The 57,116-nt window shown below is 66.8% G+C and carries 55 protein-coding genes (2 of these 55 only partly in view); 14 read left to right on the top strand and 41 right to left on the bottom strand.

The window, feature by feature from the left end:
- Both LL236_RS10100 and LL236_RS10095 read left to right on the top strand, forming a co-directional pair.
- Window positions 1-192 carry the 3' end of a rhodanese-like domain-containing protein gene (locus LL236_RS10100; protein WP_228178618.1) on the top strand. The gene continues 213 nt to the left of window position 1, outside the view, so the window shows 192 of its 405 coding nt (coding positions 214-405); its start codon lies off the left edge, out of view; its stop codon occupies window positions 190-192.
- Window positions 193-249: 57 nt separating this feature from the next.
- Complete coding sequence (locus LL236_RS10095; protein ID WP_228178617.1) at window positions 250-1,164, top strand: DMT family transporter; 915 nt, start codon at window positions 250-252, stop codon at window positions 1,162-1,164.
- A 67-nt stretch (window positions 1,165-1,231) separates the two neighbouring features.
- Here LL236_RS10095 and LL236_RS10090 read toward each other — a convergent pair whose 3' ends face one another.
- The 5 genes from LL236_RS10090 to LL236_RS10070 all read right to left on the bottom strand — a co-directional run bounded on the left by LL236_RS10090 (window position 1,232) and on the right by LL236_RS10070 (window position 6,313).
- Window positions 1,232-1,648 carry a cytochrome c oxidase subunit 4 gene (locus tag LL236_RS10090; protein WP_228178616.1) on the bottom strand — a complete coding sequence of 139 codons (417 nt, stop codon included), beginning with the start codon at window positions 1,646-1,648 and terminating at the stop codon, window positions 1,232-1,234.
- Window positions 1,649-1,651: 3 nt separating this feature from the next.
- Window positions 1,652-3,418, bottom strand: a complete 1,767-nt coding sequence (gene ctaD, locus LL236_RS10085; RefSeq protein ID WP_228178615.1) for an aa3-type cytochrome oxidase subunit I — start codon at window positions 3,416-3,418, stop codon at window positions 1,652-1,654.
- The gene (ctaC, locus tag LL236_RS10080) at window positions 3,418-4,329 is read right to left on the bottom strand and encodes an aa3-type cytochrome oxidase subunit II (protein ID WP_228178614.1); all 912 of its coding nucleotides are present in this window, start codon (window positions 4,327-4,329) and stop codon (window positions 3,418-3,420) included. The genes ctaD and ctaC overlap by 1 nt, the downstream gene beginning before the upstream one ends.
- Window positions 4,330-4,467: 138 nt before the next feature.
- Complete coding sequence (erpA, locus tag LL236_RS10075) at window positions 4,468-4,833, bottom strand: iron-sulfur cluster insertion protein ErpA (protein ID WP_228178613.1); 366 nt, start codon at window positions 4,831-4,833, stop codon at window positions 4,468-4,470.
- Between the two features lie 85 nt (window positions 4,834-4,918).
- Complete coding sequence (locus LL236_RS10070; RefSeq protein WP_228178612.1) at window positions 4,919-6,313, bottom strand: dipeptidase; 1,395 nt, start codon at window positions 6,311-6,313, stop codon at window positions 4,919-4,921.
- A 46-nt stretch (window positions 6,314-6,359) separates the two neighbouring features.
- On the opposite strand from LL236_RS10070, the gene LL236_RS10065 reads away from it, so the two are divergent.
- Window positions 6,360-6,923, top strand: coding sequence for a DUF3043 domain-containing protein (locus LL236_RS10065; protein WP_228178611.1), 564 nt, complete (start codon window positions 6,360-6,362; stop codon window positions 6,921-6,923).
- 117 nt (window positions 6,924-7,040) lie between these two features.
- On the opposite strand, the gene LL236_RS10060 is transcribed toward LL236_RS10065, so the two are convergent.
- The 8 genes from LL236_RS10060 to dnaE form a co-directional block, all read right to left on the bottom strand.
- On the bottom strand, window positions 7,041-8,072 hold the full coding sequence (locus LL236_RS10060) for an alanine racemase (protein WP_228178610.1): 1,032 nt from the start codon (window positions 8,070-8,072) through the stop codon (window positions 7,041-7,043).
- Window positions 8,069-8,761 carry an alanine racemase C-terminal domain-containing protein gene (locus tag LL236_RS10055; RefSeq protein WP_228178609.1) on the bottom strand — a complete coding sequence of 231 codons (693 nt, stop codon included), beginning with the start codon at window positions 8,759-8,761 and terminating at the stop codon, window positions 8,069-8,071. Before LL236_RS10055 ends, LL236_RS10060 begins: the two co-directional genes overlap by 4 nt.
- Window positions 8,758-9,777 (bottom strand): sugar-transfer associated ATP-grasp domain-containing protein, encoded by a 1,020-nt coding sequence (locus LL236_RS10050; RefSeq protein ID WP_228178608.1) that lies wholly within the window; start codon window positions 9,775-9,777, stop codon window positions 8,758-8,760. Before LL236_RS10050 ends, LL236_RS10055 begins: the two co-directional genes overlap by 4 nt.
- 81 nt (window positions 9,778-9,858) lie before the next feature.
- Window positions 9,859-10,839 (bottom strand): TauD/TfdA family dioxygenase, encoded by a 981-nt coding sequence (locus LL236_RS15020; RefSeq protein ID WP_228178607.1) that lies wholly within the window; start codon window positions 10,837-10,839, stop codon window positions 9,859-9,861.
- A gap of 145 nt (window positions 10,840-10,984) precedes the next feature.
- Entirely contained in the window at window positions 10,985-12,013 is a 1,029-nt protein-coding gene (locus LL236_RS10040) for a quinone-dependent dihydroorotate dehydrogenase (RefSeq protein ID WP_228178606.1), read from the bottom strand.
- 2 nt (window positions 12,014-12,015) lie between these two features.
- Entirely contained in the window at window positions 12,016-12,489 is a 474-nt protein-coding gene (gene nrdR, locus LL236_RS10035) for a transcriptional regulator NrdR (protein ID WP_228178605.1), read from the bottom strand.
- Between the two features lie 12 nt (window positions 12,490-12,501).
- Complete coding sequence (gene hisD / locus LL236_RS10030) at window positions 12,502-13,803, bottom strand: histidinol dehydrogenase (RefSeq protein WP_228178604.1); 1,302 nt, start codon at window positions 13,801-13,803, stop codon at window positions 12,502-12,504.
- Window positions 13,804-13,888: 85 nt separating this feature from the next.
- Window positions 13,889-17,407, bottom strand: a complete 3,519-nt coding sequence (dnaE, locus tag LL236_RS10025) for a DNA polymerase III subunit alpha (RefSeq protein ID WP_228178603.1) — start codon at window positions 17,405-17,407, stop codon at window positions 13,889-13,891.
- A gap of 67 nt (window positions 17,408-17,474) precedes the next feature.
- Between dnaE and LL236_RS10020 the strand changes: the two genes are divergently transcribed.
- Both LL236_RS10020 and LL236_RS10015 read left to right on the top strand, forming a co-directional pair.
- Window positions 17,475-17,972 (top strand): NUDIX hydrolase, encoded by a 498-nt coding sequence (locus LL236_RS10020; protein WP_228178602.1) that lies wholly within the window; start codon window positions 17,475-17,477, stop codon window positions 17,970-17,972.
- A gap of 55 nt (window positions 17,973-18,027) precedes the next feature.
- Window positions 18,028-18,621 (top strand): vitamin K epoxide reductase family protein, encoded by a 594-nt coding sequence (locus LL236_RS10015; protein ID WP_228178601.1) that lies wholly within the window; start codon window positions 18,028-18,030, stop codon window positions 18,619-18,621.
- A gap of 21 nt (window positions 18,622-18,642) precedes the next feature.
- Here LL236_RS10015 and LL236_RS10010 read toward each other — a convergent pair whose 3' ends face one another.
- The 9 genes from LL236_RS10010 to murC all read right to left on the bottom strand — a co-directional run bounded on the left by LL236_RS10010 (window position 18,643) and on the right by murC (window position 26,485).
- On the bottom strand, window positions 18,643-19,572 hold the full coding sequence (locus LL236_RS10010; RefSeq protein ID WP_228178600.1) for an RluA family pseudouridine synthase: 930 nt from the start codon (window positions 19,570-19,572) through the stop codon (window positions 18,643-18,645).
- A 63-nt stretch (window positions 19,573-19,635) separates the two neighbouring features.
- Window positions 19,636-20,394 (bottom strand): signal peptidase II, encoded by a 759-nt coding sequence (lspA, locus tag LL236_RS10005; RefSeq protein WP_374198024.1) that lies wholly within the window; start codon window positions 20,392-20,394, stop codon window positions 19,636-19,638.
- Window positions 20,395-20,402: 8 nt separating this feature from the next.
- Window positions 20,403-20,990 (bottom strand): DivIVA domain-containing protein, encoded by a 588-nt coding sequence (locus LL236_RS10000; RefSeq protein ID WP_228178599.1) that lies wholly within the window; start codon window positions 20,988-20,990, stop codon window positions 20,403-20,405.
- 97 nt (window positions 20,991-21,087) lie between these two features.
- Window positions 21,088-21,387 carry a YggT family protein gene (locus LL236_RS09995; RefSeq protein ID WP_228178598.1) on the bottom strand — a complete coding sequence of 100 codons (300 nt, stop codon included), beginning with the start codon at window positions 21,385-21,387 and terminating at the stop codon, window positions 21,088-21,090.
- Between the two features lie 3 nt (window positions 21,388-21,390).
- Window positions 21,391-21,855 carry a cell division protein SepF gene (locus LL236_RS09990; RefSeq protein WP_228178597.1) on the bottom strand — a complete coding sequence of 155 codons (465 nt, stop codon included), beginning with the start codon at window positions 21,853-21,855 and terminating at the stop codon, window positions 21,391-21,393.
- Window positions 21,856-21,886: 31 nt separating this feature from the next.
- Complete coding sequence (locus LL236_RS09985) at window positions 21,887-22,576, bottom strand: YggS family pyridoxal phosphate-dependent enzyme (RefSeq protein WP_228178596.1); 690 nt, start codon at window positions 22,574-22,576, stop codon at window positions 21,887-21,889.
- 43 nt (window positions 22,577-22,619) lie between these two features.
- A complete protein-coding gene (gene ftsZ / locus LL236_RS09980; RefSeq protein WP_228178595.1) occupies window positions 22,620-23,753 on the bottom strand; it encodes a cell division protein FtsZ in 1,134 nt (377 codons plus the stop codon).
- Window positions 23,754-23,933: 180 nt separating this feature from the next.
- Window positions 23,934-25,013, bottom strand: coding sequence for an FtsQ-type POTRA domain-containing protein (locus LL236_RS09975; protein WP_228178594.1), 1,080 nt, complete (start codon window positions 25,011-25,013; stop codon window positions 23,934-23,936).
- Between the two features lie 65 nt (window positions 25,014-25,078).
- Window positions 25,079-26,485 (bottom strand): UDP-N-acetylmuramate--L-alanine ligase, encoded by a 1,407-nt coding sequence (murC, locus tag LL236_RS09970; RefSeq protein WP_228178593.1) that lies wholly within the window; start codon window positions 26,483-26,485, stop codon window positions 25,079-25,081.
- Between the two features lie 104 nt (window positions 26,486-26,589).
- Between murC and LL236_RS09965 the strand changes: the two genes are divergently transcribed.
- Genes LL236_RS09965 through LL236_RS09950 form a run of 4 tightly spaced genes read left to right on the top strand, consistent with a single transcriptional unit; the run spans window position 26,590 to window position 29,416 of the window.
- The gene (locus LL236_RS09965; RefSeq protein ID WP_228178592.1) at window positions 26,590-26,958 is read left to right on the top strand and encodes a PadR family transcriptional regulator; all 369 of its coding nucleotides are present in this window, start codon (window positions 26,590-26,592) and stop codon (window positions 26,956-26,958) included.
- Window positions 26,955-28,289, top strand: a complete 1,335-nt coding sequence (locus LL236_RS09960) for a hypothetical protein (RefSeq protein ID WP_228178591.1) — start codon at window positions 26,955-26,957, stop codon at window positions 28,287-28,289. Before LL236_RS09965 ends, LL236_RS09960 begins: the two co-directional genes overlap by 4 nt.
- A gap of 51 nt (window positions 28,290-28,340) precedes the next feature.
- On the top strand, window positions 28,341-29,042 hold the full coding sequence (locus LL236_RS09955) for a hypothetical protein (protein WP_228178590.1): 702 nt from the start codon (window positions 28,341-28,343) through the stop codon (window positions 29,040-29,042).
- Entirely contained in the window at window positions 29,039-29,416 is a 378-nt protein-coding gene (locus LL236_RS09950) for a GntR family transcriptional regulator (protein ID WP_228178589.1), read from the top strand. The genes LL236_RS09955 and LL236_RS09950 overlap by 4 nt, the downstream gene beginning before the upstream one ends.
- Before the next feature lie 24 nt (window positions 29,417-29,440).
- Here LL236_RS09950 and LL236_RS09945 read toward each other — a convergent pair whose 3' ends face one another.
- From LL236_RS09945 to LL236_RS09900, 10 genes are all read right to left on the bottom strand, one after another.
- Entirely contained in the window at window positions 29,441-30,511 is a 1,071-nt protein-coding gene (locus tag LL236_RS09945) for a UDP-N-acetylglucosamine--N-acetylmuramyl-(pentapeptide) pyrophosphoryl-undecaprenol N-acetylglucosamine transferase (protein WP_228178588.1), read from the bottom strand.
- A gap of 45 nt (window positions 30,512-30,556) precedes the next feature.
- Window positions 30,557-31,789, bottom strand: coding sequence for a putative lipid II flippase FtsW (gene ftsW / locus LL236_RS09940; protein WP_228178587.1), 1,233 nt, complete (start codon window positions 31,787-31,789; stop codon window positions 30,557-30,559).
- The gene (gene murD / locus LL236_RS09935; RefSeq protein ID WP_228178586.1) at window positions 31,746-33,296 is read right to left on the bottom strand and encodes a UDP-N-acetylmuramoyl-L-alanine--D-glutamate ligase; all 1,551 of its coding nucleotides are present in this window, start codon (window positions 33,294-33,296) and stop codon (window positions 31,746-31,748) included. The genes ftsW and murD overlap by 44 nt, the downstream gene beginning before the upstream one ends.
- Window positions 33,293-34,402, bottom strand: a complete 1,110-nt coding sequence (gene mraY, locus LL236_RS09930; protein WP_228178585.1) for a phospho-N-acetylmuramoyl-pentapeptide-transferase — start codon at window positions 34,400-34,402, stop codon at window positions 33,293-33,295. The genes murD and mraY overlap by 4 nt, the downstream gene beginning before the upstream one ends.
- Window positions 34,399-35,811 carry a UDP-N-acetylmuramoyl-tripeptide--D-alanyl-D-alanine ligase gene (locus LL236_RS09925; RefSeq protein ID WP_228178584.1) on the bottom strand — a complete coding sequence of 471 codons (1,413 nt, stop codon included), beginning with the start codon at window positions 35,809-35,811 and terminating at the stop codon, window positions 34,399-34,401. The genes mraY and LL236_RS09925 overlap by 4 nt, the downstream gene beginning before the upstream one ends.
- Window positions 35,812-35,834: 23 nt before the next feature.
- On the bottom strand, window positions 35,835-37,571 hold the full coding sequence (locus LL236_RS09920; RefSeq protein ID WP_228178583.1) for a peptidoglycan D,D-transpeptidase FtsI family protein: 1,737 nt from the start codon (window positions 37,569-37,571) through the stop codon (window positions 35,835-35,837).
- A 44-nt stretch (window positions 37,572-37,615) separates the two neighbouring features.
- A complete protein-coding gene (locus LL236_RS09915; RefSeq protein WP_228178582.1) occupies window positions 37,616-38,203 on the bottom strand; it encodes a hypothetical protein in 588 nt (195 codons plus the stop codon).
- The gene (gene rsmH, locus LL236_RS09910; protein ID WP_228178679.1) at window positions 38,200-39,153 is read right to left on the bottom strand and encodes a 16S rRNA (cytosine(1402)-N(4))-methyltransferase RsmH; all 954 of its coding nucleotides are present in this window, start codon (window positions 39,151-39,153) and stop codon (window positions 38,200-38,202) included. The genes LL236_RS09915 and rsmH overlap by 4 nt, the downstream gene beginning before the upstream one ends.
- Before the next feature lie 99 nt (window positions 39,154-39,252).
- On the bottom strand, window positions 39,253-39,684 hold the full coding sequence (gene mraZ, locus LL236_RS09905) for a division/cell wall cluster transcriptional repressor MraZ (RefSeq protein WP_228178581.1): 432 nt from the start codon (window positions 39,682-39,684) through the stop codon (window positions 39,253-39,255).
- A gap of 283 nt (window positions 39,685-39,967) precedes the next feature.
- Window positions 39,968-40,333, bottom strand: coding sequence for a DUF3040 domain-containing protein (locus tag LL236_RS09900; protein WP_228178580.1), 366 nt, complete (start codon window positions 40,331-40,333; stop codon window positions 39,968-39,970).
- Window positions 40,334-40,399: 66 nt separating this feature from the next.
- On the opposite strand from LL236_RS09900, the gene LL236_RS09895 reads away from it, so the two are divergent.
- Entirely contained in the window at window positions 40,400-41,494 is a 1,095-nt protein-coding gene (locus LL236_RS09895; RefSeq protein WP_228178579.1) for a polyprenyl synthetase family protein, read from the top strand.
- Between the two features lie 40 nt (window positions 41,495-41,534).
- Here the strand turns inward: LL236_RS09895 and LL236_RS09890 are convergent, their stop codons facing one another.
- Window positions 41,535-41,891, bottom strand: coding sequence for an Rv2175c family DNA-binding protein (locus LL236_RS09890; RefSeq protein WP_228178578.1), 357 nt, complete (start codon window positions 41,889-41,891; stop codon window positions 41,535-41,537).
- 116 nt (window positions 41,892-42,007) lie between these two features.
- Here LL236_RS09890 and pknB point away from each other — a divergent pair, with 116 nt between their 5' ends.
- Window positions 42,008-43,975, top strand: a complete 1,968-nt coding sequence (gene pknB, locus LL236_RS09885; protein ID WP_228178577.1) for a Stk1 family PASTA domain-containing Ser/Thr kinase — start codon at window positions 42,008-42,010, stop codon at window positions 43,973-43,975.
- A gap of 12 nt (window positions 43,976-43,987) precedes the next feature.
- Here pknB and LL236_RS09880 read toward each other — a convergent pair whose 3' ends face one another.
- Together LL236_RS09880 and LL236_RS09875 are read right to left on the bottom strand one after the other, a co-directional pair.
- Window positions 43,988-45,325 (bottom strand): class II 3-deoxy-7-phosphoheptulonate synthase, encoded by a 1,338-nt coding sequence (locus LL236_RS09880; RefSeq protein WP_228178576.1) that lies wholly within the window; start codon window positions 45,323-45,325, stop codon window positions 43,988-43,990.
- Window positions 45,326-45,329: 4 nt separating this feature from the next.
- Window positions 45,330-46,043 (bottom strand): lysophospholipid acyltransferase family protein, encoded by a 714-nt coding sequence (locus LL236_RS09875; RefSeq protein WP_228178678.1) that lies wholly within the window; start codon window positions 46,041-46,043, stop codon window positions 45,330-45,332.
- 199 nt (window positions 46,044-46,242) lie between these two features.
- Between LL236_RS09875 and LL236_RS09870 the strand changes: the two genes are divergently transcribed.
- Window positions 46,243-48,069 (top strand): AMP-dependent synthetase/ligase, encoded by a 1,827-nt coding sequence (locus LL236_RS09870; protein ID WP_228178575.1) that lies wholly within the window; start codon window positions 46,243-46,245, stop codon window positions 48,067-48,069.
- Between the two features lie 19 nt (window positions 48,070-48,088).
- Here the strand turns inward: LL236_RS09870 and LL236_RS09865 are convergent, their stop codons facing one another.
- The 3 genes from LL236_RS09865 to LL236_RS09855 are packed head-to-tail and all read right to left on the bottom strand — an operon-like array spanning window position 48,089 to window position 53,531.
- Entirely contained in the window at window positions 48,089-48,580 is a 492-nt protein-coding gene (locus LL236_RS09865) for a peptide deformylase (protein ID WP_228178574.1), read from the bottom strand.
- A 7-nt stretch (window positions 48,581-48,587) separates the two neighbouring features.
- Complete coding sequence (locus LL236_RS09860) at window positions 48,588-50,078, bottom strand: MinD/ParA family ATP-binding protein (RefSeq protein WP_228178573.1); 1,491 nt, start codon at window positions 50,076-50,078, stop codon at window positions 48,588-48,590.
- A 45-nt stretch (window positions 50,079-50,123) separates the two neighbouring features.
- Window positions 50,124-53,531, bottom strand: coding sequence for a pyruvate carboxylase (locus LL236_RS09855; RefSeq protein WP_228178572.1), 3,408 nt, complete (start codon window positions 53,529-53,531; stop codon window positions 50,124-50,126).
- Window positions 53,532-53,602: 71 nt separating this feature from the next.
- Between LL236_RS09855 and LL236_RS09850 the strand changes: the two genes are divergently transcribed.
- Window positions 53,603-54,412, top strand: a complete 810-nt coding sequence (locus LL236_RS09850; protein WP_228178571.1) for a ParA family protein — start codon at window positions 53,603-53,605, stop codon at window positions 54,410-54,412.
- A 168-nt stretch (window positions 54,413-54,580) separates the two neighbouring features.
- Here LL236_RS09850 and LL236_RS09845 read toward each other — a convergent pair whose 3' ends face one another.
- The 3 genes from LL236_RS09845 to LL236_RS09835 all read right to left on the bottom strand — a co-directional run bounded on the left by LL236_RS09845 (window position 54,581) and on the right by LL236_RS09835 (window position 56,421).
- Window positions 54,581-55,126 carry a MerR family transcriptional regulator gene (locus LL236_RS09845; RefSeq protein ID WP_228178570.1) on the bottom strand — a complete coding sequence of 182 codons (546 nt, stop codon included), beginning with the start codon at window positions 55,124-55,126 and terminating at the stop codon, window positions 54,581-54,583.
- A gap of 93 nt (window positions 55,127-55,219) precedes the next feature.
- A complete protein-coding gene (gene ftsR / locus LL236_RS09840; RefSeq protein ID WP_228178569.1) occupies window positions 55,220-55,912 on the bottom strand; it encodes a transcriptional regulator FtsR in 693 nt (230 codons plus the stop codon).
- Window positions 55,912-56,421, bottom strand: coding sequence for an FHA domain-containing protein (locus LL236_RS09835; RefSeq protein ID WP_374198023.1), 510 nt, complete (start codon window positions 56,419-56,421; stop codon window positions 55,912-55,914). Before LL236_RS09835 ends, ftsR begins: the two co-directional genes overlap by 1 nt.
- 122 nt (window positions 56,422-56,543) lie before the next feature.
- Between LL236_RS09835 and lpdA the strand changes: the two genes are divergently transcribed.
- A protein-coding gene (lpdA, locus tag LL236_RS09830) for a dihydrolipoyl dehydrogenase (protein WP_228178568.1) crosses the window boundary here: on the top strand, window positions 56,544-57,116 show its start. Its footprint extends 828 nt past the window's final position; the window shows 573 of its 1,401 coding nt (coding positions 1-573); the start codon lies at window positions 56,544-56,546; its stop codon lies off the right edge, out of view.

The raw sequence follows: 57,116 nt of genomic DNA, 5'->3' as shown, positions 1-57,116 counted from the left end.
GTCGTGTACTGCTGGAGCCCGGGCTGCAACGCCGGCGTCAAGGGAGCGCTCGAGTTCGCAAAGCTCGGCTACGCGGTCAAGGAGATGATCGGGGGGTTCGAATACTGGGCACGGGAAGGCCAGCCGACCGAGAACGATGACGGTCCGCTCCCCCGCGAGTTCGACCCGCTCGTGATGGTCGTGCGCCGGTGAACGAGGGGTCCGATTCCCGCCAGTGCCCTGGCCGCCCCGGCGAGTAGCGTGACCGTCGTGTCCTCGTCGCCGACTCTCGCGCCAGCGCGCTCCAGCACCGTGGTCCTCATGTTCGCGGCGCTGTCGCTGGTGTGGGGAGCGAGTTTCCTCTTCATGAAGGTTGCGGTTGACTCCTTCGACCCTGCTCAGGTGGCTCTGGGACGCATCATCCTGGGCTCTGTCACGCTCGCCACGATCATGGCACTCACGCGTCGACGGTGGCCGCGCGAAGGCCGCCTGTGGGTGCACATGATCGTCGTGGCGGTCTTCTTCTGCCTTCTGCCGTTTCTGCTCTTCGCCTGGGCTGCTCAGAGCCTGCCATCCGGGCTGTCGGCCATCCTGAACGCGACCACACCGTTGTGGACGACACTGGTGGCCGTCGTCGTGCTCCCCAGCGAACGGATGACGGCACGACGCCTGGTCGGGGTGATCATCGGAGCTATCGGTGTCGCGATCGTCATGGGCGTGTGGGATGTCGTCTCCTCCGCAGAGTTCGCCGCATCTCTTCCCGCGCAGCTCGCTTGTCTGGGTGCCACCGCCTCGTACGGCATCGCTCTCGGCTGGATGCGGCGCTTCATCACGGGGACCCACACCCACGACAGCGTGACGATCGCGTCGACACAGATGGCGGTGGCAGGGGTGCTCGCCCTGGCTCTGCTCCCCGTCATCGGTCTCTCGCCGGTAGCCTGGGCCCCGGCCCCGGTCCTCGCGCTCGTCGCCCTCGGATGTCTGGGAACCGGGATCGTCTACGTCTGGAACACGCGCGTTGTCACCGAGTGGGGCGCCGTCGGTGCGTCGACCGTCACGTATGTGATTCCGGTGGTCGGAGTGGCGCTCGGCATCATCGTGCTCGGCGAACGGTTCACGCTGAACGAGCTCATCGGCGCGTTCATCGTGATCGGCGGCGTGCTCCTCGTCCAACGCTCCCGCTAATCAGGGCTCTCAACGGAGAGCGCGCAGCGAGGGGACGGACGCAGGGCCTAGCCGGCGAAGCGGGAACCTAGCGGGCGAAGTAGCCGCGGTAGTACTCGTAGACCCAGCCGATGATCGCGACGACGAAGATACCGAGGCCGATGGGCACCATCCACGCGCCGACCGCGAGCCCGATGATGGCGACAGCGGCCGAAGATGCGAGGACGAGGGGCCACCAGGACCAGGGACTGAACTCACCGATCTCGGGGTCACCGTCGTCGATGTCCGCTGTGAGAACGTCCTCCGGCAGTTCACCACCCTGCGCGCGGTGAACGGCGCCGGTGTAGAACCCGATGAGTGCACCCATCAGAGCGGTGAAGAACAGGGCGACGGTGCCAACCCACTCGAGGTTGCCATACCAGATGACGCTCCAGACGGTGTACGCGATCGCAACGAGAGCGAAGAAGCCCGTGAGGATCCACCACAGCGACACATTGGTGCGCATGGACTACTTCACCTTCCCATCGGCAAGATCGACAACCGGTGTGTGTGGAGCATCCTTGGCCGGGCCGACACCGACCGTCATCGGCGCAGCCTCGGGGTGGTTCAGGTCGAATGCCGGACGCTCGCTACGGATGCGCGGGATCGATGTGAAGTTGTGTCGCGGCGGCGGGCACGACGTAGCCCACTCGAGCGAACCACCATAGCCCCACGGATCGTTGACCGTGACCTTTGGCGCCTTGCGAGCGGTGATCCACACGTTCAAGAGGAACGGAATCATCGAGACAGCGAGAATCATCGACCCGACGGTAGAGAGCTGGTTCTGCCAGGTGAATCCGTCGGCTTCCGCGTAGTCGGCGTATCGGCGGACCATGCCCTCGACGCCCAACCAGTGCTGGACGAGGAACGTCATGTGGAAACCGATGAACAGCAACCAGAAGTGAACGTAACCGAGGCGCTCGTTGAGCATGCGGCCGGTCCACTTGGGCCACCAGAAGTAGAAGCCGGCGAACATCGCGAACACGACGGTGCCGAAGACCACGTAGTGGAAGTGGGCGACGACGAAGTACGAGTCCGACAGGGCGAAGTCCAGCGGCGGCGAGGCGAGGATGACGCCGGTCAGACCACCGAAGACGAACGACACGAGGAAGCCGAGCGAGAAGATCATCGGGGTCTCGAACGTCACCGAGCCGCGCCACATCGTTCCGATCCAGTTGAAGATCTTCACGCCGGTGGGCACCGCGATCAGCATCGTCATCAGGGCGAAGAACGGCAGCAGCACCGAGCCGGTGACGTACATGTGGTGCGCCCACACAGCGACCGAGAGAGCGGCGATCGCGATCGTCGCGTACACGAGCGTCTTGTAACCGAAGATCGGCTTGCGGCTGAAGACCGGGAAGATCTCGGACACGATGCCGAAGAACGGCAGCGCGATGATGTACACCTCGGGGTGACCGAAGAACCAGAACAGGTGCTGCCACAGCAGCACGCCCCCGTTCTGTGGGTCGTAGATGTGCGCACCGAGCACGCGGTCGGCGGCGGCGGCGAAGATCGCGGCGGCCAGCACCGGGAAGGCCATGAGGATCAGGATGCTGGTCACCAGCGTGTTCCAGCTGAAGATCGGCATCCGCCACATCGTCATGCCGGGGGCGCGCATCGTGATCACGGTCGTGATGAAGTTGACGGCTCCGAGGATCGTGCCGAAACCGCTCATGCCGAGGCCGAGCATCCAGAGATTGCCGCCGACCCCCGGTGAGAAGCTCGCGTTCGCCAGCGGTTGGTAGGCGAACCACCCGAACGCGGCCGCACCCTGCGGGGTGAGGAAGCCGGAGATCGCGATGATCGAGCCGAACAGGAAGAGCCAGAACGCGAAGGCGTTCAGGCGGGGGAACGCGACGTCGGGGGCACCGAGCTGCAGGGGAAGAATGGCGTTCGCAAACCCGGCGAACAGCGGAGTCGCGAACATCAGCAGCATGATCGTGCCGTGCATCGTGAACAACTGGTTGTACTGCTCCTTCGTGGGCAGCACCTGCATGCCGGGTTCGAACAGCTCCGCACGGATGATGAGCGCCATCACACCGCCGAGCAGGAAGAACAGGAACGAAGCGATCAGGTACATGTACCCGATCGTCTTGTGGTCAGTGGAGGTGATCCACTTGACGACGATGTTGCCCTTCTGCTCGACACGCGACGACGACATCAGCGCCGCCTGCCGTGCCGGGAGAGTGCGCGGGCGCGACGAGTCCGCGTCCTGAAGCGGCAGCGTGGTGGCCATCACTCGTTCCCCTCATCTGACTGCTGGACCGAGGGATCCGTGGGATCGTTCGGCGTGTTCTGCAGGCGGTCGTATGCGTCGTTGATGTCGCCGGTCTGACCCTTTGCCTCGAGACTTGCGAGGTAGTCCTCGTACTCGTCGGCGCTCACGACCTGGACGGTGAAGAGCATCATCGAGTGGTACTCACCGCACAGTTCCGCACAGCGGCCTGCGTAGGTGCCCTCACGGGTCGGAGTGAAGGACCAGTAGTTGTCCTTCCCGATGTACATGTCCTTCTTGTAGAGGAAGTCGACGACCCAGAACGAGTGGATGACATCCCGCGACTGCAGTTTGATCTGCACGGTCTGGTCGACCGGCAGGTACAGCGTCGGCAGCGCCTCCTGGTCGATGTTGCCGGCCTTGTCGGGCTGGGCCTGAATACCCATCGTCCAGACGGCGTCGGAGTTGTCTTCCTCGTCACCGTTGTACTGGAAGTCCCACGCCCACTGCTTGCCGATCGCGGTGATCGACACGTCCGGGTCTTCGTACTGCGTCTCGATGATCGCCTGGTCCCGCGCCGTGAAGGCGAAGAAACCGATCACGAGGATGAACGGCACGATCGTGTAGAAGATCTCGATCGGCATGTTGTACCGCAGCTGCACGGGCAGGCCGGTCTGGCCCTTACGGCGACGGTAGGCGATCGCGGCCCACCCCATGAGCGCCCACGTGATGACGCCGACAGCCAGCAGCACGATCCACGAGTTGACCCACAGTCCCGAGATCATCTCGGTGTGGTTGGTCGCAGGAGTTCCGTCTTCGACGAAGCCGGGAAGGAATCCGTTCAGCTCCGTCGGCGTACATCCTGCGAGCACCAGGGCCGCGGCGGCACCAACCGGAAGAAGAACCCAGCGGAGTCGGCGTTTGGATGGCACAGGCGCACCTTTCCACGTTGCGAAGTGTGACTGTGGTCAGTCTAGGGCAAGCTCACACCTGCTTGAGGCCAACCACTCAGCATCCACGCACTTTCGGGATACTGAAGGTCGGCCTTCTCGCAGGCTGAAGCTTCTGGGTCAGTGGAAGCTGTCACCGCACGCGCAGCTGCCCTGCGCGTTCGGGTTGTCGATCGTGAAGCCCTGCTCCGAGATCGTGTCCTTGAAGTCGATGGTTGCGCCGTCCAGGTACGGGACGCTCATGTCGTCGACGATGACTTCCACGCCCTCGAAGTCGACGGTCTTGTCTCCGTCGAGATACCGCTCGTCGAAGTACAGCTGGTAGATGAGTCCGCTGCATCCGCCGGGCTGGACAGCCACGCGGAGACGGAGGTCATCGCGGCCCTCCTGGTCGAGCAGGTTCTTGACTTTTGCGGCGGCGGCGTCGGTGAGCGCGACGCCGTGCTCGCGGGCGGTCTGGTCCGTGGTCAGTGCGGTGTCGGTCATGACTCTCCTTATCGGCTGAAGCCGTCGGGGCGGATGCTGAAATTCTACGCCCGCTCTCGGCGAGGACGGCGGAAATGCGGGCGGGTCAGAGCGTGCGCGCGTCCAGCTTCTCCAGCAGCAGCGCCTCGGAGATCAGCGCATGCCGGAAGGTCTCGAGGTGGAGTGACTCGTTGGGACTGTGCGCCCGGGAGTGCGGATCCTCCACACCCGTGACCAGGATCTGCGCGCCCGGGAACTCGCGGACCAGGTCCGCGATGAACGGGATCGATCCGCCCACCCCGATATCGACCGGATCGACGCCGTACCCCTCGGTGAGTGCCTCGCGGGCATCCTGGACCGCCCATCCTGTCGTGTCGACGAGGAACGGGTTGCCGAGGTCGACATCGAAGAACTCCAGCCGAGCCCCGAACGGCGCGTGGGCGCGAAGGTGTGCCTTCAGCGCTGCGTAGGCGTCCGCCGCGGACTGCCCGGGCGCGACGCGCGCGCTGATGACGACGGTCACCTCCGGAGCGAGCGTGTTGGAGGCCGAGGCGACATCGGTGGCGTCGATGCCGATCACGGTGACCGACGGCTTGTTCCAGATCCGCCCGATGATCGATCCCGCGCCGATCGGGCTCACCCCGTCGAGCAGGCCCGTCTCCGAGCGCAGGGTGCTCTCGCTGTACTCAGGGGTCTCGGCCTCGCGCGAGCTCAGGCCCTCGACGCCGACCGATCCGTCGGCGTCCCAGAGCGTGGCCAGCAGCGTGACCGTGGCGAGCATGGCGTCGGGCACCGCTCCCCCGAACATTCCCGAGTGGGATGCGTGATCGAGCGTGCGCACCCGCATCGAGAAGCGCGCGTTGCCGCGCAGCGAGACCGTCAACCCGGGGGTTCGGTCGTCCCAGTTGCCCGAGTCCGCGACAACGATCACATCGGCGCGAAGCGCGTCGGCGTTGTCGCTGAGGAACTGCGCGAACGAGCGCGAGCCGTACTCCTCCTCCCCCTCGATGAACAGGGCGAGACCGAGGTCGAAGTCGGGACCCAGCGCCTCGACAAGTGCACGGATCGCACCGATGTGCGCCATGATCCCGGCCTTGTCGTCGGCGGCGCCACGACCGTAGAGCCGGCCCTCCCGAACCGTGGGTTGGAACGGCGGGGTCTCCCACAGCGCCTCGTCACCGACGGGCTGGACGTCGTGATGGGCGTACAGCAGGACGGTCGGGCGACCGTTCCTCGCTGCACGTGTCGCGAGCACGGCAGGCTGCCCGAACTCCTCCGTGCCGGGAATCGCTGCCCGCTTGATGGTCACGGCATCGAACACTCCCGTGCCTTCGACCAGGGCAGCCACTGCCTCTGCGCTGCGTACGAGTTGCTGCTGATCCATCGATGGCCAGGCGATCGAGGGAATCCGCACCAGATCGCCCAAATCCGCCAGCGCACGGGGGATGCCGGTCTCGGCGGCGTCACGGACAGCATCGGAACGGGAGGCGATATCACTCATGCGGGTAATCTTAAGGACTACCCGTAACGCGACAGCGAGGATCATCGTGGCCAAGACCCCCGCCCCCGAGGCACCGAAGGACGCGTCGACGTCGACCGTCGGCAAGGGAAAGGCGACTCCGAGCCGCGCCGAGCAGGAGGCTGCACGCAAGCGCCCGCTCGTTCCCGACACGAAGGAAGCGAAGGCGCAGCGCAAGGCCGAGCTCGCATCAGCCCGGGAACGCGCCCGCATCGGCATGGCCAACGGTGAGCAGAAGTACCTGCCCGCGCGCGATCAGGGACCGCAGCGCAAGTTCGCCCGCGATTTCGTGGACGCCGGTTGGCACCTGGGCGAGGCAGTCATGCCCGCGATGGTCGTGGTCATCGTCGCAACCTTCATTCCGCTGAACTTCATCCAGTACTGGGCGTTCGTGGCGCTGTGGGTGTTCATCTTCTTCGTGATCGGCGACATGATCATCACGTCGATCCGCGTCAAGCGCGCGGTGCGCGACAAGTTCGGCGCAAGCAAGGTTGAGAAGGGGCTCGGCTGGTACGCCTCGATGCGCAGCGTCCAGATGCGCTTCATGCGCCTACCCAAGGCCCAGGTTCGCCGGGGCCAGTACCCCTCCTGAGATCGGTCTAGCAGCTTGGCGCGCTCCGCTGCGCGGGGGTGCCAGGTGTCGAGACATGTGCCCGTCCGCTGCGCTCACCGCGCGACGCTGATCGCGCGCTCATGGGCGTGCCTCGGATCAGATGTAGATGCGCGGGACGAGCGGTGAGACGCGGACGATGATCTCTTCACCGACCGTGCCGATCGCCTCCGCGAGAGTCGTCACACTGGACTCGCCGCGCGTTCCGGGGCCGAAGAGGTAGACCTCATCCTCGACAGCGGCGCCCGGCCACGGGTCGATCAGCATCGTCGCCGGGCCGATCTCGCGGACGAGACGCGGGCCAGCGGGAGTTCCCACCGACATCCGACCCGCGAGCGTCGACGGCAGGCCGTCCAGATACCCGTAGGAGACCGCGACGGCAGAGTCTCCGACGTCGCTCACGGTGGCGATCAGGGTAGCCGCGGGCGCGATTCCCTCCAGCTCGGGGCCGCCCGTCGAACGGATGCCGTAGCTGAAGGCACCGAAGCGGACGAGGTCGAACCGGAACTCCGGCCGTGCGAAAGCCGCCGCACTGGCTGCGAGGTGGCGAACCTGAGGGCGCAGGCCCACGTCCTCGGCAATCCTGATCGCCTCGAGGAACGCGGCACGGGACAGATCGTCGTCCTCGTCGCTGGTTTCGGCGATGTGGCTCCAGATTCCGACGACCCGGATGTCGCCGCTTGCCTCGAGCTCCGCGGCCCGGGTGACGAACGCCGGCCACGCCTCCGGCCTGACGCCGTTGCGGTGAAGTCCGGTGTCGATCTTGATGTGCACCGGAGCTCCTCGCCCCGCCGACACCGTCGCGATGTCTTCGAGGTACGAGGCATCACCCACGCCGAGTTCGATGCCGGCCTCCAGCGCGACCTCGATCTCGGGCTGGGTGATCGTCACCCACGAGAAGACGCGAGCGTCGGGGCCCGCGGCAGCTCTCGTGCGGACACCCATCGGCACGTCGAAGGCCCCGAACCAGCGCACGCCGTGAGCTGCAGCGGCGGCGACGACACGATCGACGCCGTGGCCGTAGGCGTCGTTCTTGACAACAAGCATGTACTCGGCCGGCGCGATGCGCCCCCGCAGCACGTCGGTGTCGGCGAGGATCCGACCGAGGTCCACGACCATCCGCGCGCTCAAGCGACCACCTCCCGCGGTAGCCGCAGGCCCAGCGCACAGACGAGTTCGGCAGCAGTGAGTCCGGATGCCGCCTCCCACGTGGCCAGCGCCGGACCAGCCGGGCCGTCGCCGCCGAAGTAGATGACCTCGTCACCGCGCGCGATGTCGGCGTCACCGATGTCCACGACACAGACATCCATCGCGACCCGTCCGACGATGGGATACAGGGCACCCCACACCTCGACCGAGACCTGGTTGCCGAGCGAGCGCGCTACCCCCTGGCCGAAGCCGCCTGAGACGAGCGCGATCCGTGTGTCCCGCGGGGCAATATGCGTGTAGTTGTACGAGACTCCCTCGCCGGCGCGCAGAGCCTTGATCGAGAGCACGGAGCCGAGAAGGCTCATGACCGGCCTGGCGGGGTCCTCGGAGGCACCGGGGAGACCGAAGATCACGGCGGGGTCCAGCGTAGGAGCGTCCGCGGCCGGGGCGATCCCCATGCTCTGAGCCGCATCGACGGATTCAGCGTCGAGCATCGCCGCACGGATGCCGACCCGCGCCAGAGTCTCAGCGACGAACTGCATGCCGTGGCCGTAAGCATCGCGACGGAGGTCGGGAACGGCATCCGCTCCCCCGGCCTCGATCGCCCGGCCGGCGCCGGCGACAAGCGCCGAGCTACTCAGCCGGACGCGCGGCCCGGTCGGACTGATCAAAAGCCCATCGCCTTCTGGTATCGAGGGCGGTGTCCGGTACGGATGCCGAGCACGCTCGGCTTGTTCTCGTAGACGCCCGTGGCCCAGTTGCCCTCGATGAGCACGGGGCCGTCGGGGGTCACGGCGATGTCCCACCCGACGTACTTCACCTGCGGGACGTGACGGGCGACCTTGTCGACGAAGGCGATGACCTCATCGAACATCGGCAGCTGGAAATCAGCGATCGGGTAGCCCGAATCGGGGTGGAGCTTGTGCACGTGTCCGTGCGAGTCGTAGCCGTCGCCGAGCGAGGCTCCGGTCTCGGGGTCGAGCATCGTGTAGAAGCCGCCGAAGTCCATCTGGTCTGCGACCTGACCGCGACCGAACTTCTGCGCGATCGCGAGGATGTGGGTCTTCTCGCCGTCGAAGAACGCAGCGACGCGGGTCGAGTTGACCGTGCCGGCACAAACGGCGGCGACATCGGGATGCTGCACGATGTTCTCTTCGATCAGCAGCTCACCGCGCTCGCGCAGCTGCGCGTGGAAGTCTGCCCAGTCCTCGATCTCGGTCGAGTAATACCGGTTGATGGCAGCCCCCGAGCGACCCGCCTGCTTCTTGGTGATGAGCACGGGATGTGCCTCACCGAAAGCGCGCAGTTCGTCGACGTTGTCGTCGGTGACCATCATCCAGTCACGACCGAGGTACTCCGAGAAGACGCGGTCGAACTCCCACTTGTCGTAGAAGATCCCGCGGTACTCAGGATCATCGAACGTGTACGAGTACTTGTTTGAGTGCGGATGCGTCATCATCGTGCGCCGCTCGCGCCGGTTCAGGATCGCGAAATCGTAGTCGACATAGTCCTGAAAGCCGACCTGGTGGAAGGTCGCCTGCCAGAACATGTCCACGACCACCGCTGGGGTCCACTTGTGGAACTGGGCTGATACCTCGCGGGCGCGCTCGATGACCGAGGGGAGGTCGATGACCTTCAACCGGGCCACCATGTAACCGAAGCGCGAACCGAGTCCTCGCGATGCCATCGCTCTCTCTTTCCGAAGGGTGCTGCCCTCACACGTCGGCCGGCACCCGTCGGGGCGCCGGCCGCGTGCGATCAGCGAATGTCAGGCGCCTACCAGCTCGTTCTCCACCACACGGGGGTGGTTGATGCGGCGGTCGGCGGAGCGTCCGAGGTCATCGGTGATGATGACGCGCTGCAGCCAGCGGTCGGTGCCGTCGTAACGCGGTTCGAAGGGGGTCCGCGCGTGCATGACGCGACGGTTGTCGAACAGCAGGATGTCGCCGGCACCGAGGGTCACATAGATGCCCTCCTTGTCGGCGCCGTCGTGGAAGGCCTGGAGCGCCGCGGCAGCTTCGTCATCGCCGGTAACGGCGGCGGCGCAGTCCATGTCGATGCGGACGAAACGCTTGCCGTCCTCGCCGTAGAGCGCTGCGCCCTGGACACCGTCTTCGGGACGACCCGTTCCGCCGGATGCCTTGTCGATGCCGTGCATGAAGCGCGGTTGACGGAGGACCGCCTCATCCTCGGCCGACAGGTCGATACGGTCGACCGGCGCCAGCGCCGTCTGCACGCGCTCATCACCCCGGACGCAGAAGAGGCCGACGAACTGCGGGTGGGCGTCGTCGAAGGCATCCTCCGAGTGCCAGTCGAGCAAGCTCCGGCTTCCCGTTCCCACGGCGTCGTACTCGTGGCCGGGGATCGGTGTGACGTTCTGGATCAGCGCACCGCGGTGCTGACGGGCGAACGAGAAGACCTCGCCGGCCACCGAGGCAAACGCCAACAGTGCAGCCTCCGTCACGGGGTCACGATCCTTGCCCTCGAACGCAACCGGGTCCCGCGGGCTCTCACCCATGTCGTCCTGATCGACGGTGAGGCCATGGAAGAGAACTCCCCCGTCCGGGACCTCGGCCCGCGCGAACTGGCGGATGATCTCGACGGTCTCGGGGTCGGCCGCTTCGAATGCTGCCTTCGCCTCGGCGAGCAGCTCCTCGAAGGCTGCGTCATCGGAGTAGATACCCCGACGGCCTCGGGCGACATCGATGAAGATCGCGGCGACTTCGGGCTTGATGTGACGTTCGATCACAGAGGTTCCTTCCCATGGCGCGACGGCCGCGCTGAAGCACTCGACGACGCGAATGCCGGTGTTGTGCTGTCGGGAGTATATCCGAGGAGGTCCCCCGCATTCCCGAGGAAGTTAGGGCTTCCTAAGTCTTCGGGGCAGATGCCCCTCATGCGCGGACAAGCCCCCGGTTGATCTGCCGCGCCCAGAGCGGCCCTCGGTACAGAAACCCGGTGTATCCCTGCACCAGAGTTGCGCCGGCATCCAGCCTTTCGCGGACGTCGGCAGCAGTCTCGACACCACCGGCCGAGATGACGCAGAAACTGTCAGGCACCAGGGAGCGAACGAGACGCAGCACCTCGAGGGCGCGCGGAGCGAGTGGCTTTCCCGACAGCCCACCAGCGCCGGCTGCCGTGACCACCGCCGGGTCGGTGACCAGCCCGAGGTCATCGCGCGCGATTGTCGTGTTCGTGGCGACGATGCCCTGCAGGCCCAGTTCGAGCGCCAGGGCTGTGACATCGCGGATGTCGTCATCAGAGAGATCGGGCGCGATCTTGACGAGCAGGGGGATATCTTCAGCGGCATCCTTCACCGCGGTCAGCAGGGGCCTCAGCGACTCGACGGCCTGCAGGCTCCGCAGACCCGGGGTGTTCGGCGACGACACATTGACCACGAGGTAGTCGGCCACGGGCGCGAGAAGCCGCGTGCTCGTGACGTAGTCGACTACCGCGTTTTCGACATCCACGATGCGGCTCTTGCCGATGTTGACGCCCAGGACCGTGCGGTGACGCCGACGACGAGCGCGTTCGAGCCGACCCGCAGCGGCGTACGACCCGTGATTGTTGAACCCCATGCGGTTGACGACAGCGCGATCCGGGATGAGGCGGAACAGGCGCGGCTTCGGGTTTCCGGTCTGCGGGATCGCGGTCACGGTGCCGACCTCGACATGCCCGAAACCGAGAGCGTGCAGACCGTCGACGCCCACGGCATCCTTGTCGAACCCGGCCGCGACACCGAACGGCGCGTCGAAGGTCAATCCGAGCGTCTGCACGCGCAGCGACGGATCAGGCTTGGTGAGGGCCCGCGCCACCCACGAGAACGGCGGGAAACCGAGCAGCCGGATGACGAGCATCGCCGCGTGATGTGCTGTCTCCGGATCCATCCTCGAGAGGAACGTGCGAAACAGCCACGGGTACATGCTTACTCCTCGAGGTCGGATGCCAGGCGTTGATGATCCGCGCGCAACTGTGCGATCGCCGACTCAAAATCCTCCAACGAATCGAACGCCTGATACACGCTCGCGAACCGGAGATAAGCGATTTGGTCGAGTTCGCGGAGTGGCCCGAGGATCGCCAGGCCGATCTCATTCGTGTCGACCTGCGACGATCCGGTCTGTCGAACCGCCTCCTCGACCGTCTGGGCCAGTACGGCAAGATCGCCCTCGGTCACGGGGCGCCCCTGACAGGCCTTGCGCACCCCCGACATGACCTTTTCGCGACTGAATGGTTCGATCACGCCTGAGCGCTTGATGACGTTCAGGCTCGCGGTCTCGATGGTCGAGAAGCGACCGCCGCACTCGGGGCATTGACGGCGACGACGGATGCTGAGACCGTCGTCGCTGGTGCGGGAGTCGATCACGCGCGAGTCGGGGTGACGGCAGAAAGGGCAGTGCATAGCAGCCCCAGACTACGCGGTGAAGCGCGCGCGAACGGCTTCACCGTGCGCGGGGAGCACTTCGGCGGTCGCAAGCGCCACGATGGCGTCAGAGACTTCCGCGAGGGCGTCCCGGTCATACTCGATCACCTGCTGCGGGCGCAGGAACGTCGAGGCCGATAGCCCTGCGGCATATCGTGCTTGCCCGCCGGTGGGGAGCACGTGATTGCTCCCCGCGAGGTAGTCACCCAGGCTCACCGGCGAATAGGGACCGACGAAAACTGCCCCGGCGTGCACGAACCGGTGCGCAGCGGGGTCGGCAAGGTGCAGTTCGAGGTGTTCGGGGGCGTAGGCATTCGAGAAGTCCACAGCGGCGTCGAGGTCGTCGACGAGCACGATCGCCGACTGCGGGCCGGTCAGTGCCACCTCGATGCGCGCCGCGTGGAGTGTCTGCGCGGCCAGCCCGCCGATCTCTGCCTGCACAGCGTCGGCCAGGCCCATCGACGTGGTCACGAGAACCGCGGATGCCTGCTCGTCGTGCTCGGCCTGGCTGATGAGGTCGGCAGCGACAAGCCGCGGATCGGCGGTGTCGTCGGCGACGATGAGGATCTCGGTCGCGCCTGCCTCCGAGTCGGTGCCGACGCGACCGGCTACGGCGCGTTTTGCTGCCGCCACGAAGTTGTTCCCCGGTCCCGTCACGACATCCACCGGATCGAGGCCCAGGCTCGCGGCCCCGTAGGCGAATGCACCGATCGCACCGGCGCCGCCCATCGCGTACACCTCGGTGACCCCGAGGAGTTTCGCGGCGGCAAGAATCACCGGGTGGACTCGCCCGTCCTCTCCCCGCTGGGGCGGGGACGCGAGAGCGATCTGCTTGACGCCGGCCGCCTGGGCCGGCACGACGTTCATCACGACACTGGAGGGGTACACCGCCTTGCCGCCCGGCACATACACCCCGACCCGGCGCACCGGTTGCCACCGCTGGTGAACGAGAGCTCCCGGGGCCAGCGTCGTGGTGGTCGGCGGCGGAACCTGCACGGCCGAGGCAGCCCTCACGCGGTCGATGGCCTGCTCGAGCGCCGCGCGAACCGCAGGATCGAGCTGCTCGAGAGCCTCGTCGAGGTGCGAGGCTGGAACACGGATGTCGTGACCGGTCACCCCGTCGAACTGTTCGGCCTGCTCGCGCAGCGCCGCCTCGCCGCGCGAGGCGACGTCATCGACGAGGCGCGCGGCGGTCGCGAGCGCCTCGGAACGGGCTGCGGTCGCGCGAGGGACGGCGGCGAGCAGCTCTGCGGGCGACAGGGATTGCCCGCGCAGATCAAGGGTGCGAAGCATCCATCTACGCTATCGCTCGCGCGAGGCGTGAAGCGCCCAGGGCATGCATCGCCCGAACGCAGTTCGGTCGCCGTACGGGGCGGAGCTACCCGAGGCACTGCGGGCCGAGGAGACCCTTGAGTTCGCCGTACAGGTCGGCAGTGACGCTCACCGGATGCGGTACCTCGAAGACCTTCGCCACGCCTGCCTTGTGGAGGCGCAGCGTCACCTCCGTGTCTCCCCGGTGACGGCGTAGGCAGTCGGCGAGATCGCCGATGACCGCTTCGGTGGCCCGCTGCTCGGGAATCACGAGCACGAGCGGTCCGGATTCGTCGACGGAGCCGAGGTCGGGTGAGAACGCCGCCTGCGCGTGAAGGTTCATGCCGTCGTCGCGCCGAGAGACGCGTCCGCGGACCACGAGGATCGAGTCGGCCTGCAGCATCGACTGGAACTCCGTGTAGGTCTTTCCCATGAACATGACGGTGATCTCGCCGTCGAAGTCCTCGACGGTGATCATGCCGTACGGATTGCCGCTGGACTTGGCGACGCGATGCTGCACACTCGTCACCAGGCCCGCAATGGTCACCTGATCGCCGTCAGCCAGGTCTTCGGAGGCCAGCAGGTCATGGATGTTGATCGACGCGTGTTTGGCGAGGGGCACCTCGAGGCCGGCGAGCGGATGGTCCGAGACGTAGAGCCCCAGCATTTCGCGTTCGAAAGCCAGCTTGTCTTTCTTCGTCCACTCCGGGCGGTCGGGAACCTTGTTGACCTGTTGCGGTTCGTCCGCTCCCCACAGCGAATCGAAGTCGAACCCGACCTCGCCGTTGGCTTCGCGGCGCTTGTCGAGCACAGCCTGCTCGGTGGCATCCTCGTGGATCTCCAGCAGAGCGCGCCGAGTCGCACCGAGCGTGTCGAACGCGCCGGCCTTGATCAGCGACTCCACCGTTCGCTTGTTCGCGACCGAGACCGGCACCCGAGCGAGAAAGTCGTGGAACGACACGAAGGGCTCATCCACGCGCGACTGTACGATGGCCTCGACGACGTTAGCTCCGACGTTGCGCACGGCGCCGAGCCCGAAGCGGATGTCGTCACCGACTGCCGCGAAGTAGCGGATCGACTCGTTCACATCGGGGGGCAGCACCCGAATGCCCATCCGTCGGCACTCGTTGAGGTAGATCGCCATCTTGTCTTTCGAGTCGGCCACGCTCGTGAGGAGCGCTGCCATGTACTCCGCGGGATAGTGGGCCTTCAGGTAGGCGGTCCAGTACGACACGAGCCCGTAGGCGGCGGTGTGCGCCTTGTTGAAGGCGTAGTCGGCGAACGACTCGAGCACCTTCCACAGGGTCTGCTGCGCGGCATCCGAGAACCCGCGCTCGGTCATGCCGCCGAAGAAGACCTCTTTCTGCTTGTCGAGCTCGGACTTCTTCTTCTTGCCCATCGCGCGGCGCAGCAGGTCGGCCTGACCGAGTGTGTAGCCGGCGACCCGTTGGGCTACGGCCATCACCTGCTCCTGATAGACGATGAGCCCGTAGGTCGTGTCGAGAATGTCGGCGAGGGGCTCTTCGAGCTCTTTGTGAATCGGCTCGATCTCTTGCTGCTTGTTCTTGCGCAGGGCGTAGTTGATGTGCGAGTTCACGCCCATCGGACCCGGGCGGTACAGCGCGAGGACTGCCGAGATGTCCTCGAAGTTGTCGGGCTTCATGAGGCGAAGAAGGGACCGCATCGGACCGCCGTCGAGCTGGAACACCCCGAGGGTGTCGCCGCGGGCGAGCAACTCGTACGATGCCCGGTCGTCGAGGTCGAGCTCCTCGAGGACGAGGGGCTCACCGCGGTTGGCTTCGATGTTGTCGAGCGCATCGTTGATGATCGTGAGGTTGCGAAGCCCCAGGAAGTCCATCTTGATCAGGCCGAGCGACTCACACGACGGGTAGTCGAACTGCGTGACGATCTGGCCGTCCTGCTCACGGCGCATGATCGGGATGATGTCGATGAGCGGTTCGCTCGACATGATGACACCGGCTGCGTGCACACCCCACTGGCGCTTCAGGTTCTCGAGGCCCACCGCCGTGTCGAAGACCGTCTTGGCTTCCTGGTCGGTCTCGATGAGAGTGCGAAACTCCCCCGCCTCCTTGTAGCGGGGGTGATCCTTGTTGAACATGTCGGTCAGCGGCACGTCCTTGCCCATGACCGCCGGCGGCATGGCCTTGGTGAGGCGCTCGCCCATGCTGAAGGGGAATCCGAGCACGCGACCGGCATCCTTCAGGGCCTGCTTCGCCTTGATCGTGCCGTACGTCACGATCTGCGCCACCCGGTCGTCGCCGTACTTCTCGGTGACGTACTGGATGACTTCACCGCGGCGACGGTCATCGAAGTCGACATCGAAGTCGGGCATCGAGACGCGGTCGGGATTGAGGAACCGCTCGAAGATGAGGCCGTGCTGCAGGGGGTCGAGGTCGGTGATGCGCATGGCATAGGCAGCCATCGAACCCGCGCCCGATCCACGGCCCGGGCCGACGCGGATGCCGTTGCGCTTTGCCCAGTTGATGAAGTCGGCGACGACGAGGAAGTAGCCCGGGAACCCCATCTGCACGATGACGCCGACCTCGTATTCGGCCTGCTTGCGGACCTCGTCGGGGATCCCCGCCGGGTACCGCTCCTCGAGGCCGGCCTCGACCTCTTTGACGAACCAGCTCTCCTCGGTCTCGCCGTCGGGCACGGGGAAGCGGGGCATGTAGTTGGCGCTGGTGTTGAACTCGACCTCACAGCGCTCGGCGATCAGCAGCGTGTTGTCACAGGCGTCGGGATGCTGCCGAAAAATCTGGCGCATCTCGGCCGGCGTACGGATGTAGTAGCCGTCGCCGTCGAACTTGAACCGCTTCGGGTCATCCAGCGTCGAGCCCGACTGCACGCAGAGCAGGGCTGCATGACTGTTCGAGTCATGCTGGTGTGTGTAGTGCGAGTCGTTGGTCGCGAGGAGCGGAATATCGAGGTCTTTCGCGATCCGCAGCAGGTCGGTCATCACCCGACGCTCGATGTCGAGACCGTGATCCATGATCTCGGCGAAGTAGTTCTCTTTGCCGAAGATGTCTTGGAACTCCGCGGCGGCCGCGCGCGCCGCATCGTATTGGCCCAGGCGCAACCGGGTCTGCACCTCGCCGGAGGGGCATCCGGTGGTCGCGATCAGGCCCTTCGAGTAGGTCTCCAGAAGCTCCCGGTCCATGCGGGGCTTGAAGTAGTACCCCTCCATCGAGGCCTTCGATGAGAGTCGGAACAGATTGTGCATCCCGGCTGTCGTCTCCGACAGCAGCGTCATGTGGGTATACGCGCCCGAGCCCGAGACGTCGTCGTCGCTCTGCTCGGGTGACCCCCACCGCACCCGCGACTTCTCGGACCGGTGCGTGCCTGGCGTCACATACGCTTCGATGCCGATGATCGGCTTGATGCCGGCATCCTTCGCCGCCTTGTAGAACTCGAAGGCCGCAAAGGTGTTTCCGTGGTCGGTGACGGCGATCGCCGGCGACCCCTGGGCTGCAGCCTCCTGCACCATCGCGCCGATCCGGGCGGCTCCATCGAGCATCGAATACTCGCTGTGGACGTGCAGGTGGACGAAGGAGTCGGACGCCATGCCGAGAGTCTACGTTCGGGCTCGGACGCCGGCTCGCCTGGCCCGCCGAGGCGGCTACGGTTGCCGTGTGCCAACTCCCGACTTCATCCTTGAGCTGCGCCGATTCGTCGGCACCCGCCCGCTCCCCCTCGTCGGCGTCACCGCTGTCATCATCCGCGGCGGTGAGGTCCTGCTGGGCCGTCGCTCCGACAATCACGCCCTGACCCCCATCACCGGCATCGTCGATCCGGGCGAAGAGCCGGCGGATGCCGCGGTGCGGGAGGCTGCCGAAGAGGCCGGTGTCGTCATCCGTGCCGATCGGCTCGCGTGGGTGCATCAGATCCCGAGGATCACCTACGCCAACGGGGACCAGAGCGACTACCTCGACCTCACTTTCCGGTGCACATGGATTTCGGGCGACCCGGTTCCCGTCGACGGCGAGATGACGGAGGTCGCTTGGTACCCGCTCGATGCCCTGGGCGACGTGGATGCCGACATGCGCGCTCGCATCGCTGCGGCAACGCCGGATCACGGCGAGGCTCGGTTCGTGACAGGCGGCAGCGACGCGCAGCCTCCCTCTGCCTGATTAAGTCCGGCTCGGCCGTCGACGCAGCGCCCTGACCGGTACCGACAATGGGCGGGTGGCCCTGCACCGACCCACCGTCGCCCTCGCCGTCTTCTGGATCGTCGGCGGGATCCTCGGCGCCATCGTCGCGTTCCTGCTGTACCTGGAGTACATCGGTCAGCTCACCGGCGCGGATGCGATCATCTCGTGTCAGTGGGGTGTGTTGGTCACGTGCGGCCCCAACCTGCTCTCCCCCGGCGGCAACATCCTCGGATTCAGCAACTCGATAGCGGGCATGGTGCTGTTCCTGGGCCCCGTCTACGCCGGCGTCAGCGAGCTGGCATCACCATCCGGCCTTCGTCGGTGGTACTGGCGGACGTACGGCATCTTCGTTGCCGGGGCGTTCGTTCTCGTGCACTACTTCGCATTCCAGAGCATCTTCGTCTACGGATCGTTGTGTCCCTGGTGCATGATCATCTGGCTCGTCACGATTCCGCTCTTCTGGTTCACCACAGGCTGGATGCTGCGCGACGGAGTGTGGACCGAAGCGCCTGCGGCGCGGCGCGTGGGAAGCGTGATCTTCTCGTGGGCGTTGCTTGCCACCGTGCTGGACTACGCGCTGATCGCGGTCACGGCCCAGCTGCGGCTCGATCTTCTCGGCAGCTTCTGAGGTCCTCGGAAGCTGCAGGGCTCAATCCAGCTCCTCGCCGCGGAGGATCGCGAGGGCATGAGCGAGATCAGGCGCATCGGGCGAGTCGAACGAGACCCACTCGCGGGTTGCGGGGTGCGCGAAGGCAAGCGTGCGCGCATGCAGCCATTGGCGGGTCAGGCCCAGCCGCTCTGAGATCGTGGGGTCGGCGCCGTAGAGCGGATCGCCGACGCACGGATGCCGGTGTGCTGCCATGTGGACACGGATCTGGTGGGTCCGCCCGGTCTCCAGGTGGATTTCCAACAGTGAGGCTCCGGGAAAGGCCTCGATGGTCTCGTAGTGAGTGATCGAGGGCTTGCCGTCGCGGGTGACCGCGAACTTCCAGGAGTGCGAGGGATGACGCCCGATGGGAGCGTCGATCGTACCGGCGAGCGGGTCGGGATGGCCCTGAACTACCGCGTGGTAGATCTTATCGACGGTGCGATCCTTGAACGCAGCCTTCAAGACGCCGTAGGCGTGCTCGGACTTGGCCACGACCATGAGTCCACTGGTGCCGACGTCCAGGCGGTGAACGACGCCCTGCCGCTCGGGTGCGCCGCTGGTCGCGATCTGGAACCCCGCAGCTGCGAGTGCGCCAAGCACCGTCGGGCCTTCCCACCCCACCGAGGGATGGGCTGCCACACCCGCCGGCTTGTCGACCACCACGATGTCATCATCGTCGTACACGATGCCAAAACCCGGAACGACGACGGGGATCACCTCGGGCTCACGACGGTCGGTCCATTCGACCTCGAGAACGGTTCCCGCCGTCAGCCGGTCCGACTTGCCGAGAGCTCTGCCACCTTCACTGATGCCTCCGGATTCGGCGACCTCGGCGGCGAAGGTACGCGAGAATCCGAGCATCTTGGCGATGCCGGCATCGACCCGCGCACCGTCGAGGCCGTCGGGAACCGGCAGCATCCGCGCCGGCATCTCAGCTTCCGTCTCGAGCGGGCCGACGGTCGGATGCCGCAGCAGCTCGCCTACCGGGACGGCTCACGAGTCGCGGCGGGATTCCTCGTCGGCGATCCGGTCCGCTTCCCGGGCCACTGCCTCCTGCTCGGCCTCTGTCAGCGGCGGGAGTCCGATCTCGGAACGGGGCACCCCGGCGTAAGGATCCGCGACGGGGAACTCGGAATCAAATCCTCCGGCGACACCCCCTCCGGGAGGGAACTCGTCCCCCGCGGCGCCAAGGATGGTCTCCTCCTCCGCGGCATCCGTCTCACGGTTGTGGTGTCGCTTACCGTCCATCTGTACTCCTACGATCACGAGCAGTGCCACCCCGATCATCATCGACACGATGAAAATGTCGGCGATGTTGTAGATGGCGGGGCTCATCCAGAACCACATCCACGGTGTGTTGATGAAGTCTACGACGTGCCCCACGGGGAATCCGGGTTCACGGAACAGGCGGTCCGTGAGGTTTCCCAGCACCCCGCCCAGCAGAAGTCCCAGCACGATCGCCCACAGGCGTGACTGCACGCGGGTGGCCGCCAGCCACACGATCACCCCGGCAACCACTGCCAGGGCGATGGTGAAGATCCAGGTGTACCCCTCACCGAGCGAAAAAGCGGCACCGGGGTTCTTGACGAGGTAGAACTGCAAGAACTCACCCAGGACGGGAACCGACTCCTGCAGCGGGAGGTTGGTCAGCGCGAGGTACTTCGTGAACTGGTCGACGGCCAGCACCAGGATTGCGAGCAGCGCAATCGTGATGCCGGCCGCCGCGTGACGCAGAGGTGGCCGGGACGCCAAGAGCGTCCTCAGTTCGTGATGTTCGCGACCGACGCGCTGTCGGTCGAAGAGGAGTCGAGGTCCTTCAGGTGACCTTCGATGAAGTTACGCAGCTGCGAGCGGTAGTCGCGCTCGAACTCACGCAGTTCGCCGATGCGGGCATCCAGTTCGGCCTTCTTGGCCTCCATGCGAGCGATCTCGTCGCGTCCGCGAGTCTCAGCGTCGGAGATGATCGAGGCAGCCTGAGCCTGGGCCTCGGCGATGAGCTGGTCGTGGCGCGCCTGGCCTTCGGCGACGTGCTCGTCGTGCAGACGCTGCGCGAGCTCGAGCAGGCCGGCGCTTGCCTGGGTCGGAAGCGGGGTGCTGGCCGGAGCAGCCGGGGCGGGAGCGGGGGCTGCCTCTTCGGCGGGCGCCTCTGCCGGTGCCGCGGGGGCCGCGGGCGCGCCGGACTCGAGTTCGGCGATGCGTGCCTTGAGCTCTTCGTTCTCGGCCAGGGCTTTACGCCACTCGACGACGATCTCGTCGAGGAAGTCATCGACCTCGTCGGGGTCGAACCCTTCCTTGAACCGGACGTGCTGGAACTGCTTGGTGACGACGTCATCCGGAGTCAGTGGCATTTCTTCCCTCTTTCGTTCGCCCGGCCGCTGGCCGATCGTGCCTTCCGGCACGCGGTTGTGGACGGTTGATAACAGCAAAGCATAGTCGTGGGTGGATTCATCCTGCGAAGGCGCGTGTCACCGACAGGAGGATGAAGCACGAGAGCATCGTGAGCGCGAACGCGAAGTCGATGGCGATGCTGCCGATCCGCAACGGGGGGATGAAACGACGGAGGAAACGGATCGGAGGGTCCGTCGCGGTGTACACACCTTCGGCGACAACGAGCATCGCGCCACGAGGACGCCACTCACGGTCGAAAACGGGGATCCACTCGAAGACGAGTCGGGCCAGCAGCACGAGAATGTAGATCAGGACTGCCGCGTTGAGGATTCCGGCAACGATCTGGATGACGTTCACGTATCAAGTCTGCGGGAAAGGAACCGCCTCCGGATCCGCTTGCGCCACGGCACCCTCACCCGACACCGCAACATTCTCGGGTGAGAGCAGGAAAACCTTGCTCGTCACGCGCTCGATGCGGCCGTACAGGCCAAGCGACAGGCCGCTCGCGAAGTCGATGAGACGACGCGCGTCGGCGTCGCTCATCTGCGAGAGGTTGATGATCACGGGAACGCCCTCGCGGAAGCTTTCGGCGATCACCTGCGCGTCGCGGTACTGCTTGGGGTGCACCGTGACGATCTCGTTGAGAGCGCCGACTGCGGGCTGACGAACCACCGCCGGACGGTGAATCGGCGTGACCGGGGCGGCCTTCTCGACGGATGCCGCGGCAGACTTGCGCGTGGGCGCAGGCGCTGGCGTCTCGTCGTAGACCTCTTCCTCGTCGGCGAGGCCCAGGTAGACCATGGTCTTCTTCAAGGGGTTCGACATCGCATCCTCCGTTTGCTCGTCTGCTCCGAGGTTAACCGCGCACAGGGCGCGGACCCGTGATTGCCGTGCCGATGCGCAGGTGTGTCGCGCCGGCGTGAATTGCAGCTTCGAAATCGCCGGTCATCCCGGCCGAGATCCAGGTGGCGTCCGGGAAGACACGGCGCACGGTGTGCGCGTGGCCGGCGAGCCGTTCGAAGGCTGCGGCAGGTTCTTCGCCCAGGGGGGCGACAGCCATGACTCCCCGGACCCTCAGTCCGAGACACCCGGCGGCGTGCTCGGCGAGCGCCGAAAGACTCTCCGGGGCGACTCCCCCGCGCCCGGGGTCGTCGGTGAGGTTCACCTGGATCAGGACGTCCAGGGGCACCTCGGCCTCGGCATCCAGCGCATCGGCGAGCTTCGGGCGGTCGAGCGAGTGGATGACCGAGGCCACGCGACGCACCGCCCGCGCCTTGTTGGTCTGCAGCTGACCGACGAAATGCCACCGCAGGTCGGACAGATCCCCGACCCCGACGACCTTCTCGAGTACTTCCTGAACCCGGTTCTCGCCGACGTCGCGCACGCCGAGGCCATAAAGCTCCTCGACCAGCGACGCCGGATGGAACTTCGTCACGACGATACGAGTGATGTCTTCAGGCGAACGCCCCGCTTGCCGCGCAGCAGCAGCGATACGATCGTCGATCGACGCCAGACGATCCGCGAGCTGCGCGTCCGACTCAGTCACAACTGCAGCCTCGAGCCGCGCACCCTCGCCGGCGCGGATGCGGTCACTTCAGGAAGTCGGGGATGTCGAGGTCGTCGTCCCCGAACGCCGAATCGAAGGCTGCATCCGAGATCGAGGGCACCGGAGCCAGTTGCTCAGGACGCTGCGGCTCGTCTTCGGAGTCTGCGGCTGCACGCTGCTCGACGGGCTCGCGACGGACCACCGGGGTGGCATCCGGACGCGCTTGCGGCTCGCCACCGTCGAACCCGGCGGCGATCACCGTGACGCGCACCTCGTCACCGAGCGTGTCGTCGATGACGGTACCGAAGATGATGTTCGCCTCGGGGTGGGCGGCTTCCTTCACCAGCTGGGCGGCGTCGTTGATCTCGAAGATGCCGAGGTTGGAGCCACCCTGAATCGACAGCAGCACGCCGTGCGCACCCTCGATGGATGCCTCCAGCAGCGGCGACTCGACAGCAAGCTCTGCAGCCTTGATCGCCCGGTCCGCGCCGCGTGCCGAGCCGATTCCCATGAGCGCTGAGCCCGCCCCCTGCATGACGGATTTCACGTCGGCGAAGTCGAGGTTGATGAGTCCGGGCGTCGTGATGAGGTCGGTGATGCCCTGGACACCGGCCAGCAGCACCTGGTCCGCGGTGGCGAAAGCCTCGATCATCGAGATCCCGCGGTCGCTGATCTCCAGCAGCCGGTCGTTGGGCACCACGATGAGGGTGTCGACCTCTTCTTTCAGGCGCGCCACTCCCGACTCGGCCTGGCTCTGGCGGCGGCGACCTTCGAACGAGAACGGCTTGGTCACCACACCGATCGTGAGCGCGCCGATCGACTTCGCGATCTTTGCGACGACGGGCGCACCGCCCGTACCGGTGCCGCCACCCTCACCGGCGGTGACGAACACCATGTCGGCGCCGCGGAGCGCCTCTTCGATCTCTTCGGTGTGGTCCTCTGCGGCGCGGCGACCCACCTCGGGGTCGGCGCCGGCACCCAGCCCTCGGGTGAGTTCGCGCCCGACGTCGAGCTTGACGTCGGCGTCGCTCATCAGCAATGCCTGGGCGTCGGTGTTGACGGCGATGAACTCGACCCCGCGCAGGCCGAGCTCGATCATCCGGTTGACGGCGTTGACGCCTCCGCCGCCGACGCCGACCACCTTGATGACTGCAAGGTAGTTCTGGTTCTGGCTCATGCCGACTCCTGTGCTCGTGTCCTGCAACCTTCAACCTCAACTGGAGGTATAAAGTATTGCCGGGTATGTATTTCCTAGACACGAAGCTAAGCGTCGACTCCCCCGATTCCGCGCGCTTTCGGGGGCGTGTCGCACATCCCGTTCTTTCGTGCACCCGCTCGGCCCGGTGGGCTCAGCGGATCACTGGATGACGACGGCTGACGGCGACGAGACGTCGTAACGCGAGACCGTGTCCGGCGGGCGCGATTGCATCGCCGCAGCCAGCGCCACCGACTTGTTCGAGGACTCGTCAGCGTTGCCCCAGACGATCTTGGTGCCGGTTCCACCGAGGGTGAGGGTCACGTCGTTGGGGGTCGTCGCCGACGCCGCGGTCACCTGCGACATGATCGTGTCGGGAAGCGACCGCAGCACGTGCCCGACCGCCTCGAATGCTTCGGATGCCGTTCCACCGGTGATCTCCAGCACGGGTCTGCCGGGAGCCGGGGTCTGTGTCGTCGAGAGCGCGACGCCGGCGGCATCCACGAGGGTGAACCCGGCCGGTGAGGCGATGACCCCGATCGGGGTGCGTTCGACGACGCGCACGATCAGATCATGCGGAGGCCGGGCCTCGACGGTGTACGACTCGACGAGCGGGAACGCGACCAGCGCCGCTTTGATGGCGCTCTCGTCCACAAGTGGCAGTGGCGTGCCCAGCTGTGACGACAACGCGTCGGATACCGCTGCGGTGTCCAGCTGCTCAGCGCCCGCTACCGTGATCGTCTCGACAGCGAACAGCGGGCTGTACGCCGCCCCGACGCTGCCGAGCGCTACGAGCACGACTGCCGCGATGGACCCGAGCCAGACCGCGCGACGGCGACGGGCCCTGACGGTGAACCGCCGCACCTCGGACTTGAGCGCGCGCCGCCGCGCACGCGCAGCGCGCCACACCTCGCGCATACCCACCGGCGACGAACCGTCAGAGCCGGGCGCAGCTGCATCTTCCGCGAGCGGCTCGGTTGCTCCGGCCTCGTCTGCGCCGAGCGCCCAGGTCGGAACGCCGGGAAGGACGGAGGCGGCATCCCGAGCGCTCGAGCCGGTGCCGGCATCGGTCGGGAGGGGCCAGACCGGTGCGGGAGCGGTGATTCCGGTGAGGTCGATCGGCTCCGTCGGGGCGCTCTCGACGGGAACCGATGCCGATTCAGCCCACCGGTCCGTGGGGGCAGCTCCGCGTTGCTCGGGTGAGACGCCCCGTCTGCCGTCTCCGCCGGATGGGGTGCGCAACGAGGATTCGTCGTCAGCGCCCGACGGGGCCCCGGAGGGCGGGAGCGGAGTCGGCCGGCGCACCGCTACTCCGCCGGTGCGCCCTGCTGGCCGAGCGCGGCGAGCACGTCGGGAATGATGAGGTAGACGTTTCCACAGCCGAGAGTGATGATGTAGTCCCCGTCCCGCGCGATCGATGCCGTGTAGGCAGCTGCGGCCGCCCAGTCCGGCTCGAAGTGGACGCGTTCGGCATCCGTGAACCTGCTCGATACGAGTTCGCCGGTGACCCCCGGGATCGGGTCCTCGCGCGCGCCGTACACATCGAGCACGACGGTGTGGTCAGCGTGACTCTCGAGCACCTCGGCGAATTCCGCGGCCATGTGTTGCGTCCGGGAGTAGGTGTGCGGCTGGTGCAGCGCGATGATGCGTCCATCGCCGACGACGGTGCGGGCCGCGGCCAGGGCTGCGGCGACCTCCGTCGGATGATGTGCGTAGTCGTCGTAGACGCTGACGCCGCGCACGATCCCGTGGAGTTCGAAGCGACGCACCGTTCCGGCGAACGCCTCGACGGCCTTCACGGCATCGGAAAAGGCATGCCCCAGGGTCAGGAGCACAGCCACGGCCCCGGCCGCGTTGACCGCGTTGTGCTCTCCGGGAATCGCCAGCGCGGCCGAGACCGTTTGCCCCGCGTGGGTGAGCTCGAACGACACAGGTCCGTCGGTGCGGATGCCGTGCACGCGCACATCGGCATCTTCCGCCTTTCCGAAGGTCATGACGCGCGGGTGGGTGAGGTGAGGAAGGATCCGACGCGCGCCCTCGTCGTCCGACGACAGGACGACGGCCTCGCGCGCCTCGTTCGCAAAGCTCGCGAACGCGGCATCGAAGGCTTCCCGGCTGCCCCAGTGGTCCAGGTGGTCGGGGTCGATGTTCGTGATCAGCGCGACAGCCGTGTCGTAGAGAAGGAACGTGCCGTCGGACTCGTCTGCTTCGATGACGAACAGATCGTCAGCACCGGTGCCGCTGGAGACACCGAGATCGGCAATGACTCCCCCGTTGACGAAACTCGGGTCGGCACCGAGCGCACGCAGCGCCGTGACGATCATCCCCGTCGAGGTCGTCTTGCCGTGCGCTCCCGCAACCGAGACCAGCGGGCGGCGGCCGATCAGCCAGTAGAGCGCTTGAGAGCGATGGATGACGGGCAGTCCCCGTTCCTTCGCCGTGACGAACTCAGGGTTCTCGGGCCAGATCGCCCCGGTGTGGATGACAGTGTCGGCATCCTGCAAATGCGCGGCGTCGTGCCCGACGTGGACACGCGCTCCTCGGGCAGCGAGGGCCTGGAGTGCCGCACTGTCGGCGCGGTCGGATCCCGAGACGCGGATGCCGCGATCCAGGAACATGCCCGCCAGGCCCGACATCCCCGAGCCGCCGATACCGATGAAGTGCGCTGCCTCGATGGTCTCGGGGATCGGGAGGCTGAGGTCGGGTCTGATCATGACCCGACAATCCTAGGTCGGCGTCGCTGAGGAACTCCTTCGGCACGCGGCCTATCGCAGGCTCACCGTATCGATATTCCATGATCGGGAATATGCTCGGGGTCATGGCTACCGCGCGACCTGACACGACCTTCTGGATTCTGACGGCGCTCGCGAACGGACCGCAGCACGGCTACGGCATCCTCCGGAGCGTGTTCGAGGCATCCGGCGGCGCGGCGTCCCTCAAGACCGCGACCCTCTATGCGACGCTCGATCGCCTGACCGCGAGCGGCGCTGTCGAGGAGTCGGGCGAACAGATCGTGGATGGGCGCGCGCGCCGCTACTTTCGCCTGACATCCCAGGGCGTTGCGCAGCTCGAGAGCGAAACCGCCGAGCTCGAGCAGCGGGTCGCCGCCGCCCGCCGGGCGCTGGGCACCGCAGCGGGCGGCGGTGCGAGACCGCGCCCCGCTCATCCGCGGAGCGCGCTGGCATGAGTCTCGACCGAGACCGCTTCGAGCGCCTCGTCCGCTGGTACCCGCGCTGGTGGCGCGACGCGAATGCCGCGGTATTCGTGGGCACAGCTATGGATGCCGCCGAAGCGGGCGGGCTGAGCGCGCCATCGCGCGGTGAACGAATGGCAGCAGCGCTGGCGCGCCTGGGCACCCGCCTCGACGCCACCACCGCGCGCGTGGCCGGCGTTGCTGCGCTGGCCGTGTCAGCTCTCGTTGCGGCAGCTGGCCAGCTCGGGCTCACCTACGCTGCCCCCTGGCTGTTCACGACGATTCTCGTGACTCAGGTCGGGCTGGTCCCGGCTCTGTGGTGGACGGTAGCCCTCGCCAGTGCCCGGCATCGTCTTCATCTCGATCCGATCCGCACGCTGGTCGCGCTCGGCATTTCCATGATCGCGACAACGGGCGCCGCGCTCGCCTTCACGTCCTGGAGCGTCGGGTTCGATGAGGCGGACGCCGGCGACCCTCGCTCCCTCTTCTCGGCCCTGTTCCCCGCCTTCATCGCACTCGGATCGACAGCAGCCGCATGTGCAGTGGTCGTGGCGGTCAGCGACCGGCTCGCGCGTCGCCGCGGGATGCGGGTCCTGATCGTCGGGACGAGCATCATCGGCGCCGCGCTGTCGCTTCCCCTCGCGGCCATCATGCTCATGTCACCGATCACGACATTCCTCGTCTCTGCCGCGGCGGTCGTGATCGTCGCCCTCGTCTGGCCCGGGCACCGGGAGCGCAGCAGTGCGACAGCCTCTGCTGTCGACTCGCATGCGGGCCGGGTCGGACGGCGACGCGCTGCGCGTGCGCTTGCCGTTGCCGCCATCATTACGTCGCTGCTGTCGATCACCTTCGCGGTGACAGGGTCTCTGTACACGAGCCTCGACGGCACCGAAGCGATGCTCGTCGGCATGCGCGCGTCAGCCGGATGCGGCATCCTGGTGATCCTCGCGCTCGCCCTCCGCGCGCCGCGGCGGACCGCGACGCAGCAAAGAGCAGTGTGGGGGGCCACAACCCTGGGTGCGCTCACGCTTGTGCTCGTCGTGACCGGATGGGGAACCATACTCCCGTCTGGCAACCCTCGCCCGATAGGCGCCGTCGTCTGGCTTCTTCCGGCTGCCGCGATCGTCTGGCTCGTGTGGGCCGCCTCGTGGCGAAACCGATCCCTCGCCCTGGCGGTCAGCCTCATCGTCGCGGTGGCGTTGCCGATCATGGGGCAGATCCTTGCGGCTGTTCTCGGCATCCTGACGCCGATCGTCGCGATCGTGTTGGTATGCCTGCGGGTGAGCGCACCGGTGCCGCAGCACATGCAGGTCGAGCTGGCTTGAACCTCATGGAACTGTATCGACACATTGCGACAATATTGATACAAAAGAGACATGTCTTTCGAGTTCGGCATGGTCTGGTTCACCGCCGTGATCTTGTGCGCGCTCGCCCTGGTGCCGATCATCTACCTGATCAGAAGCCGACGGCACGACCTGAGCGCGCAACAAGCCGCGCGATACGAGCGAGTCGTGAAGCTACCGTTCGGAACCGGCGAGAACTACCTGCGTCAGCCCTGGCGGCGTGTTCTGGCCCCCATAGCCCTCGGAACTGCGTCTGTGGGCGTGGCCGCTGTCCTCGCGTGGCGTTTGGTGCAGCCCAGCCGCATCGCGACCGAAACCGTGCTGTGGTGCGCCGGGCTTCTTGTCTTCGCGATCATCGTTTTCGTCGTGATGCGCGTGATGGAGCGGATCGTGCTATCCCAGCCGCAGGTCGCCAGCGATGACCTCCAGCTGGCGTGGGACGACCTGTTCCGCGCGGACGCGCTGTGGTCACTGCGCAGCGCCGCAACAATGGCCGCAGCACTACCGCTGGGAATCGCTGCGGGAACGCTCACCCTGACCCCGATTGCCGCCACACGCCCGGAGTTGTCGACGCTGATGAGCCCATGGACTCCGGTGTTGATCGCCGCAGCGCAGGTGACGTACTCGCTGCGGCTCGGGAAGATGGCCGCGTCACGATATCCGGCCGCGTTGCGCCCGCAAAGTCGGCGATTCGCGAGCACGTCGGTCGAGCTTGCCCGGGGAGAAGGCGCATGATCGTCATCGACCCCGCCTCGCCCACACCTCCGTTCGAGCAGCTGCGCGCGCAGTACGTTGCGGCGATAGCGAGCGGTGAGCTGCCGCCAGGCTCTCGGCTTCCCACGGTGCGCCGACTCGCCGGGGATCTGGGACTTGCGCCGGGCACGGTGGCTCGGGCCTACCGGGAGCTCGAGACCACGGGCCTCATTGAAACGCGCGGCCGTTACGGCACGTTCGTGTCCGTCGACGAGAACGCCGCGCTCGGCCAGATTCAGCGAGCTGCCGCAGCCTTCGCCGAGCAGGTCCGTGGCCTGCGCGTCGACACCGATCAGGCCATCGCGGCCGTGATCGCAGCGCTGAAGACCACCGAAACCGACGAACTCCCCTCCTGAGGTGGCAACCGTGCGCGCCGACGGTTAGGCGAGGGCCTCGTCGATCATCGCGATGAGATTCTCGGTGCCGGTGCGGATGCCGATCTCCGCGGCCTTCTCGGCCATACCCGCCCGCTCGTCGGCATCCGTCAGCAGGGGCAGGATGCGGTCCCGGACCGTCCCCGGGGTGAAATCCGCATCGGGAATCAGGATCGCAGCACCATGCGCCACTGCGGAGGCAGCGTTCAGCGCCTGCTCCCCGTTGCCCACGGCATAGGGCACGTAGACGGCGGGGATTCCGAGCGCGCTGATCTCGCTCACCGTGGCAGCCCCCGACCTCGAGACGATGAAGTCGCACGCCGCGAAAGCAAGGTCCATGCGGTCGACGTAGCGACGGAGGGCGTATCCCGGCTCCCCCGGGTCCTCGAGATCGGAGCGATCACCGGTGACGTGGAGCAGCTGCCACCCGGCATCCAGCACGTCGCGCCACGAGCCTGCGATCGCGGTGTTCAGCCGCAGCGCTCCCAGCGACCCGCCGAAGACCAACAGGGTCGGCGCTTCCGGACTCAGGTCGAAGTGAGCAGCAGCCTCGGCGCGACGCGCCGCACGATCAAGGTCCTCGATCTCGCGGCGCAGGGGCATCCCGACCAACCGGGCCCGGGGAAGCGGCGTGCCCTCGAAAGCGACACCGACACCAGCGGCTCGGCGGGCACCGAGGCGGTTGGCAAGTCCCGGCCGGGCGTTGGCCTCGTGGACGACGAACGGGATGCCGGCGCGCCGGGCTGCAACGTACGCGGGGGCCGACGCGTAGCCACCGAACCCGACGACGACATCCACCTCGTGTGTCGCAATGTGTGCCCGCACCTGGGCCACCGCGCGGCGGAACCGGCTCGGAAACGCTGCGGCAGCACGATCGGGTCGCCGTGGAAACGGCACCTTGTCGACGACAAGAAGCTCGTAGCCCCGCTGCGGTACCAGCCGCGACTCCAGCCCCTCCGCGGTCCCGAGGACGCGCACATCGGCACCCGTGCCCCGAGCGCGCAGCCCATCAGCAACGGCCAACAGGGGGTTCACATGCCCGGCGGTCCCGCCGCCGGCCAGCAAGTAGGTCGTCACCGTCCGACCCTATCTCGCCCCGCCGAATAGCTGCGGGCGGCGACCTCAGCGGCGAGCGGCCGACCGGGGCGCCGGCCTCGCGGTCACCGGAATCGTCCGGGCGAACGCCAGCAGAACCCCGGTCGCAACGAGCACCGACACCAGCGACGTGCCACCCTGAGACATGAACGGTAAGGGGACACCGAGCGGCGGGAACAGCCGCAGCACGACGCCGATGTTGATGAGCGCCTGACCGACGATCCATACGGTGATCGCGCCGGCAACGATCCGCACGAAGGTGTCGTCGGTCTTGCGGATGATGTGGAAAGCGCCGATCGCGTAGATCGCGAACAGCCCGAGCACGACGATCGCGCCGATGAGGCCGAGCTCTTCACCGACGATGGCGAAGATGTAGTCGCTGGATGCCGCGGGCAGCCACTCGTACTTCTCTTTCGAGTTCCCAAGTCCGAGGCCGAAAATGCCGCCGCCGGCCAGTCCCCAGATACCGTGCAGCGGCTGGTAGCAGGTGCTGAGGTAATCGGCGGTGCAGTCGGTGTTGAAGACGCTGAGGATGCGCTCCATGCGGTTCGGGCTCGTGACCGCCAGCGCCGCGACTGCCACGATCGCCAGCAACAGCGGGATGACGAACACCCGCAGCTTCACACCGGAGAAGAAAAGGGCGCCGAGGGCGAGCAGGAACAGCACCATCGCCGTTCCGAGATCGTGCCCGGCCAGAACCGTCGCGATCACGGCGGCGGCCACCGGCACCACCGGGATGAAGACGTGCCGCCAGTCGCCGAGCAGCGTGCGCTTTCGGTACAGGATGAAACCGAGCCAGAGGGCCAGCGCGAGTTTCAGAAACTCCGAGGGCTGAGCCTGAATGCCAGCGATGAGGATCCAGTTTCGGTTTCCGCCATCCTCGACGCCGAGGGGCGTGAACACGAGGAGCTGGAAGGCGGTGGTGACGATCAGCGCGGGCCACGCGATCCGCTTCCAGAAGCTCACTGGCAGTCGGCTCGCGATGAACATGAGCGGCAGGCCGATCGCGGCGAACACTGCCTGCTTGATGACCGCATCGTACGGAGCCTGACCCGCCGCGGTCGCCGTTGCGCTGGTGGCCGAGAGAACCATCACGAGACCGAAGATCGTCAGCAGGACTGCCGTGGATGAGATGAGCAGAAACTCACCGGCAACCGGGCGGAACAGCGATCCGAGAGAGACGCGGGCAGCAAGCCCGCGCTTGGGCGTCGGCTCGTCAGGCTCCTGCGGGAGCGGACGGATCGGCGTCGGTGTCGCCATGTTCGCCCCTTCCCACTCGCTGCCTGACCGCCGCAGCGAACTTCTCACCGCGATCCGCGTAGGAGGCGAACTGGTCGAAGGATGCCGCGGCCGGTGCGAGGAGGACGACATCCCCCTCGGCCACGAGTCCGATCGCCAGGTCTACGACCTGCGCCATGACGTCCCCAGTCTCATCGGCAATGACCTCGTGCAGCGGAACGTCGGGCGCGTGTCGCTCGAACGCCGCCCGAACGGCATCGCGCTGGTCACCGATCACGATCGCTGCCTTTGCCAGACGCCCCCGCGTCGAGACGAGCGTGGTGATGTCGACGCCCTTGAGCAGTCCCCCCACGATCCAGATCGATCCGGGGTAGGCGGCAAGCGAGGATGCCGCAGCGTGCGGGTTGGTCGCCTTCGAGTCATCCACCCACGTGACACCGGCGACTGTCGCAACGATCTCCATCCGGTGGGGGTCCAGCCGGAACTCGCGCAGTGCAGTGGCTATGGCCTCGGGCGGTACGTCGAGCGAACGGGCCAGCGCACTGGCAGCAAGGATGTTGGCAACGACGTGTGGGGCCGCGAGGCCGAGCTCTCGAAGCTCGTCGATCGTCGTGAGTTCGAGAGCGCTGGTGCGCCGCTCGACAAGGAACGCGCGGTCCACGACGATGCCGTCGACCACGCCGAGGTCGCTCGGACCGGGAACGCCGAGGTCGAACCCGATCGCTCGCGCTCCCTCGATGACATCGGCTTCTTCGACCATCTCGCGCGTCGCGAGGTCGGCCTTGTTGTAGACGCAGGCGACGCGGGTGTGGTTGTACACCTGCGCCTTCGCGTCGCGATACGCCTCGAAGGATCCATGCCATTCGAGGTGGTCGTCGGCGAGGTTCAGACAGACCGCAGCGTGCGGCGAAACCGGTTCCGGCGAGGACTGCAGGCTGAGGTACCAGAGCTGGTGGCTGGACAGTTCCACGACGAGGACGTCGAAGCCCGACGGATCACGGACGGCATCCAGGATCGGCGTGCCGATGTTTCCGCACGGGACTGCCCGGAGACCCCCTGCCACCATCATCGTGGCGGCAAGGCCCGTGGTTGTCGTCTTTCCGTTGGTGCCGGTGATCAGCACCCAGTCGGCGGGAGCGCCGCCGGGGCGGACTACCTTGTCGCGCACGCGCCACGCGAGCTCGATGTCTCCCCACAGCGGGATGCCGCTTTCGAGCGTCCAGCGCACGAGCGGGTGCGTCGGGCTGAAGCCGGGCGAGGCGATCACGACCTCGGGAGCGAAGTCCACGAGCTCGGCGGGCGGCGTGCTGAGCGACCCCATCGATGACCGCACCCCGATGACGGGTAGCAGGCGCTCATAGGCCGGGTCGGCGGATTCGGCGAGAACGAGAACCTCCGCGCCGAGTTCTGCCAGCGTGTCGGCCACCGAGAAGCCGGTCACCGAGAGGCCGAAGACGGCAACCCGCAGGCCGCGCCAGTCGGCGTGCCAGCTGGTCAGTCCATCCAGCCGGGAGGATTCACCGGTCATGTGCGCGCGAGCCATTCAACGTAGAAGAAGCCGACGCCGGTGACTGCCAGTCCCGCGGCGATGATCCACATCCTGATGACGATGTTGGTCTCCGACCACCCGCGCATCTCGAGATGGTGGTGGAAGGGGCTCATGAGGAACAGACGTTTGCCGCGGGTGAGCTTGAAATAGATCCGCTGCAGGATGACCGAACCCGATCCGATGATGAACGCCCCGGCGGTGAGGACCGTGAGGATCTCGGTGTGAGAGAGGATCGAGACCGCGGCGATCACGCCACCGATCGCCATCGACCCGACATCCCCCATGAACACCTGAGCCTTCGGCGCATTCCACCATAGGAACCCGACCAGAGAGGCAGCGAAGGTCGCCGCGATGATCGTCAGGTCGAGCGGGTCCCTCGTCTGGTAGCAGGCCTGCTGGTAGGCGGCCACGAGGTCTGCGCCGTCGCAGCGCTGCTGGAACTGCCAGAACGTCGTCAGGCTCATCGCCCCGATCGTGAACACACCCACACCGGTGGCCAGGCCGTCGAGGCCGTCGGTGACGTTCGTGCTGTTGGACCAGGCGACGCCGATGAAACTGATCCAGGCGATGTAGAGCAGGATGCCGATCGCAACCGGCAACGCCAGGAAGTTCAGCACCGAGATGTCGCGGAAGACCGAAACGTAGGCCGTCGCGGGGGTCTGGCCCTGGGCATCCGGGAACTGAAGTGCGACGAGCGCCCACGGCACGATGACGATCACCTGACCGACGATCTTGCGCCAACCCGACAGACCGAGGCTTCGCTGGCTGCGCAGCTTCATGTAGTCGTCGATGAAGCCGACGAGCGCGAAGCCCACCATCATCCAGAGCACGAGGAAACCCGAGATCGTGGGCGGGTTGCCGCCGGCGTAGGTTCCGATCAGGTACGCGATCGTCGTCCCCCCGACGAAGATGACGCCACCCATCGTGGGTGTACCGCGCTTGAGTTCGTGCTGAGGGTTGTTTCCCGCGTCGGGGGTACGGATGACCTGGCCCCATCCCCACCGGCGGAACAAGCGCAGGAAGACGGGTGTGAGAAAGAGCGAGAACGACAGGGCGATCGCCGACGCCATCAGGAGGGATCTCACGAGAAGGATTCTCCCAGACGGTCGCCGAGGTGCCGGAGGCCCGCGGAGTTGGACGATTTCACGAGCACCCGATCACCCTCACGCAGCTCGGACATCAGGTAGTCGTACGCTTCGTCAGCTGTCTCGAAGAAGACTGCCTCGCCATCCCACGACCCCTCGCTGATCGCCGAGAGGTAAAGCCGGCGCGCAGCAGAGCCGATGACGACGATCCGTTGGATGCGCAGCCGCACCGCGAGAAGACCGACGCGGTCATGCTCCTCCCCCGCGTACTCGCCGAGTTCGCTCATCGCGCCGAGAACGGCGACAGTGCGCTGATCGGGCGCAGTGATCTGCGCGAGAGTGCGAAGCGCTGCGGCCATGGAGTCCGGACTCGCGTTGTAAGCATCGTTGATGATGCGCACGCGCTCCGAGCCCATCGGCTGCATCCGCCACCGCTCTGCCAACTCCATCGCCTGGAGCCGCTCGATGCAGGCTTCGGGACGGATGCCGAGACTTGTCGCCGCAGCAATCGCGGCCAGCGCATTCATGACGTGGTGCTCGCCGAGCACGCGCAGAACGACCGGAAACTCGTCGCCGTCGATGACGGCACGGAATCGCGTTCCCTCGGGCGTGACCTCCACGTCCTCGGCCCGCACATCCGCTGCCGAGCCTCGCCCGAACCAACGGACTGTCGCGCCGCGTTCGGTGGCGATACCGGCCATCGCTGCCACGCGCGGGTCATCCGCGTTCAGCACTGCCACGCCCCCGGGCCGGACGGCGTGGATCAGCTGCGACTTCTCGACGAAGGTCGACTCGATGCCGCCGAACCCGCCGGCGTGCGCCATCCCGACCATGAGGACGACCCCGATGTCGGGGTGGACGAGACCGGCAAGACGCGCGATCTCTCCCGGTGCACTGGCGCCGAACTCGCTGACGAGATAGCGGGTTCGTTCGGTGATCCGGAGCATCGTCAGCGGCGCACCGACTTCGTTGTTGAAGGATGCCTGCGGCGCTACGGTCTCATCCTCGGCCTCGAGGATGCGCGCCATCATGTTCTTCGTCGTCGTCTTGCCGTTCGAGCCGGTGATCCCGACGATCCGAAGGGCACCGCGTGCCCGCACCTCGCCCACAACGAAGCGGGCGAGGTCTGCCAGGGCATGCACAGCCCCCGGCACCACGATCTGGGTGATGGCGGCATCCAGCGGTCGCTCGACGATGGCGAGCACCGCACCCCGCTCGATCGCGGCGGCAACGAAGTCGTGGCCGTCAGCGTGCTCGCCCGGTTTGGCGACGAAGATGTCGCCGGGGCCGATCAGTCGAGAGTCGGTGTCGACGGTGCCCGAAACCACCGTGTCAGCGGAGTCGGCGCCGCGGAGGACGAGGGTTCCGCCGAGGACATCGGCGATTCGGGACAGAGTCAGACTGATCATGCGCAGGAGGCGTGCCGTCGAGATCAGCCGAATGTCGGGAGATCGGGTGAGGCGGAGTTCGAAGGCATGATTCGGTAGGTCTTGAGCACCTGGGTCATCGCCTCGCGGAACGCCGGAGCGTTGGCACTAGACGACTTTATCGTGGTCGGCTCATCGAGTGTCACCACGACGACGTACTGGGGATCGTCGGCGGGGGCGAAGCCCGCGATCGTCGTGAAGTACGAACCGACCTTGTACGTCCCCGCGCCCGGATCGACCTTCTCAGCGGTTCCGGTCTTGAGCGCGATCCGGTATCCGGCGATGCCGACCTTCTCAGAGACCGACCCCTTCGTGGCGACGTTCTCGAGCATGTCGGTCACCTGGCGGGCGGCCTCGGGACTGATCACCTGCGTGGGCTCGCCGTTCTCGGGGGTGGTCACGGTGCCATCAGCAGCAGTGCACGACTCCACCAGCCGAAGCGGCAGCTTCAGGCCGCCGTTTGCGATCGCCTGGTAGGCGTTCGCCAGCTCCGGAACCGTGGTCGTCAAACCCTGGCCGTAGGAGGTGTTGTACTTCGTCTGGTTGTCCCACTGGCCGGGGTCGCGAACGAGGCCGTTCGCTTCTCCAAGGAAGTCGACGTCAGTGCCCTGCCCGATCCCGAATCTCGTGAGGTAGTCGTAGCGAGCCTGGTCGCTCATCATCCCGGCGAACGTGGAGATACCGACGTTCGACGAGTTCACGAGCACACCGTTGAGCGTGTAGTCGTAGTCCGGGTGGGGAAGATCGTCACGAACGCTCGCACCGTTGTCGAAGGTCTGGCGGAAGGGCACGCGGACCACCGAGAAGGGGTTCGCGGTACCTGAGTCGACGAGCATCGCTGCCGAGAGCGCCTTGAACGTCGAGCCCGGCTCGAAGGTGTTGCGGAAGATCCGGCTTGCGCGATCGGACTCGTCAACGACTGTCGGAGCGTTGGGGTCGACGGTCGGGTACTCGGCTGCCGCACGGATCGCACCGGTCTTGACCTCGACGACGAAGATCGAGCCGTTCAGCGCCCCGGTGTTCTGCGTCTGCTCGGCGATCAGTTGCTGCAGATACCACTGCAGGTCACGGTTGATCGTCAGTTGCAGCGTCCCCCCGTCGATGGCGGGTATCTCGGTCATCGTCCCGGGGATGATGACGCCGTCACCGCCGCGCTGATACCGAATCTCGCCGTCGGTCGAGGCGAGGCATCCGTTCTGGGAGGACTCCAGCCCAGCGAGCGCCGTGCCATCGGACCCCACAAAGCCGACGAGGTTACCGCCGACCGCGCCGTCGGGGTACGTGCGCGCCGGGTGCGGGAACATCGCGAGGTACGGGATCTTCATATCCGCGAGTTCCCGGTACTGCGCCGTCGTGAGGCCCCGCGTGAGCATCGCGTATCGACTGTCGGGGTTCTCCGCGAGGGCGGCAGCGACGATCGCCTGAATCTCTTCGGCGCTCTGACCCGTGACGGCGCCGATCTCAGCTGAGATCGTCTCCCACGGAACCTTGACGTCCTCGCCGTCGATCTCACGGTCGATCGGGCCGACGAGTTTCGGATCGAGCTGCGCGTCGTAGAGCACGATGCTGCCGGCAAGGGTCGCGCCGTTCTCGTCGACGATCGCACCGCGGGTTCCGTATGTCTCCTGCGAGCTCGACAGCCCCAGTTCCAGGGACTGCTCGATGTGCTCCTTGGCATTGACGACCTGGATGTCGACAAGACGGATGACGAAAGCACCGATGACTGCCAGAACAACGAACATGGCGACGACGGTGCGGCGCCGTGGGCTTCGTGTGCTGCGTCCGGTCATCGTGTCGTGGGGGTCGGCAGGCCGTCGGTGAGCGCGGGCGGGATAACCGATTGACCGGTCTCGTCCGTGACCTCGACGGGAGTTCCTTCGATGGTCGCGGCGGGGTCGGTGACCAGTGGCGTCTGGGTGATGAGGGCGTTTGCCACTGCTCCCCTTCCGACGGCGTCGATCGATGACTGCCACCCTGCGGCCTGCGAGGCTCCCACCAGCGCTCCGTCCGAGAGACGGAGGAAGGTAGGCGCTTCGCTGATGACCATACCGAGGGCCGACGCGTTTGCCGCGAGGTACTGCGGCGAGCTGAGACCTGCAACCTCGTCGTAGAGGATCTGCCGGTCCCAGGTGAGCTGTCGCTGCTGCGAGGTGAGGGCCGAGATCGCGTACGTGTCTTGCGTCGTGAGGATCGACACCACCATCTGGGCCGCGACGATCGCCGCGGCTCCGAGGACCGCGACGATCCCGTAGGCGAGGCGGGGACGGCGCCGCGCTGCGGTCTGCTCCACCGGACGCAGCCGCGGGGCTTGTGTCTCGACCGGGCGAGCACTCGGGGCGAACTCATCAAGGGCTGCCAGCAGATCCGCGCTCATGCGGCATCCTTCACTCGTTCGGCCGCGCGCAGCCGCACGGGCGTGGCACGGGGATTGCGTAGCTTCTCGTCGTCGGAGGCCATTTCGGCGCCCTTGACGATGAGACGGAACTGCGGGGCGTGCTCGGGGAGTTCCACGGGTAGGCCCGCGGGGGCTGTCGAGCGGACCGCCTGGGCGAGGACGCGCTTGACGAGGCGGTCCTCGAGGGACTGATAAGACATGACGACGAGGCGGCCACCGACTGTCAACGCGTCAAGCGCGGCGGGAAGTGCCGTCTCGAGGGCCGCAAGCTCCGCATTCACCTCGATGCGCAGGGCTTGAAACACCCGCTTGGCGGGATGACCGGCGTTCTTGAGGGCAGCGGGAGTCGCGGCCTGCAGGATGTCGACGAGCTGAGCAGACCGCTCGATGGGCTGTTCGGTTCGCGCCTGGATGATGGCTCGGGCGTACCGTCCGGCGAGCTTCTCTTCGCCGTATCGCTCGAAGATCCGGCGCAGGTCTCCCTCGCCGTACGTCGCGAGGACGGTCGCGGCTGTCACTCCCCCGGACTGGTCCATCCGCATGTCCAGCGGCGCATCCTGGGCGTAGGCGAAACCGCGGTCCGCGACATCCAGCTGCAGCGACGAGACACCGAGATCGAACAGGATGCCGTCCACGCGCGTGAATCCGGAGCGTTCGATCGCCCCGGCGATGCCGTCGTAGACGGTGTGCACCGGGATCAGGCGGTCACCGAACCGGGCGAGACGCTCGGAGGCGACGCGCAGGGCGTCGGTGTCGCGGTCGAGCCCGATCACCGTCAGCGCGGGAAACCGCTCCAGCAGCGCCTCGGTGTGCCCGCCCATTCCGAGCGTCGCATCCACCACGACGGGGTTCTCGCCGCCGAGCGCGGGAGTCAGCAACTCGATGCAGCGCTCGAGGAGGACGGGGGTATGGATGTCGCGCAGGTCCATGATGTCGGGCCGGACCACTGGGCTCTGATCCCCACCCGCTGAAGACCTGGCGCCGGGGAAGTGCGTCAGGGCCCCGCAGATGGGCATCACAACCGAGGGTCAGAACAGGCCAGGGATCACCTCCTGCTCCATCTCTGAGTAGGTGGCTTCGTTTCCTTCGAGGTAGTCGTTCCAGGCCCGCGCATCCCAGATCTCGGCGTGAGCGCCCACACCCGTGACGACGAGCTCGCGCTCGAGCCCGGCGTAGGCGCGCAGTGGCGGCGGGATGGTGATGCGGTTCTGGCTGTCGGGAGTCTCAGCGCTGGCGCCCGAGAGGAACATGCGCAGAAAGTCACGTGCCTGCTTGTTGGTCAGCGGCGCCTCGCGGATGCGGTCGTGGACTCGCTCGAACTCCTCAGCCGAGAAGACGTAGAGGCATCGCTCCTGCCCGCGCGTAACGACGATGCCGGCGCCGAGATCGTCACGGAACTTGGACGGCAAGATGACGCGTCCTTTGTCGTCCAGCTTCGGAGTGTGAGTCCCCAGCAGCATCCCGCGTCACCCCCCTTCGTCCGGCCCCTCCAGGTTGCTCGCCACTTTACTCCACTTCCCTCCACTTTGTCACCACATTCACGTCATAGTGCTCCCCCGGCGCGTCCAGGCGCGCCAAAGGAAGCGAAAGCTGACACCGGAAGGCGCTGTCGACCGGATGCCGAACCCGGCGGTTAACGACGAAACGCCGACCCGGAGGTCGGCGTTCGGTGGCCCGTCAGAGGGCGGTGGAGCGGTGTGGAGTCAAGCGGTGGAGCGCAGTGGAGGGCTCAGCCTCGATCGGTCAACGACCTTCCTGGCGGCGGTCCCAGCGCTCGTTCATACGGTCCATGAAGCTAGCGTTCGTGCGGGCCGTCGCTTGACGCTGATCAGCGCGCGGGGGTTCTGCGCTTGTGCGCTTGGCTGGCGTAACGGCGACGATCACTCCGGCGATCATCGCGAGGAACCCGAGAACACCCACGATGATCAGCTGCATTGCAACACCGACGATGAGGGCACCGATGCCCGCGAGCACGAGGATCGTGCCGTACACGACATTGCGATACGAGAGACCACCACCGCTGGACGCCGAAACGACATCGGCGTCATTGCGCATGAGATGGCGCTCCATCTCGTCGAGCAGACGCTGCTCCTGTTCGGAGAGTGGCATGAGATCCCCCTCGGGCTGGATCGGTGGCACGATTCTACGCGCGCCGTCGATTACTAGGCTAGGCCCGTGTCAGTAGGTAGTGATCCGGTCGCGGCAGTTTCTCAGCGAGTCGAGGACTTCTTGGCAGCACGGGAGGCCGAGGTCGAGCTCTTCGGCGATGAGGCGATCCTCCTCCACGGCGCCGCCGCCGAGTCCGTTCGCGGCGGAAAGCGGCTGCGCGCCCGCTTCTGCTTTGCCGGGTGGCGCGCTGTTCGCGAGCACTCCAGCGAAGCTGTAGCGCCGACCGAGGACGTGCTCGCGGTAGCGGCTGCACTGGAGGTCTTCCACGCCGCCGCCCTCGTGCACGACGACATCGTCGACAACTCCGACACGCGGCGCGGCCGTCCCTCCGCTCATCGCGCCCTCGAAGCCGCCCACCGCGCCCGCGGCTGGGTCGGCGACCCCGCACGCTTCGGCCGTTCGGGGGCCCTCCTCCTCGGCGATCTTCTGGTCGCGTGGAGCGATGATCTCCTCGAAGAGGGCCTCGCCGTGGCCACTCCGGCGCACGCCGCTGCCGGTCGCCGGGAGTTCGCGCTGATGCGCAGCGAGGTGACGATCGGGCAGTTCCTCGATGTCGCCGAGGAATCGGCCTATGTGACAGAGGCTGACGACCGCCACGCTGAGCGCGCGCTGCGGATCGCATCCCTGAAGTCAGCGAGATACAGCATCCAGCAGCCGCTCGTCATCGGCGCGGCGATCGCGGGAGCGGACGCCGCACAGCAGGGGGCTCTGGTCGCGTTCGGGCACCCGGTCGGTATGGCCTTCCAGTTGCGCGATGACGTGCTGGGTGTCTTCGGGGACGCCGAAGCGACCGGCAAGCCGTCGGGCGACGATCTGCGCGAAGGCAAGCGCACGGTTCTCGTCGCGTACGCGCGGGAGGCGCTCCCCACGGGATCGCGCCGGCTGTTCGACGAGATGCTCGGCGATCCATCTCTCGAACCCGACCAGATCGCGGCGATGCAGCAGACGATCCGTGACACCGGCGCGCTGGAGCGGGTCGAAGACCTCATTCTCGACTACACCCGTACCGCCGAGCGGGCGCTGTCGGGCGCGCCGCTCGGCAACCGATCCGTGAGCGAACTGCGGGAGCTTGCTCGCGCAGCCACCGTGCGCACAACCTGAGCGCGCCGCCCGCCTGACTCCCGGGCGAGCATCTACTTCCTTAGGCGAGCGTCTGGGCCACCCGCCGGACCTCGCTCTTACGTCCCGCTCGGAGCGCCTCGATGGGCGCCACGCCGATCGTGTCATCGGGCGCGAGCATCCAGTCGATCGCTTCGTCGTCGGTGAACCCGGCGTCGTGAAGCACAATGATCGTGCCCCGCAACGACGGCAACGGGTGACCGTCCACGATGAAGACGGCGGGCACCGCGAAGGCGCCGTGGCGCTTGGAGCCGATCAGCTGTGACTCGTCCAGAAGTCGACGCACGCGGCCCAGCGGTTCGCCGAGAACCTCGACGAGTTCGGGCATCGTGAGCCAAGCGGTTTCGGTTGCAGGAGATGGGTTGGTCACGACAGCCATGATCTCACCACGGGCAGCGTCGCGACCGCGCTGCGACCAATCGACGCGCGATACTGCTCATCCGCTTCTGTGAGCCGCTCCCAGGCGGGGCCGCTCCTGCTCCGTAGACTCGGTGCGTGAGCACCAGCGCGCAAACCGATCCGTTGATCGGCCGTCTCGTCGACGGCCGATACCGGGTGCGCGCCCGGATCGCTCGGGGCGGCATGGCCACCGTCTACGTTGCGACGGACCTGCGCCTTGAGCGCCGTGTAGCGCTGAAGGTCATGCACGGTCACTTGAGCGATGACACGGTCTTCCAGAGCCGGTTCATCCAGGAAGCCCGTGCGGCAGCACGGCTCGCAGACCCCCACGTTGTGAACGTCTTCGATCAGGGCAGCGACGGCGAGATCGCGTATCTCGTGATGGAGTACCTCCCCGGCATCACGCTGCGCGAACTACTTCGCGAAGAGAAGCGACTGACAGTGCCGCAGACGATCTCGATCATGGATGCCGTCCTCTCGGGCCTTGCCGCGGCGCACCGGGCCGGCATCATCCATCGCGACGTCAAGCCTGAGAACGTCCTGCTGGCAGAGGACGGCCGCATCAAGATCGGGGACTTCGGCCTCGCGCGGGCAACGAGCGCGAACACGGCGACCGGCGCACAGCTGATGGGGACGATCGCCTACCTTGCCCCCGAGTTGGTCACCCGGGGCACCGCGGATGCCCGCAGCGACATCTACAGCCTCGGGATCATGCTCTACGAAATGCTGACCGGTGAGCAGCCCTATCGCGGTGAACAGCCGATGCAGATTGCGTTCCAGCACGCGACCGACTCGGTCCCCCGCCCGAGCGTCAAGAACCCGGGGGTTCCCGAGCAGCTTGATGAGCTCGTGCTGTGGTCGACCGAGAAGAAGCCCGACGATCGACCAGCCGACGCGATGGAAATGTTGCAGCGGATTCGGGAGATCGAGCGAAACCTCGGCATCTCACCGCAGGTCGTCACGGCGGCGACCTCCGGGATGATCGACCGCGAGGATCCGAGCGAGCTGACCAAGGTTCTTCCCGCCACCACCGGCGCGACTGCCGTGCATTCCGAGGTCGACAACGCGGCACGTCTGCGGCGCTCGGCGAACCGCCAGGGCGCGCGCACCGCCTGGATCGTCACCGTCGTGATCCTCCTGGCGGCCCTCGCCGCCGGGGCCGGGTGGTGGTTCGGGTCCGGCCCCGGTTCGCAGGTCTCCGTCCCCGCCGTCGCGGGACTGGACTACGAGGGCGCAGCTGCGGCCGTCGAGGCCCAGAACCTCGTTCCGGAGCAGGCGGGTGAGAACAGCCTCGAGGTCGAACAGGGTGTTGTCATCCGTACCGATCCCCCGGCGGGCGACCGCGTCGACAAGGAGTCGACGGTTCGGATCTTCGTGTCGCTGGGCCCGGCTCAGCACGACATCCCCTCGGTGGCAGGGCAGTCAGCGGCCGATGCGCGCGCGACACTCACCGGTTATCAGCTCATCGTCACGGAACCCGACGCCGAGCTCTTCTCCGATGCCCCAGCCGGCACCGTCGTCGCGGTCTCTCTCACGCCGCGCCTGCAGAGCGATCCGGTGAACTGCACGGACGGGTGCACGGCGTTCGAGGGCGATACCGTCACGCTGACTGTCTCGCTCGGTCCCGTGCCCGACGTCCGGGGTATGTCGGTGGAAGCCGCTACCCAAACGCTCGAATCCGCGGGTCTGAGTGTGTCGGGCGAGAACATAGCGCAGTACGACAACGACGTCGCCGCCGGTGAGGTCATCGGCATCGCCGAGCGCGAGGATGGCGGACAATGGCGCCCGGGTGACACGGTGACCCTTGTCGTGTCCAAGGGTGTTCAGCCGGTAGAGGTGCCCGCGGTCATCGGTCTGTCGGTGCGCGACGCGGTCACCGTGCTCGAGGATGCCGGGTTCCAGGCCGAGACGGCGCTGCCGGAGGGCAGCCTCTGGGACGTGTTCCGCGTCAATGAGATCGACCCGAAGGCGGGAACCTTCCACGTGCCCGGCACCGTCATCACCATCACCGATATCGGGATCGGTGGCGGTAACGGCGGGGGCAATGGCGGCGGGAACGACTGACCCGCCCGGCGCTCAGCGCTTCTCGAGCTCCTCGGCGACGAGGAAGGCGAGCTCCAGCGACTGCATGTGGTTCAGTCGCGGGTCGCACAGCGACTCGTAGCGCGTTGCCAGACCCGCTTCGTCGATCATCTCGGATCCACCGAGGCACTCGGTGACGTCATCTCCAGTCAGTTCGACGTGGATGCCGCCCGGGTGCGTACCGACGGCCCGGTGGGCTTCGAAGAACCCGCGCACCTCGTCGACCACATCGTCGAAGCGACGGGTCTTGTAGCCCGTCTGCGACGTGATGCCGTTGCCATGCATAGGGTCGGTGACCCACAGCGGGGTCGCGCCCGAGTCCTTGATGGCTTCGAGCAGCGGAGGCAGCGCGTCGCGGATCTTGCCGGCACCCATGCGGGTGATGAAGGTCAGACGGCCCGGCTCGCGCTCCGGATCCAACTTGTCGATGAGGGCCAGCGCGGTCTCGGGAGTCGTGGTCGGGCCGAGCTTGACCCCAATGGGGTTGCGGATGCGCGAGAAGTAGTCGACGTGCGCACCGTCGAGTTCGCGGGTGCGCTCCCCGATCCACAGGAAGTGGCTCGACGTGTTGTACGGCGTTCCGGTGCGGGAGTCGATCCGGGTCATCGGGCGCTCGTAGTCCATGAGCAGGCCCTCGTGCCCGGTGTAGAACTCGACGCGTCGCAGTTCGTCGAAGTCGGCGCCCGCGGCTTCCATGAACTTGATGGCGCGGTCGATCTCGGTCGCCAGGCGCTCGTAGCGCTGGTTCGCGGGGTTCTGCGCGAAGCCCTTGTTCCAGCTGTGCACCTCACGCAGGTCGGCGAACCCACCCTGCGTGAACGCACGGATGAGGTTCAGCGTCGATGCTGCAGTGTGGTACGCCTTCAGCATCCGTGCCGGGTCCGCTCGCCGCGAAGCTTCGGTGAAGTCGTAGCCGTTGACGATGTCGCCGCGGTACGCGGGAAGGGTGACGTCTCCGCGGGTTTCGGTGTCCGACGAGCGGGGCTTGGCGAACTGCCCGGCCATGCGTCCCATCTTGACGACAGGCATCGAGGCGCCGTAGGTCAAGACGACTGCCATCTGCAGCACGGTCTTGATGCGGTTGCGGATCTGCTCGGCAGTCGCACCCGCGAAGGTCTCGGCGCAGTCTCCGCCCTGCAGCAGGAACGCCTGCCCGGCGGCGGCGCGCCCGAGCTTCTCGCGAAGGATGTCGACCTCGCCGGCGAAGACGAGCGGCGGGAGTGTCGCGAGCTCAGCCGATACCTCGGCGGCGGCCTCCGGCGCATACCACGACGGCTGCTGCTTGATCGGGAGCGTGCGCCAGTGGTCGAGCGGGTCGGTCTTGAGGAGCATCCGCTCAGTCTATCGGGGCGGGAACTGCCTCAGAGCGCGGCGGGGCGGCCCGGTTCTTGACCGTCGACGCGTACACGTCGTCGTACTTCTGTTCCCCCAGCCGCTGCAACGCGACCATGATCTCGTCGGTGATGGAGCGGAGGATGTAGCGGTCCCCCTCCATCCCGTGGAAGCGGGAGAAATCGAGGGGTTCGCCGATGACGACGCCGACGCGCACGACGTTCGGAACCCGCTGGCCGATCGGCATCATGGTGTCGGTGTCGACCATGACGCACGGCACGACGGGGACGCGGGCTTCCAGGGCCATCCGGGCGATGCCGGTGCGCCCGCGGTAGAGCTGCCCGTCGGGACTGCGTGTGCCCTCCGGGTAGATGCCCAAGAGGTCGCCGCGACCCAGGACCTGGAGCCCGGTGTTGAGGGATGCCTCGGAGGCCTTGCCGCCGGAACGGTCGATGGGAAGCTGCCCGGTGGCCTTGAAGAACACGCGCGTCGCCCACCCCCGAATCCCCTTGCCGGTGAAGTAGTCGCTCTTGGCGAGGAACGTCACGGGCCGGTCGATCATCAGGGGAAGGAAGATCGAGTCCGCGAACGACAGGTGGTTGCTCGCGAGGATCGCAGCGCCGGTCTTGGGGATGTTGCGGCGACCAACGATCCAGGGGCGGAAGATCGCCTTGACGATGGGGCCGATGACCACGTACTTCATGAGCCAGTAGAACACCGCTCGCACGCTCCTTTCCCCGTCGCCGACGCCTCTGAAGTCTAGTCACGCCGTACTCTCGTGCTGAGACCACGGGCGAACCCGGCAAGAACAAGCAGTATCCGGGTGGAACGTGGTGTCACTTCACCTGAGATCGAGTCTCATCCGGTAGCATTGGCGGTCAACCGATCCGCTTTTCACCGGTACCGAAGGAGTTGCCGTGGTTCAGTTCGATACCCCCGCGGTCGTGGCCCCCGACCCGCAGGCCAACATGACCGATCTACTCGTGGAACGGGTGAAGAAGACGCCACAGTTGGCGCTGTTCGCCGTTCCCGACGGCAGCGGATGGCGTGATATCACCGCATCCGATTTCCTGAACCAGGTGGTCGCGCTCGCGAAGGGTCTGGTTGCCGGTGGCATCGAGCCCGGCGACAAGGTCGGCTTCATCGCGCGCACGACCTACGAGTGGACACTGGTCGACTTCGCGATCTTCTTCGCGGGAGCCGTCATGGTCCCGATCTACGAGACCAGCTCCCCCACCCAGATCGCCTGGAACCTCTCGGATTCGGGCGCCGTCGCCTGCATCTGCGAGTCGGCCGATCACGAGGCCCGGTTGCAGGAGGCACTCGCCGAACTGCCCAACGTCCGTTCCACGTGGGCGATGCACAAGGGCGACCTCGACGCACTCGTCGAGCAGGGAAAGTCAGTCACTGACGAAGAGATCGAGCGCCGCCGTTCGATTGCCGTGGGTGCCGATATCGCGACGCTGATCTACACCTCCGGTTCGACCGGGCGCCCGAAGGGCTGCGTGCTGACGCACAGCAACTTCGTCGAGCTCTCTCGCAACTCGGCGGAGGCGCTGAAGGAGGTCGTCGCCAAGCCCGGCGCGTCGACGCTGTTGTTCATCACGACAGCACACGTCTTCGCCCGATTCATCTCGATCCTCAACGTCCACGCGGGCGTCAAGACCGGCCACCAGCCCGACACGAAGCAGCTGCTTCCGGCGCTCGGCTCCTTCAAGCCCAGTTACCTTCTGGCAGTGCCGCGCGTGTTCGAGAAGGTCTACAACTCCGCCGAGCAGAAGGCAGAAGCCGGCGGCAAGGGCAAGATCTTCCGCGCCGCAGCGCACACCGCGATCGAGCACTCGAAGTACGTGCAGGAAGGGCGCAAGGTCCCGTTCATGATGGGCCTGAAGTTCCGCCTGTTCGATCGACTCGTCTACTCCAAGCTCCGCGAGGCAATGGGCGGCCGCGTCGAATACGCCGTGTCGGGTTCCGCACCGTTGGGCGAGCGCCTGGGCCACTTCTTCCACAGCCTCGGCGTCGACATCCTCGAGGGGTACGGCTTGACTGAGACCACCGCCCCCGCGACGGTGAACCTGCCCGGAAAGTCCCGGATCGGAACTGTCGGTCCGGTGCTCCCCGGCGTGGGCGTGCGAATCGCGGACGACGGTGAGATCGAGGTGCGCGGCGTCGACGTCTTCCAGGAGTACTGGCGCAACCCCGAGGCCACGGCCGCCGCATTCGATGGCGAGTGGTTCAAGACCGGTGACATCGGAGCGTTCGACAAGGACGGCTTCCTGCGCATCACCGGCCGCAAGAAAGAGATCATCGTCACGGCAGGCGGAAAGAACGTCGCACCCGCCGCGCTCGAAGACCCGATTCGGGCGAATCCGATCGTCGGGCAGGTCGTCGTCGTGGGCGATCAGAAGCCCTTCATCTCGGCCCTGGTCACCCTCGATCCTGAGATGCTGCCGACCTGGCTGGCCAACAACGGTCTGCCCGGCGACATGTCTCTCGAGGATGCCGCGACCAACGACGCGGTCCGCGCCGAGGTGCAGAAGGCGATCGACCAGGCCAACGCCTTCGTCTCACGTGCCGAGTCGATCCGCAAGTTCGTCATCCTGCCCACGGAATGGACCGAGGCCAGCGGTCATCTGACGCCCAAGATGAGCATCAAGCGCAACGTGATCATGGCCGACTTCAGCGACCAGATCGAAGAGCTCTACTCGGTACCGGTCTCGACGTCGAACCTGTCGCTGTCGTAACCGACGCCGCCTGACCGGATCAGAACCAGTCGGACTCGCGGACCTCGCGCATCGCTTGCTTGCGACGCGCGGGGTCCAGCCGGTCCAGGTAAAGAGTCCCGTCGAGGTGATCGGTCTCGTGCTGAAGCGCCTGCGCCATGAGCCCTTCCCCCTCAAGCACGACGGGGTTGCCGTCGAGATCGATGCCGTGCACAACAGCGTGGGGATAGCGCAGGGTGTCATGCCACAGGCCCGGCACCGACAGGCATCCTTCACCCACGAGCTCGGGCTCCCCCGACACCGAGACGAGCACGGGGTTGAGGACATACCCGATCTCGCCGTCCACGTTGTAGCTGAACGCGCGAACGCCGACCCCGATCTGGGGGGCTGCCACTCCCGCGCGCCCCGGCAGGGCGACGGTGTCGAGCAGGTCGGCGACCAGGGCCTTCGTGCCCTCGTCGATCTGCTCGATCGGAGCGCTCGGGGACTTCAGGACAGGGTCACCGAACACACGGATGGGACGAACTGCCATTCGAGCCTCAGACCGTCGCCGGAACGCGCAGCGACTCGACGACCGCTGCTGCCAGCTGGCGGGCAGCTTCCCGGGTCGCGGGGTGGATCTCGTGGAAGCCGATCGCCGCACCCGAGGCGATGTGGGAGTCGTACGGCATCCGAATGACCGAGCGGACGCGCGTGCGGAAGTGAGCCTCGACCTCGTCTGCGCGAACCAACGGTGAGCCAGGACGCGTCGTGTTGAGAACGACGACGGCGTTTCGAACCCGATCGCCGTATCCGTTGGTCTCGAGCCACGTCAAGGTCTCGGATGCCAGGCGTGCTTCGTCGATGCTGAGGCCTGCGACCACGACCAGTGAGTCGGCACGTTCCAGGGTTGCCGACATCACGGAGTGCACGATGCCGGTTCCCGTGTCGGTGAGGACCACCGAGTAGTAGTGCGCCGCGACCTCGGCAGCGGCGCGGTAGTCATCATCGCCGAAGGCCTCGGAGACACGCGGGTCGGCATCCGAGGCGAGCACATCAAGTCGCGTCTCGTCGCGGGCGACGATCGTCGAGAGGTCGTTGTAGCCGACGACCTCGTCTTTGATCCGCACGAGATCGCGGATCGTCTTGCCGCTGGTGCGGGCGATCCGCTCGGCGAGCGTGCCACGGTCGGGGTTCGCATCGACAGCGACGACGCGGTCATCGCGGGCGTCGGCCAGCGCCATCCCGAGCAGCGTCGTGACGGTGGTCTTGCCGACACCGCCCTTGCGGCTGAGAACCGGCACGAAGCGTGCTCCCCCGGGAAGCGGCGCCGCAATGCGCCGGCTCAGCTCCTTGCGCTCACGCGCCTTCTTGCTGTCGCCGAGGTTGATCAGAGTGCCGGATGCCCGGTACAGCGCACTTTGCCAGAAACCCTCGGGCTCCACCTTCGCGACGTGATGCGGATCGAGCAGGCGGTCGGCGGTGAGCACGTCGGCACCCTCCCGGCTGACCTCGAGCTCACCCAGTCGCTTCGAGGCGAGCGTCACATCGAAGGCCACCGGTGAGGGCTCGACGGCACGGACCGGCTGCGCCACGGGAACAGCGACGCGCTCGGCGGGCGCTGTGGGCTCGTCTTCGCGGTCTGCCACGGCATCCTCCCGGGCCTCTTCCACGGCATCCTCGATGTCAGCGTCGTGGGTGTCGGTGTCGTTTGCATGCGTGTCGTATGCGTGCGTGTCGTTTGCGTGCGTGTCGTAGACGTGGGTCGCGTGCTCTGCGTCCACCGGGGTCTCGTCGACGTCATCGATGATCTCGGCTTCTGCCGTGTCGGTGTGCAGGGGCATGCCGTAGTCGGCCGCGATGTGCGCCGGACCGGAAGTTTCGTCGAAGTCCTCGTCGATCGAGTCGTCGTCATCGGCGGGCACCGGAAGGGTCACGTCGACCTGCGCCGTCGACCCGCCGAGGAAGATCCCAGAGGTGTCCACGCGCTCCTCGTCGAGGATGCCGTGCTCTTCGGTCTCCGCTCGTTCCGGGTCCGATCGATCTGCCACGTGCTCTCCCTGCCGTCGTTGTGGCGCGATGCGCCGCCCCTCAGGCTATCCGGCGGGTCGCACGACGAGCAAAAGATCTCCGGCGTCGACCTGCTGCGGGGACCCGATCACGAGCCGTTCGACGACACCGTCGACCGGCGACGTGATGGCGGCTTCCATCTTCATCGCCTCGATCGAGGCAACCGGCTGACCCGCGGAAACCCGATCGCCTTCGGCGGTCTTCAGTGTGACGACGCCCGCGAACGGTGCAGCCACCTGGCCGGGCTTCGAGGTGTCGGCCTTCTCGGCCTGGCGCACCTCGACAGAGATGCTGCGGTCTCTCACGAAGACGGGGCGCAGCTGACCGTTGAGCGTGGTCATGACGGTCCGCATGCCCTTCTCATCGGCCTCGCCGATCGCTTCGAGCCCGACGAACAGCTGTACACCGCGCTCGATCTCGACGACGTGTTCGGCGCCGTGTTCGAGTCCATAGAGATAGTCGACGGTGTCGAGCACGCTGACATCGCCGAACGTGTCCCGGACACGCTCGAACTCTTTGGTCGGCGCCGGGAACAGCAGCCGGTTGAGGGTCGCGCGACGCTCGACGGACGACCCGGCGAGCTTCTCGGCATCCTCTGCCTGCAACGGTGCCGAGCCGACGTGATGCTCGCGCCCCTGCAGGACCTTCGAGCGGAAGGGTTCGGGCCAGCCACCGGGCAGATCGCCGAGTTCGCCGGCCATGAAGCCGACTACCGAGTCCGGGATGTCGTAGCGCTCGGGGTTTGCCGCGAAGTCGGCGGGGTCGGCCTTCACCGCAGCCAGGTGCAGCGCCAGGTCTCCCACGACCTTCGAGGACGGGGTGACCTTGGGGACGCGCCCGAGGATGTCGTTGGCCGCCGCATACAGGTCCTCGATGAGCTCGAAGTCCTCGGCAAGTCCCAGGGCGATCGCCTGCTGGCGAAGGTTCGACAGCTGGCCGCCCGGGATCTCATGCCGGTAGATCCGGCCGGTGGGGCCGGGAAGACCGGACTCGAAGGGGCGGTACAGGTGACGCACCGCCTCCCAGTACGGTTCCAGGTCGGATGCCGCCTCCAGGTCGATTCCGGTGTCCCGGTCGGTGTTGGCAAGGGCCGCCACGAGCGCGGAGAGCGAGGGCTGGCTCGTGGTGCCGGCCATCGGTGCGGCAGCGACATCGACGGCGTCGGCACCGGCCGCGGATGCCGCCAGCAGCGTCGCCAGCTGCCCACCGGCGGTGTCGTGGGTGTGGACGTGCACGGGCAGGTCGAAGCGGTCGCGCAGCGCCGCGACGAGCCGGGATGCCGCCGCGGGCCGCAACAGCCCTGCCATGTCTTTGATCGCGAGGATGTGCGCGCCGGAGGCGACGATCTGATCGGCAAGCCGCAGGTAGTAGTCGAGGGTGTAGAGGTCCTCGCCGGGGCTGAGCAGGTCGCCGGTGTAGCACATGGCGACCTCCGCGACGGCGGTGCCGGTGGCCAGCACGCTGTCGATCGCGGGACGCATCTGGGAGACGTCGTTGAGCGCGTCGAAGATGCGGAAGATGTCGACGCCACTGGCTGCGGCCTCGGCGACGAACGCGTCGGTGACCTCCGTCGGGTACGGCGTGTATCCCACCGTGTTGCGCCCGCGCAGCAGCATCTGGATCGCGACGTTCGGCAGGGCCTCCCGAAGGCGGTCCAGCCGCTCCCACGGGTCTTCACCGAGGAAGCGCAGCGCCACGTCGTAGGTGGCCCCGCCCCACGCCTCGACCGAGAGCAGCTCGGGCGTGAGCCGAGCGACGTAGGGCGCTACAGCGACCAGATCCTTCGTGCGCACGCGCGTGGCAAGCAACGACTGGTGCGCATCGCGGAAGGTCGTCTCGGTGACGGCGAGCGGAGTCTGTTCGCGCAGCGCGCGGGCGAATCCTTCCGGGCCAAGCTGGAGCAGACGCTGGCGCGAGCCCGCGGGCGGCTCCTGGGTCAGATCGGCGGCGGGAAGCTTGAGAGCGGGGGTGACCGTCAGCGGGTTGTCGCCGTTGGGGCGGTTGACGGTGACGTCGACCAACCAGTTCAGCATCTTCGAGCCGCGGTCCTTGGACTCCCGCCCGCGCAGCAGCTCGGGCCGCTCGTCGATGAACGCCGTCGACAGGTCGCCGACGAGGAAAGCCGGGTCTTCGAGCACAGCCTGCAGGAATGGGATGTTGGTCGAGACCCCGCGGATGCGGAACTCGGCAAGCGCACGCCTGGCCCGCAGCACGGCGGCGCCGAAGTCGCGCCCGCGGCAGGTGAGTTTTGCGAGCATCGAGTCGAAGTGCGGGCTGATCTGGGATCCTGCCGCGGTCGTGCCCCCATCGAGCCGGATGCCGGCACCGCCCGGCGACCGGTAGGTCGTGATCTTGCCGGTGTCGGGACGGAACCCCTGAGTGGGATCTTCGGTCGTGATGCGGCACTGCAGTGCGGCACCTCGAAGTCGGATGTTCTCCTGCTGAAGTCCCAGCTCCTCGAGGCTCGCACCCGCGGCGATCAGCATCTGCGACTGGACGAGGTCGACATCCGTGACCTCTTCGGTGACGGTGTGCTCGACCTGGATGCGGGGGTTCATCTCGATGAACACGACCTCGCCGGTGCGGGGGCCCGCGGTTTCGAGGAGGAATTCGACGGTGCCCGCGTTCTCGTAGCCGATCGACTCGGCAAATGCCACGGCGTAGCGGTGCAGGTCATCGCGAACCGTCGGGTCGAGGTTCGGCGCCGGCGCGATCTCGATCACCTTCTGGTGGCGACGCTGCACCGAGCAGTCACGCTCGAACAGGTGAACGGTGTGGCCGGCGCTGTCGGCGAGGATCTGCACCTCGACGTGCCGCGGGCGCTGCACTGCCTGCTCGAGGAACACTCGCGGGTCACCGAACGCGCTGCCCGCCTCGCGCATCGCCTCGGCAAGAGCCGGCGGCAGCTCATCCGCGGTCTCGACCCGGCGCATGCCGCGCCCGCCACCGCCGGCGACCGCCTTGACGAAGATGGGGAAGCCGATCTCGGCAGACTGCGCCACGAGCGCGTCGACATCGTCCGAAGCATCCGTCGACCGCAGCACCGGCACCCCGGCACCCACGGCGTGCTGCTTGGCCGTGACCTTGTTGCCAGCCATCTCGAGGACCGCGGCGGGGGGCCCGATGAAGGTGATGCCGGCTGCTGCAGCTTTCTCGGCCAGTTCCGGGTTCTCGGAGAGGAAGCCGTAGCCCGGGTAGATGGCGTCGGCGCCGCTCTCTCGGGCGACGCGGATGATCTCGTCGACATCCAGGTAGGCGCGCACCGGATGCCCCGGCTCGCCGATCTGGTAGGCCTCGTCGGCCTTCAGCCGGTGCAACGAGTAGCGATCCTCGTAGGGATAGACAGCCACGGTGCGGGCCCCGAGTTCGAAGGCCGCTCGGAAGGCTCGGATCGCAATCTCGCCGCGGTTTGCTACCAGGATCTTGCGGAACATCACACCTCGCTGTTGGTGACGGGGCCTGCCTGAGTGTGCACCCAGCCTAGGGGACGGTAACGTAGAGCCTCGTGCACGTACTGTCGGTGAGCTCGCTCAAGGGTGGTGTCGGCAAGACCACTGTCACGCTGGGGCTTGCCTCCGCCGCCTTCGCCCGAGGTGTCCGCACCCTCGTGGTCGATCTCGACCCTCAGTCGGATGTCTCCACCGGCATGGACATCCAGGTGGCCGGCAAGCTCAACGTCGCCGACGTCCTGGCCAACCCGAAAGAGAAGGTCGTGCGCCAGGCGATCACCGCCAGCGGCTGGGCGAAGGTCCACCCCGGCACGATCGACGTCATGATCGGGTCGCCCTCGGCGATCAACTTCGATGGCCCGCATCCGAGCGTCCGCGACGTGTGGAAGCTCGAGGAGGCACTGGCGACCATCGAGGCCGACTACGACCTGGTCCTCATCGACTGTGCTCCCTCCCTCAACGCACTGACGCGAACGGCGTGGGCAGCGAGCGACCGCGTGATCGTCATCACCGAGCCGGGCCTGTTCTCGGTTGCGGCAGCTGACCGGGCCCTGCGTGCGATCGAAGAGATCCGTCGCGGCCTCTCCCCCCGTCTTCAACCGCTGGGCATCGTGGTCAACCGGGTGCGCCCCCAGTCGATCGAGCACCAGTTCCGCATCAAGGAACTGCGCGAGATGTTCGGCCCGCTGGTGCTCTCGCCTCAGCTGCCCGAGCGCACATCGCTGCAGCAGGCTCAGGGTGCGGCAAAGCCGCTCCACATTTGGCCCGGCGACTCGGCTCAGGAGCTGGCAGCAGACTTCGATGCGATCCTGGACCGCGTTATGCGCACGGGGCGTATCCCCTCCCCCGACGCCGCGGCATCCTGATCACGCCGCCGCCCTGATGAGGCGCCGTCCCGCGCCCGCGGAACCCACCCTCGCCGAGACTGCACCGTGCCCGCCAGAGTGCGTCAGAAACGCGCAGCCTCGCGGGCAGACTGCAGTCTCGCGGATCGCAGAGCGGATGCAGAGGTCGGGGAGCCGGCGTTGTGCGGCTCAGGCTGAGCGCGCGGCGCGCCGCGCGGCGAGTTCGTCGACGGCATCCGGTGCCTGCGGGTCGAACTCGACGAGCGTCGACTCGACCTCACGCCACACCTTGCCGACCGCGATGCCGAACACGCCCTGCCCGCGGCTGACGAGGTCGATGACCTCATCGTTCGAGGTGCACAGGTAGACCGAGGCGCCATCGCTCATGAGGGTGGTGCCGGCAAGATCACGGATGCCGGCGGCACGCAGCTGCTCGACGGCGGTGCGGATCTGCTGGAGTGAGATGCCCGTGTCGAGCAGCCGCTTCACGAGCTTGAGCACGAGGATGTCGCGGAAACCGTAGAGACGCTGCGACCCGGAGCCTGAGGCCCCGCGCACGGTCGGCTCGACGAGTTCGGTGCGAGCCCAGTAGTCCAACTGACGATACGTGATGCCGGCAGCTCGCGCAGCGACTGCTCCGCGGTAGCCGACCTCGTCGTCGAGGGCCGGAAGGCCGTCGGTGAACAAGAGGTCTGCCGTCAGGCTGGGCGTCGACTCCGCCTCGCGTGCCGTCATGGCAACCTCCCCAGTTCGATCGGACATGTCAACGCTAGATCAGCCGAGAGGCTCGGGCAACGACATCCGGCCGTTGCGTCTCGGCGTGTCGCACTATGAGAGGAATCGTTCGAGGGCCGAGCGCAAGAAGATCGAGCGCACTTCCTCCAGGCGACGCGCCAATTCGGGCGCGAGTTCCTCGGCTCTGCCTCGGGATGTTGCATCGGTGCGGCGGGACAGCGGCGCGACGGCGGATTCGACGAGGGCGGCGTCACGCTCGGCACTCTGACGCAGCGTCCTGATGTGACGGGGCTCGATACCGTGGCGATCGAGGGCCACCAGGCACCGCAGCAGCGCCACGGTCTGCTCCGTGTAGCTTTCGGCGGCGGCGATCACCCCGGTGCTGATCGCGTCGTTGAGCAGCTGCGGTGCAGCCCCGGCAGCAGCGAGCAACTCGTCACGCCGATAGCGCCGCGGCGCCGCGACGATCGAGGTCGGCGGCGCGGGGATCGGGGTGACCGGGTCGCGCCCGGCATCCACATCATCGAGGTACCCCCGGATGACATGGAGGGGCAGATAGTGATCGCGCTGCAGCGTGAGCGCAAGCCGTAGCCGCTCGACATCCGCGGGTGCGAACTTGCGGTATCCCGACTCGGTCCTGGTCGGAGTGACGATGCCCTGTACTTCGAGGAAGCGCAGTTTGCTCGAACTGAGCCCGGGAAACTCGGGAGAGAGCCGCGCGAGGACTTGGCCGATGCTCAGAAGCCCCGCAGACGAGGCGCGATCACGGGCGGGAACGCCCGCCATCACTGGTCCGCCGCGGGCTCGAGGTCAGCCGGCGAGACGAAGAAGTTCAACCGGAACTTGCCGACGCGCGCCTCTGAGCCGTTCGTCAGGACGGCCCGGTCCACGCGCTCGCCGTTCACGTACGTGCCGTTGAGCGAGCGCTGATCGACCAGCTCGAACGTCGTACCGGAGCGGGTGATCTCGGCGTGACGGCGAGAGACCGTCACATCATCGAAGAAGATGTCTGCCTCGGGGTGGCGGCCGACCGTCGTCACGTCGGCATCCAATAGGTAGCGGGCGCCCGCGGTGGGGCCCGACCGGACGATCATGAGTGCCGACCCCGACGGCAACGCCTCGATCGCCTCGAGCTCGACCTCGGTCAGTTCGGCGCCGAATGGCACGAATGACAAGTCGGAATCGTGTCCGAATGAAGCCGTCGTATCCGTGCCTCGACCACCGGGAGCAGCGGCTCCGGGGTCGCCGGAGGCGCGACGGATTTCGTCGGGTTCAGCGGGCGCATTGTGTTCCACGGGAGGCCTCCTCAGGCTCCCCAGGATAGTCGGATTTGGCAGGCGGATGTCGAGTGGGTCGTCGCTGTTCTCAACCCGGCTGCTGGCGCCGGCGGATTGTCTCCGAGGGATAGGCTGGGACCATGCCTCACTACGACGTCGTCATCCTTGGTGCCGGCCCCGGCGGCTATGTCGCGGCCGTTCGCAGCGCTCAGCTGGGCCTGTCTACAGCGGTCATCGAAGAGAAGTACTGGGGTGGGGTGTGCCTGAACGTGGGATGCATCCCCTCGAAGGCGCTGCTGCGCAACGCCGACCTCGCTCACACGTTCCACGCGAAGGCCGATCTGTTCGGCATTTCGGGCGATGTGCACTTCGACTTCGGTGTCGCCTGGGACCGCAGCCGTGAGGTGGCGGCCGGCCACGTCAAGGGCATCCACTACCTGATGAAGAAGAACAAGATCACGGAGTACGACGGCCGTGGCTCGTTCGTCGACGACCACACGATCGAGGTCAAGACCGCTGAGGGTGGCACCGAGACCGTCACCTTCGACAACGCGATCATCGCGACTGGTTCGACGGTGCGTCTGCTCCCCGGCGTGAGCCTGAGCGAGAACGTCGTCACGTACGAAGAGCAGATCCTCACCCGTGAGCTGCCGAAGTCCATCGTGATCGTCGGCGCCGGAGCCATCGGCATGGAGTTCGCGTACGTGCTGTCG

This window comes from Microbacterium schleiferi, from assembly GCF_020781975.1.
Lineage (GTDB): Bacteria > Actinomycetota > Actinomycetes > Actinomycetales > Microbacteriaceae > Microbacterium.
Note: the sequence above shows the minus strand (reverse complement) of the source record. Positions and strands in the feature narration are given on the sequence as shown.

Coding starts and splice junctions, on each gene's coding strand:
- LL236_RS09950 (WP_228178589.1), top strand. CDS start 29,039: ATGATCGTCATCGACCCCGCCTCGCCCACACCTCCGTTCGAGCAGCTG.
- LL236_RS09990 (WP_228178597.1), bottom strand. CDS start 21,855: ATGTCGAACCCCTTGAAGAAGACCATGGTCTACCTGGGCCTCGCCGAC.
- LL236_RS09915 (WP_228178582.1), bottom strand. CDS start 38,203: ATGAGCGCGGATCTGCTGGCAGCCCTTGATGAGTTCGCCCCGAGTGCT.
- LL236_RS10070 (WP_228178612.1), bottom strand. CDS start 6,313: ATGAGTGATATCGCCTCCCGTTCCGATGCTGTCCGTGACGCCGCCGAG.
- LL236_RS10040 (WP_228178606.1), bottom strand. CDS start 12,013: ATGTACCCGTGGCTGTTTCGCACGTTCCTCTCGAGGATGGATCCGGAG.
- ctaD (WP_228178615.1), bottom strand. CDS start 3,418: ATGGCCACCACGCTGCCGCTTCAGGACGCGGACTCGTCGCGCCCGCGC.
- mraZ (WP_228178581.1), bottom strand. CDS start 39,684: ATGCTGCTGGGGACTCACACTCCGAAGCTGGACGACAAAGGACGCGTC.
- LL236_RS09960 (WP_228178591.1), top strand. CDS start 26,955: ATGAGTCTCGACCGAGACCGCTTCGAGCGCCTCGTCCGCTGGTACCCG.
- LL236_RS09845 (WP_228178570.1), bottom strand. CDS start 55,126: ATGACGGCACGCGAGGCGGAGTCGACGCCCAGCCTGACGGCAGACCTC.
- LL236_RS10050 (WP_228178608.1), bottom strand. CDS start 9,777: ATGGCATCGCGAGGACTCGGTTCGCGCTTCGGTTACATGGTGGCCCGG.
- LL236_RS09865 (WP_228178574.1), bottom strand. CDS start 48,580: ATGGCAGTTCGTCCCATCCGTGTGTTCGGTGACCCTGTCCTGAAGTCC.
- LL236_RS09920 (WP_228178583.1), bottom strand. CDS start 37,571: ATGTTCGTTGTTCTGGCAGTCATCGGTGCTTTCGTCATCCGTCTTGTC.
- rsmH (WP_228178679.1), bottom strand. CDS start 39,153: ATGGACCTGCGCGACATCCATACCCCCGTCCTCCTCGAGCGCTGCATC.
- LL236_RS09890 (WP_228178578.1), bottom strand. CDS start 41,891: ATGGCTGTCGTGACCAACCCATCTCCTGCAACCGAAACCGCTTGGCTC.
- ftsZ (WP_228178595.1), bottom strand. CDS start 23,753: ATGAGCCAGAACCAGAACTACCTTGCAGTCATCAAGGTGGTCGGCGTC.
- murD (WP_228178586.1), bottom strand. CDS start 33,296: ATGACCGGTGAATCCTCCCGGCTGGATGGACTGACCAGCTGGCACGCC.
- erpA (WP_228178613.1), bottom strand. CDS start 4,833: ATGACCGACACCGCACTGACCACGGACCAGACCGCCCGCGAGCACGGC.
- murC (WP_228178593.1), bottom strand. CDS start 26,485: ATGATCAGACCCGACCTCAGCCTCCCGATCCCCGAGACCATCGAGGCA.
- hisD (WP_228178604.1), bottom strand. CDS start 13,803: ATGCTTCGCACCCTTGATCTGCGCGGGCAATCCCTGTCGCCCGCAGAG.
- LL236_RS09900 (WP_228178580.1), bottom strand. CDS start 40,333: ATGCCACTCTCCGAACAGGAGCAGCGTCTGCTCGACGAGATGGAGCGC.
- ftsR (WP_228178569.1), bottom strand. CDS start 55,912: ATGGCGGGCGTTCCCGCCCGTGATCGCGCCTCGTCTGCGGGGCTTCTG.
- LL236_RS09880 (WP_228178576.1), bottom strand. CDS start 45,325: ATGCTCCTCAAGACCGACCCGCTCGACCACTGGCGCACGCTCCCGATC.
- LL236_RS09965 (WP_228178592.1), top strand. CDS start 26,590: ATGGCTACCGCGCGACCTGACACGACCTTCTGGATTCTGACGGCGCTC.
- LL236_RS09925 (WP_228178584.1), bottom strand. CDS start 35,811: ATGATCAGTCTGACTCTGTCCCGAATCGCCGATGTCCTCGGCGGAACC.
- nrdR (WP_228178605.1), bottom strand. CDS start 12,489: ATGCACTGCCCTTTCTGCCGTCACCCCGACTCGCGCGTGATCGACTCC.
- LL236_RS10000 (WP_228178599.1), bottom strand. CDS start 20,990: ATGCCACTGACTCCGGATGACGTCGTCACCAAGCAGTTCCAGCACGTC.
- LL236_RS09855 (WP_228178572.1), bottom strand. CDS start 53,531: ATGTTCCGCAAGATCCTGGTAGCAAACCGCGGCGAGATTGCGATCCGA.
- LL236_RS09955 (WP_228178590.1), top strand. CDS start 28,341: ATGTCTTTCGAGTTCGGCATGGTCTGGTTCACCGCCGTGATCTTGTGC.
- LL236_RS10010 (WP_228178600.1), bottom strand. CDS start 19,572: ATGCCGGCGCGGATGCTGCCGGTTCCCGACGGCCTCGACGGTGCGCGG.
- dnaE (WP_228178603.1), bottom strand. CDS start 17,407: ATGGCGTCCGACTCCTTCGTCCACCTGCACGTCCACAGCGAGTATTCG.
- ftsW (WP_228178587.1), bottom strand. CDS start 31,789: ATGGCGACACCGACGCCGATCCGTCCGCTCCCGCAGGAGCCTGACGAG.
- LL236_RS10090 (WP_228178616.1), bottom strand. CDS start 1,648: ATGCGCACCAATGTGTCGCTGTGGTGGATCCTCACGGGCTTCTTCGCT.